The following is a 48,120-nucleotide window of genomic DNA, read 5'->3' as shown; positions in this document are numbered from 1 at the left end:
GCGACGAGGACGGCCGCTGCCTCGCGGTCGCCGCAGGCGAGGTCGTTCCAGATGATGACCATGGCGATGCAGCGGGCGAGGCCGACGATGATCAGACCCGTGCGGTACTCGGGCAGGTCCGGCAGGAAGATCCAGGCCAGCGCGAACATGACCGCCGGGCCGACGATCCAGTTGATGACCAGCGACGAGACCATCAGCTTGCGGTCGCCGGTCACGGCGTCGAGCTTGTCGTAACGGACCTTGGCCAGCACCGGGTACATCATGATCAGCAGGCCGACGGCGATCGGCAGGGAGATGCCGCCGATCTCGACCTTGGCGAGGGCGTCGTTCAGGCCGGGGATGGCGCGGCCGAGGCCCAGGCCGAGGGCCATGGCGAGCAGGATCCATACGGCGAGGAAGCGGTCGAGCGTCGACAGCTTCGCGACCACCGAGGATTCCTCGGTGGTCGCGGCTGTTTCAGTGGGGGTCACGGGCAGGCCCTCTTGTTCTCGGCGGCATTGCGAGCGGACTCGGCCAGGTCGGCGAACTGGCCTGCGAGCTGGGCGATGACGTCCGGGAGCAGCCGGTAGTACGTGTACCGGCCGCACGGTTCCGTCTCGACCACCCCGGCCTCGCGCAGGACTCTCAGATGGTTGGAGAGGTTGGTCTGCTTCGCACCGGTCTCTTCGATCAGGTGCGTGGAGCAGAGCGTTTCCCGGGCGAGGAGGGTGACGATCTGGAGGCGGAGCGGGTCGGCGAGGACTCGCATCAGATCAGTGTCGACTGACGTCATCATGGACTGATACTGTCACATCAGTGGTGGCTGACACCACCGGGTGCTGATTTCATTCGGGCCTGATGCCGTCGTGAGACAAGAGAGACCTCCTGATGTCCGACAAGCCCTCCGTGCTCTTCGTCTGTGTCCACAACGCCGGCCGTTCCCAGATGGCCGCCGCGTGGCTGACCCACCTGGCCGGGGACCGCGTCGAGGTCCGCTCCGCAGGCTCCAACCCGGGCGCGGGCGTCAACCCGGCCGCCGTCGAGGCCATGGCCGAGGTCGGCATCGACATCTCCGCCGAGGTCCCGAAGATGCTCACCGTCGACGCGGTGAAGGAGTCGGACGTCTGCATCACCATGGGCTGCGGCGACACCTGCCCCGTCTTCCCCGGAAAGCGGTACCTGGACTGGCAGTTGGAGGACCCGGCGGGCCAGGGCGTCGAGGCCGTACGCCCGATCCGGGACGAGATCAAGGTGCTCGTCGAGGGCCTGATCAAGGAGATCGCGCCGGAGCCGACCGCATGAGCACGAGCACGGACGTCCGCGAGGTCATCGTCATCGGCTCCGGACCCGCCGGATACACCGCCGCCCTCTACACCGCCCGCGCCTCCCTGAACCCGCTGGTCTTCGAGGGCGCGGTCACGGCCGGCGGCGCGCTGGTGCAGACGACCGAGGTGGAGAACTTCCCCGGTTTCCGCGACGGCATCATGGGCCCGGACCTGATGGACAACATGCGCGCCCAGGCCGAACGCTTCGGCGCCGAACTCGTCCCCGACGACATCGTCGAGGCCGACCTCACCGGCGCCGTGAAGACCATCACCGACAGCGCGGGTACGGTCCACCGGGCCAAGGCCGTCATCGTGGCGACCGGCTCGCAGCACCGCAAGCTGGGCCTGCCCGGCGAGGACGCGCTCTCCGGCCGGGGCGTGTCGTACTGCGCCACCTGCGACGGCTTCTTCTTCCGCGAGCACGACATCGTCGTGGTCGGCGGCGGCGACACGGCCCTGGAGGAAGCCACCTTCCTCTCCCGCTTCGCCAAGTCGGTGACGGTCGTCCACCGGCGCGACACCCTGCGGGCCTCCAAGGCCATGCAGGACCGCGCCTTCGCCGACCCGAAGATCTCCTTCGCCTGGAACAGCGAGGTCGCCGCAGTCCACGAGGACGGCGGCAAACTCGCCGGGCTCACCCTGCGCGACACCCTCACCGGCGGGACCTCCGAACTCGCCGCCACCGGCCTGTTCGTCGCCATCGGCCACGACCCGCGCACCGAACTGGTCACCGGCCAGCTGGAGTTGGACGGCGAGGGCTACCTCAAGGTCGCCTCCCCCTCCACCCGTACGAGCATCGTGGGCGTCTTCGGCGCGGGCGACGTCGTCGACCACACCTACCGCCAGGCCATCACCGCGGCCGGCTCCGGTTGCGCGGCGGCGCTGGACGCCGAGCGGTACCTCGCCGCCCTCGCCGACGCACCCGCCGCGGCCGCGGCCGTCGCCGCCGTCTGACGGCATCCGGCGTCCCGGCGCCCCGGCCCGACGACCACCGCAAGCACGTCGACGCTGACTACTACCGTGCGGACAGCCTGGGGGCGAGCAACTCCAGTACTTCCTCCCAGCGGTAGCGGTCGGCCCCGCCGCCGGCCTTCGGCCGGTGAGGTTCGTACGAGCCGATCAGGACGCCCATCCCGCGCAGCCGTTCCAGGCTCTGGCGGTACGCGGGGTGGGCGGCCTGGGCCGAGTTCAGGTACGGCAGTACGGCCACCGGTACGCCCATCGCGGGTGCTTCGCACAGGATGCCCAGGGCGAGGTTGTCGGAGATCCCGGCGGCCCATTTGTTGACGGTGTTGAAGCTGGCGGGGGCGACCGCGATCGCATCGGCGGGCCGAGTCGGACGCGGCTCGCCCGGTGTTCGCCAGGCGGAGCGGATGGGGTGGCCGGTCCGGGCCTCGACCGCCGCCACGTCGAGGAAACCGAGCCCCTGCGGGGTGGCGACGACGCCGACGTCCCAGTGCCGTTCCTGTGCCGCGGTGATCAGCTTGCCGACGTCATCGGCTACCCCGGCCGCGCAGACCACGATCTGGAGGAACGGCTTGTCGGGCTGATCGCTCACGCGGGCACTCCCCGTCGGCGGCTGAAGTGGTGCGGTTCGGGCAGGGGCCGGCGGCGGTCGCGGGCTGCCATGTCGGCGACCAGCTCGCGTACGGCCGGGCGGCGGATGTCCTGTGCCGCGCGACTCTCGGCGATGCACAGGGGTTAGTGGCCGTCGACGAGTGTGCCATGGCTCCGCGTTGGCATGGCTCGGCGTTCCCGCCGACACCGAGGCGCGCTGAAGCAGTTGCTGAAGCCGCTGTCGACATCCGGCGCGCGCACCACACCGTCGACAAGCCCCTCCCCCGCGAATCTCAGACGCGTCGTCGCCCCTCAGCAGACCCCTGACTCTCGCGTTCCCCCTGGGGGGCGGGCGGTGGGGCTGTGGTTCCGCGGGGGATCAGGTGGGTGGGCAGGACGATGTGGCGGCCACGGTCGGCGTCGGGGTCGTTGATGAGTTGCAGGGCCAGTTCGGCGGCTGCGCGGCCCATGTCCGAGGGGGACTGGGCGACGGTGGACAGGTCGAGCCATTCGGCCATCAGCTGGTCGTCGAAGCCGAGGACGGAGATCCGCTCGGGTACCTCGATCTGAACGGTGCGCAGGGTCGCGACGACGGCGGCGGCCAGGTCGTCCTGTTCGGCGAAGATCGCTGTGGGTGGTTCGCGCAGGCTCAGCAGGTTGCCGACGGCCTGGGTGGTGCCGCGCTTGTCGCGGGGCGGTGTGGTGACGACCAGGTCGTCGTCCAGAGGTATGCCCGCCTCGGTGAGCGCCTGCCGGTAGCCGAGCAGGCGGTCGCGTGAACTGAAGCTGAAGCCACGGGCGTTGACGGTGTGCGCGAAGGCGACCCGGCGGTGTCCGAGGTTGATCAGGTGGCGGGTGGCCCGGCAGGCGCCGGCGACGTCGTCGACGTAGACGCTGGGGCGGCCCTCGACGTGCTGGCTGATGTAGATGACCGGCATGCCGAGGTCGTCGAGCCGGGCCGTCTCCTCCTTGTTGAGGTCGAAGCAGAACACCATCAGCGCGTCCGCGTTGCGCCGGGCGGGGAGCCGCTCGAAGAACTCGGCCCGTTCCGTCAGATCCGGCACCACGTAGACGGTCATCTCCATGCCCGCGCCCCGCAGCAGCGGGCCCAGGCTGGACAGCGCCGCTCCCATGAACCACGAGTCGAGCGTGGGCACGAGCACCGCCATGACGCCGGTCCTGCCGGTGACCAGGCTCGACGCCTGCCGCGAGATCGCGAAGTTCAGCTCACGGGCGGCCTTCTCGACCCGGGCGCGGACCTGCGGCGAGACCGATGCCAGGCCGCGCAGGGTGCGCGAGACGGTGGACGGGGAGACCCCCGCCCGTTCGGCTACGTCGGCCAACGTGGGGTGCCGCTGAGCTGGTGACATGAGCGGAAGTTAGCACAGATCGACCCTCCGACGGGACCCTTCGTGACAGCGCTGTCACGAGGATTCTCGGGCGCGCAATGCCGGTTATCTCCTGTAGCGAGACGGTCTCGATCACCTAAAGCGTCCGTGCTACCGCGGAGTTACGCATTGACTTCCACTTGGTGCACTTCTACGGTGCAAGCGTTGTCACGTCGGAGTCGAAGTCGTCACCGTGACGTCATCATTCATGGCTTTGACCTGCTCTTTTTATCCATCCAGCGACTTGACAGCCCAGTCTCGCAAGAGAGCCTCCGGTTCCGCACGTCCAGGAGAGACAGTGAACGCCAGAACCACCAGAGTCCTTCAGTGCTCGGCCGGGCTCGTCGCCGCCGGGCTCGTCCTCACCGCCTGCGGCTCCTCCGACGGCAGCGGCTCGTCGGGGGAGGCGAAGAGCCCGTCGTTCTCGGGTCGCGGCCCGATCACGTACGCGGCCGCCAAGGACAGCTCCGGCGTCGTCCAGAAGGTGATCGACGGCTGGAACAAGCAGCACCCGAAGGAGAAGGTCACCTTCGTCCAGCTGCCTTCGGACGTGAACCAGCAGCGTCAGCAGATGATCCAGAACGCCGAGACGAAGTCCGACGCCTACACGGTGCTCTCCCTGGACGTGGTGTGGACCTCGGAGTTCGCCGCCCACCAGTGGATCGACCAGCTGCCCGCCGCGCAGTTCCCGCTGGACACGATGCTCAAGCCGGTGGTGGAGACGACCACGTACCGCGACAACCTGTACGCGGTCCCGCAGTCCTCCGACGGCGGCCTGCTGTACTACCGCTCCGACCTGCTCACCAAGGCCGGAGTCAGCGCCGCGCCGACGACGTGGGCGGAGATGAAGGCCGCCTGCGCCAAGGTCGAGAAGCTGCCCGAGGGCAAGGGCATGGACTGCTACGCCGGCCAGTTCCAGAAGTACGAGGGCCTGACCGTCAACTTCTCCGAGGCCGTGAACTCCGCCGGCGGGGTCGTCACCGACGCGAGCGGCAAGCCGGACGTGGACACACCCGCGGCGAAGAAGGGCCTGGACTTCCTGATCGGCTCCGTCAAGGACGGCACCATCCCCAAGGAGGCCATCACCTACCAGGAGGAGGAAGGCCGCCAGGCGTTCCAGTCCGGCAAGCTGGTCTTCCTGCGCAACTGGCCCTACGTGTACTCGCTGGCCCAGAAGAGCGAGGTCGCCGGCAAGTTCGCGGTCGCGCCGCTGCCCGGCCTGACCGGCGCCGGCTCCTCCACCCTGGGCGGCCACAACGTGGCCCTGTCCTCCTTCGCCAAGAACAAGGCCACCGCGCTGGACTTCATCAAGTTCTTCACCAGCCACGACAGCGCGACGACGTTCCTGAAGGACGGCTCGGCCGCCCCGCCGTACACGGACCTGTACGACGACCAGGCGCTCGTCAAGCAGTACCCGTACCTGCCGATGCTGAAGAAGTCGATCCTGAACGCCGTGCCGCGCCCCCGGGTGGTCCAGTACGGCGACGTGTCCTCGGCGATCCAGCAGGAGGCGTACGCCGCCTTGAACGGCGACAAGTCCGGCGCGCAGGCGCTGAAGGACCTGCAGGAAGCCCTGCAGAAGCTCTCGGCGCTGTGAGAAGGAGGCTCGTGGTGGCCACTCGGACCCCACCTGAGACGGCCGCGGACCGGCCGCCCGGCACGGAAACAGGCCGGGCCGGGCGGTCCGCCGGGCCGGCGAGGCCCCGGAGGGGCCGGAAGTCGGCGACAGCGGGCTCCGGCCGGATGGCGGCCCTGCTGGTGTCACCGACCCTGCTGGTGCTGACCGTTGTCGTGCTCTACCCGACGATCATGGCGTTGCGGGAGTCGCTGTACGGGGTCAAAGGGCTGGACCCGGCTACCGGCTTCATCAGTGACACCGAGCCGTTCGTCGGGCTGCGGAACTACACCGACATCTTCGGTGAGGCCGGTGAACGGTTCTGGAACGCCTTCTGGAACACCACCTTCTTCACCGTCGTCACGGTGGGTCTGGAGACGGTGATCGGTGTCGCGATGGCGCTGATCATGCACAGGGCGTTCAGCGGCCGGGCCCTGATCCGGGCGAGCATCCTCATCCCCTGGGCCGTGCCCACGGCCATCTCCGGGCTCCTGTGGCGGTGGATCTTCAACAGCGACGGCATCGCCAACTCCCTGATCGGCCACCAGATCCTGTGGACCACCGAGGGCTTCCACGCCAAGGTCGCCGTCATCGTCGCCGAGGTGTGGAAGACGGCCCCCTTCATCGGGCTGCTCGTCCTGGCCGGCCTCCAGGTGATCGGCAAGGAGGTGTACGAGGCGGCCCGTATGGACGGGGCGAGTCCCGTGCGCCAGTTCTGGCACATCACGTTGCCGCTGGTGAAGCCCGCCCTGCTGGTGGCGGTGCTGTTCCGCTGCCTGGACGCGCTGCGGATGTTCGACCTGCCGTACCTCCTCGTCGGCGCGCAGAAGAGCTCGGTGGAGACCCTGTCGATGCTCGCGCAGAACGAGGCGTCCAACGTCCGCTTCGGACCGGCCGCCGCCTACGCGGTGGTGCTCTTCGTCTACGTCCTTCTCATCGCGCTGGGCTTCGTACGGCTGCTGGGCGCGGACGTCGTCGGTGACGCGGGCGGCTCGGGCAGGAAGAAGCGCCGGCGGGCCTCGAAGCGAAGCCGTGTGGAGGTATCGGTATGACCGTGACCGTGAAATGGCGAACCTGGCTGCTCTACCTGGGAGTTGCCGCGGTGGTGGCCTACTGCCTGGCCCCCTTCTACTGGATGCTGGTCTCCAGCCTGCGCCGCAACTCGGACATCTTCGACACCTCGCTGCTGCCCGCCCCGGTGTCGTTCGAGAACTACCGGGCGGTCTTCAGCCCTTCCCAGGGCTTCGGCCGCGCCCTGCTGAACAGCCTGATCGTCGCCGGCACGACCACCGTCCTGGCGCTGCTGCTGGCCACGTTCACCGCCTACGCCATGGCCCGGCTGGAGTTCCGCTTCAAGCGGCTGCTCCTCACCCTGATCATCGCCACCTCGATGTTCCCGGTCGTGTCGATCCTGGTGCCGCTGCTGAAGCTGTTCACCGACATCGGCTGGATCAACACCTACCAGTCGATGATCGTGCCGAGCATGTCGTTCGTGCTGCCGCTCGCGGTGTGGAACCTGACCACGTTCTTCAAGCAGATGCCCGACGAACTGGAGCAGGCCGCGATGATCGACGGCTGCACCCGGGGCCAGGCGTTCCGCAGGATCATCATCCCGCTCGCCGCACCGGGCATCTTCACCACCGCGATCATCATCTTCATCGCCGCCTGGAACGAGTTCCTCATCGCCCTGTCGATGACGAACCGGCCCAGCATCCAGACCGCGCCGGTCGCCATCTCCAAGTTCGCCGGCGCCACGCAGTTCGACACCCCGTTCGGCAGCCAGATGGCAGCGGGCGTCCTGGTCACCGTCCCGCTGGTGGTCATGGTGCTCGTCTTCCAGCGCCGCATCGTCGCCGGGCTCACCGCGGGCGCGGCCAAGTAACTCCCGGCCGGCGCACCGCACTTCCCTCACCGTCAAAGGACCCGTCAGCACCATGCCCTCCACCACGCCCCCGCCCTGGTGGCGCTCCGCCGTCATCTACCAGGTCTACATCCGCAGCTTCGCCGACGGGAACGGCGACGGCGTCGGCGACATCGCCGGCCTGCGCTCCCGCCTCCCGTACCTCAAGTCGCTGGGTGTGGACGCCCTGTGGATCAACCCCTGGTACAAGTCCCCGATGGCGGACGGCGGTTACGACGTCGCCGACTTCCGTGCCATCGACCCGCTGTTCGGCACGGTCGCCGACGCGGAGCAGCTCATCGAGGAAGCCCACGGGCACGGGATCCGCGTCGTCCCCGACATCGTGCCCAACCACACCTCCGACCAGCACGCCTGGTTCCAGGCCGCGTTGGCCGCCGGCCCCGGCAGCCCGGAGCGTGAGCGGTACGTCTTCCGGCCCGGCCGGGGCCCCGACGGCGCCGAGCCGCCCAGCAACTGGATCTCCGAATTCGGCGGCCCCGCCTGGACCCGACTGCCCGACGGCGAGTGGTACCTCCACCTGTACGCCCCCCAGCAGCCCGATCTCAACTGGCAACACCCCGACGTCCACGCCGAGTTCGAGTCCATCCTGCGGTTCTGGTTCAGCCGGGGCGTCGACGGCTTCCGTATCGATGTCGCCCACGGGCTCGCCAAGGACCCCGAACTGCCCGACCTGACACGGGAACAGCTCGTGCACCCGCACTGGGACCGCGACGAGGTCCACGACATCTACCGCGCCTGGCGCAAGGTCGCCGACGAGTTCGAGGGCGACCGCGCCTTCGTCGCCGAGGCGTGGGCAGACACCCCCGAACGCCTTGCCGCCTACGTCCGCCCCGGCGGCCTGCACACCGCGTTCAACTTCGACTTCCTGATGGCCAGTTGGGACGCCAAGGACCTGCGTACGGTCATCGACGACTCCCTCGCCATGCTCAACGCCGTCGGGGCACCGGCCACCTGGGTGCTGTCCAACCACGACGTCATGCGCCACACCAGCCGCTACGCCCGCAAGACCGTCGCCCGGTGGCTCCCCAACGAGCGCTACCAGCCCCAGGGCCCCGTCGACCTGGACCTCGGCACCCGCCGCGCCCGAGCCGCAGCCCTGCTCATGCTCGCCCTGCCCGGCGGCGCCTACATCTACCAGGGCGACGAACTCGGCCTCCCCGAAGTCGAGGACCTCCCCGCATCCGTCCTCCAGGACCCCATCTGGGAACGCTCCGGCCACACCGACCGGGGCCGCGACGGCTGCCGCGTCCCGATCCCGTGGTCAGGACAGACCGCCCCCTTCGGCTTCAGCCCCGACGACGCCTCCGCCGAACCGTGGCTCCCCCAGCCCGCCGACTGGAGCGAGCGCGGTGTGGAGGCGCAGACCGGCGACGAGACCTCGGTGCTGGAGCTGTACCGCACCGCCCTCCGCCTGCGCCGCGGCAATCCCGCCCTCGGCGACGGCACGATGACCTGGCTCGACGCCCCCGCCGGAGTCCTGGCTTTCCGCCGCGACCCGGGCTTCGTCTGCGTCGTCAACCTCTCGGCCGAGGCCTACCCGCTGCCCGAACACGCCACGATCCTGCTGGCCGCCGGCCCGGTCGCGAACGGACTGCTGGAACCGGACAGCGCGGTCTGGCTCACGGTGTAGCGGCCTGCACCCGGGGTGACGCCTCTCGATCAGCCCAGGGCCGCTGGAACGCGGGAGACGGCGAGCGTCAGGGCCAGTTCTCCCGCGATGACCGGGAGGGGGGCCGGGCAGGCTGACCAGGTCGTACGGGTGTGACCGAGGGGTGTGGACAGGCCTGCGGCGGACAGCAGGGCGGCTGCCGCGCAGGCCGGTCCCGGGGAGTGGGCGGGGCCGGTCGATGCCGTGCGGATCGCTTCGTAGGCCTGTGTGGCGCGGGTGGGGTTCGAGGGCAGGTGGTCGATCACCGGGAACAGTCCCCAGCGCTTCCGGTGCCGCTCGGACAGGGTGCCCTCGTGCAGTAGGTGAGCCGTCGTGAGCTCCAGGACGGTGCCGCCCTCCCGTTGGAGCCAGCGGTGGACGCGGTGTGTCCGGGGTGCCAGCAGGACGCGTTCCAGGAGGGCGTCCGAGACCGGGTCCGCGGCTCTGGTGGCGTCCTTGGCGTACAGCGTGTCGGGTCCCACCGTGATGCGGCCCGACCGCTCCAGCTCGACCAGGACCGCCGCGGCCAGGACGAAGCCCAGTTCCCTCGACCAGCCGCGTACGCCCGCGCCGCCCAGCCGGTCGTGCGCCGCGAGGAGGATCTCCTTGTGCAGCACGGAGTCGGCGGCACGCATCCGTCGTTCACACTCCGCCGACAGGACCGAGAGCCGCGCCGAGGGTGCTGGGCCAGGCGTGGTAGTCGCCCTTGCCGTAGAGGAGGGGCTCGCGGGGGAAGACGGCGCTTCCCTCGACCTGGCCGACGACGATGCGGTGGTCGCCCGCTGTCATGCTCTGTACGACTCGGCACTCGGCGTACGCGAGCACGATGTCGGTGAGGATCGGGGCGCCGCCCGCGCTGTCCGAAGGCCGCCATTCCAGGTGGTCGAACTTGTCCTGGGCCTTGCCGGCGAAGAGGCGCGAGGCCTGTTCGCCGGGGGCAGCCAGGATGTTCACCACGAAGGAGCGGCTGGTCAGGATCGCGGGCAGAGTCTGGGAGTTGTCGTCCACGCAGATCAGCAGCAGGGGCGGGGTGGCGGACACCGCGCAGGTGGTCGTACAGGTGAATCCGCGCGGCTGCCCGTCCGCACCGACCGCGGTGATGATCGCGACCTGGGCCGGATAGGAGCCGAAGACCTCGCGGAACTGCGACGGGCTCACGGGCATACGGCGTCACCACCACAGTCGGGGTCGGGATCGGGGGGAGCAGCAGGTCCGGCCGCCGTCACAGCAGTTCTCGTTCGATGTCGCGCAGCAGTTTGTAGCTGCTCTCGATCTCGTCCGGGTCCTGGTGGACCAGGAACACCACTCCCGGTGAGGAGTTCAGGTCGACCGTCGGCCGGGTCGGGGTGCCCTCGGCCTTGCGGAAGCGGACGCTCTCGAAGGCCGGAAGCTGTTCCAGGGCCTCCCGCAGGGCGTGCGTCGGCAACGGCACCTCTCGGTGGGCGAGGAGGTTGACGCAGCGGGCCGACTCGTGACGCTCGTAGCGGCGTGGGCGGCTGTGCAGCCGTACCGCGTCCCGTGTGTGGCAGTCGAGGGTCAGGGTCACCTGGTCGGCGCCGGTGCAGCGCTGGAGGGCGGGCGGGTTGGCGAGGCCCGACAGGCGGGCGCCGGTCTCCAGGAGACGAGGGCCGTTCGCGGTCAGGATGAGCTCGGTGTGCGCCGGGCCGTCGGTGACGGCGAGGCCGTCGAGCACCTCGCCGACGTAGGTCAGGATGCTGTCGAGCGCCGGGGCGTCGGGGGCGAGCAGATCCTCGTAGTCGTAGACGAGGCGTTTGCCGGAGGTCACTCGCTTGCGGCTGATCCACGCGTCGGTGAACCAGTGCTCTCCGTCCCGGCTCACGGTGTTGACGACGTACTCGTCCCCGGCGAGGTGCTCCTGGATCAGCACCGCCTCGTTGGCGCGCAGCATCAGGTTCGTCTTGCCGAGGGCCGCCCGGACCGCCGCCGCCACCTCCTGCTCCGTGTCGCAGGTGTACACGTCCTCGGAGCCGGCGCTGTCGAGCGGCTTGACCACCACCCGCTCCAGGCCGCACGCGCGCCGCCACCGCAGGAGGTCCGCCGGTTCGGTGCCGCGCAGTTGGCGTGGGGTCGCCACGCCGGCGGCCGCGAGCACGTCCATCATGCGGGACTTGTCACGCCGGGCCGTCGACAGCTCGGGGTCGTTGCCGCGCAGGCCGAGCCGGCCGGCGAGTTCGTCCGCGACCTCGACGCCGAACTCGCTGGCGGCGATCACGGCGTACGGCTCGAGTTCCCGCAGCCGGCGCAGTACTTCCTCGGCGTGGCCCGGATAGGTGAGGTCCTCCGCGAAGAGCTCACCGGGCAGGCTCGCGGCGAAGGTCTCCGGCAGCCAGGCGCGCGAACGCACATGCACCAGGCGGTGGTCGGCGGCGGCCAAACGGGCCAGCATGGCCCCGGTGGTGAGCGCGTCCACCAGGACGAGGGTGGGGCGGGCGCTCATCGCGGGCCCGCCGGGGTGAGGCGGGCTTCGGGGCGCAGGCCCGTCCAGCTCTCCTCGATCCGGGCCAGGCACTCCTGCCTGGTGCCGGGCTCCGATGCGGTGCGCCAGCCCTGGGGCACCGGCCGGCCGTGCCACCACAGGGAGTGGTGGTCCTCGTCGTTGACGACCACGACGAACTGCTCGGCCGCTTCCGCGTCTGCTGTCGTCACGTTGCTGCTCTCCATAACGTCTGTGCTCAGGCTGCCGGTTCAGACCAGTACGCGGCCGTTGTCGGCCCGGTGGGGGCGGCTGAGCCGGTTGTCCAGGTGGACGAAGATGCGGTGCAGCCAGCGGTCCCGGCCGTCGTAGCGGGGTACGAAGTCGGCACGGCCGTGTACGACCAGGCGGTTGTCGACGAAGACCAGTTCGCCGGGGCTCAGCACCAGGGACTCGCCGGTGTCCGCCATCGTGTCGCGCAGCCGTTGCAGGGCCTGCCTGCCTTCCTCGTCGAGGGCCGAGGTGGCGTTGAAGTCCACGCGGATGTCGGGGTCCTCGGGGCTGCCGACGAGGACGGGGTGCGGCTGGGTGCGCTCGGCGGACCGGAAGGAGGGGGGCGCCTCGGTCACGAAGCGGGGCGCCTCAAGGATCTTGCGATCGGCCTCGTCGATGCGGCCGAGAACACGGCGGACCGAGCAGATCTCCGTGCCGGCCGTCCTCTCGTGGTCGGAGCGCAGGCACAACAGGCCGACGTAGTGCGGGCGGTGGGAATGGAAGGCGTTCTCGATGTGGAACTCCAGCGGTACGGAGCCGCCGTTGCTCTGGGAACGGGCGAGCGAGGGAACGGGGACCACGTTCTGCACCAGTGCCCCGTACTTCTCGTCCCGGTAGGCGATGACCTCGCCGAGCTGCTGCCCGACCAGCATCGCGACGGCGGCCGGGACGGTGGCCTCGCGCTCCACCGAGTCCGGCGTGCTGGGGGTGTCGGGCAGCCGGTCGGCGTCGACGGGAAGGTTGGCCAGGCACAGCATTCCGTCGGGGCCCGCGTCACTGCGGTACTGGCGGATGCGTTCGAGCAGCCGTACGGGCAGCCGGCAGCTGAGCCGCCTCGCCTCGGCGACCCACTCGTGCTCGTCGACCAGGCCGGGGCCGACGCGGGTGAGCCGTTCGGCCAGGGCGCGCACCTCGGCGCGCTCCTCGTCGGTGAGGTCCAGCCGGAACGGGGCGGCGGTCTCCGCCGTATCGCGGGACGGTGTCGTCTCGGCGGATATGTCGTCGATGGACATCCTTTTTCGCCTCTCGTAGGGTTCGGCACGGGGAACGCGGCTGGTCAGAGCAGGCTCTGCAGCGCGCGCGTGTCGACCTTTCCGTTGGTCGTCAACGGCACCTGGTCGATGGCGACGAAGTGCGCGGGGATCATGTAGCCGGGCAGTACGGCCGCCAAATGGTCCCGGAGTTCGCTCACGTCCGCCTGCTGTCCCGTCACGGGGATCACGTAGGCCGCGAGGGAACGGGAGCGCGGTGTGCCCACCGCGATGACGACGGCGTCGGCGACCTGCGAGTGCTCCCGCAACCGGGCCTGGATCTCGCCGAGTTCGACACGGAAGCCACGGATCTTGACCTGGTTGTCGACCCGGCCGAGGAACTCCAGGGAGCCGTCGGCCCGCCACCGGGCGCGGTCGCCGGTGCGGTACAGGCGGGCGCCCGGAGCACCGAACGGGTCGGGCAGGAACCGTTCGGCGGTCAGACCCGGGCGGTCCAGGTAGCCGCGGGCGACGCCTGCGCCACCGATGCAGACCTCGCCGGGGACGCCCACGGGTACGGGCTCCAGCCGGTCGGTGAGTACGTACATGGTGGTGTTGGGGATGGGGGCGCCCAGCGGGATCAGTTCCGTCGCGGGCGGCTCGGTGAGCGTTTCGCCGGAGTTGCCGATGGTGATCTCGGTCGGCCCGTACTCGGTGGCGACCGGGGTTCCGCCGGGTCCGGCGAACTCGATCCAGCGCCGGGCCAGTTCACTGGTGAACGCGTCTCCGGCGGCGATGACGAGCCCGGCGAGACCGTGGATCTCCTCGGGGGTCAGGTCGTAGCTGAGCAGGTCGAGGTGGCCCGGGGTCATCTTGATGAAGCTGTAGGGCGCGCCGCCCACCAGCTCGTCGCCGAGGTCGGCGGTGTCCAGCGGGTCGGGCAGCAGATGGACGGGCTGGCCGGTCAGCAGCGGTGCGAACAGGCTGGGCATCTGGAGGTCGAAGGAGATCGACGAGAACACCGGGGCGCCGCCGGTGCCGCGTGCCGCGTAGGCCTCGGCCGTCCACCGCAGGTAGTTGGCGAGACCGGCGTGCTCCACCATCACGCCCTTGGGGTTCCCGGTGGAGCCCGAGGTGTAGATGACGTACGCGAGTGAGCGCGGGTTCGCCGCCGTGCTGTCGAGGGGAGCCGCGGACAGCGCGTCGATCGACTCCCGCTCCCGGTCGAGGAGGACCAGGTCGCCGGTGGTGAGCGGGCCCAGGGCCGGCAGGTGCACGGATTCGCTGACCACCAGCTCGCATCCGGCGGCGGCGATCATGTGCTGCAGGCGCTCGGCGGGCATGGCCGGGTCGAGCGGAAGGTATCCGGCGCCGGACTTCCACACACCGAGCAGCGCCGGCAGGAGGTCGGCCGTGCGGCGCAGGCAGACGCCCACCAGGGCGTCGGGCCGGGCGCCGAGGGCGGTCAGCCGCCGGGCGATCCGGTTGGCGCGCTCGTCCAGTTCGCGGTACGTCACCTCGATGCCGGCGACCCTGACGGCCGGGGCGTCCGGCGTCCTGGCGGCCTGCTCCTCGATGAGCCCGGCGACGGTGGCCGGGTCCCGGTCCACGGTCGCCCCGGTGCTCCAGTCGTCGAGCACCGAGCGGCGGTCCCGCGGCGCCAGCCGGGCGGCGAGCGCGTCGCCGTCGGGGCCGGCGGCCATCGCCTCCAGGACCTCGCGGTACATCGCGCCGAGGGTTTCCCGGTACCGCGGGGCGATGGCGCCGGGGGCGGTGGTCAACGTCAACTGGCCTTCGGCTGCGACGACTTCGAGGCCGTAGGCGGGGCGCTCCGCGGGGAGAGCGGTGGTGGTAAATCCGCGGGGCGGTGGGGGCTGGTCGCGCCCCGCGGCGGAGCCGCAGTTCGATACCGCCCCACGCACCTGCCGGGACGCGGTCACGCACCCGACTTCGCCCGATCCGCTCAGCCGGTCACCCACCTCGTCGGCGTCCGTGGCGGAGCCGTCGACCGATACCGCCCCACGCACCTGCCGGGACGCGGTCACGCACCCGACTTCGCCCGATCCGCTCAGCCGGTCACCCACCTCGTCCGCGTCCGTGGCAGAGCCGTCGACCGATACCGCCCCACGCACCTGCCGGGACGCGGTCACGCACCCGACTTCGCCCGATCCGCCCAGCCGGTCACCCACCTCGTCGGCGTCCGTCCCGGCGGTGCCGGTGAAGAGCACGCGCTCGCCGGGTGCTCTCTCGTCGGCGGACGGTGCGCCGGGCCGCGTCGTCTTGGCCGTGCGGAGCACCAGCTCCTGCCAGGTGGCCGCCGTCCGGATCACGGGGACGTGGTGCGTCACGGTGCCACGCGCGACCTCGGTGTGGCGGTCGTCCGCGTCCGCCTCGCCGAGCATGCTCAGCACTTTGACGTGGGCGGCGAGCAGCACGACGGGCAGGTCGGTGCCGCAGATGCCGGCGAGCGCGGTCAACCCGTCGGTGAGGTCCGTGTACTCGACGGCCACCGACCCGTCCGCCTGGTCGTCGCCGGGCGCCGGGCGCCAGGCGGTGGGCAGGGCGAACACGGCGGTTGCGCTCACGGGGCGGCTCCCGTCGCGCGGGAGGCGAAGACGGTGTAGACGCTGGTGCCGCGGTACTCCTCCGGCTGGTCGACCACCGTGTTCATGCCGTGCTCGGCGAACAGCTTGGTGACCTCGGCCAGTTCGCCGTTGTCGTCCTCGACCTCGACCGCCGCCTGGGCGATCCTGGGCCACAGCGCCTCGCCGATGCCCTGGAGGACCTTCACCTCGAAGCCCTCGACGTCGATCTTCAGGAAGTCGATGCGGTCGATGCCGAGCTCGGCCGCCACCGCGTCGAGCCGGTCGATCCGGCAGGACACCTGCTCCACCGTGTCGAAGCGGCCCTGGATCAGCTCGTCCGCCTCTTCGAGGACGAGCTCGCGGCGCTCTTCGTCGAGTGTTTCCGCGATATTCCCGATGTACGACTTGACGAGGGCCCGGTCGACTTCCGGATCGGCGTCGAACCCGGACATCATCGAGTACTGCGGATAAAAGGTCAGCTCACGGGTTTGCGCGACGTCGCCGAGGGCCATGTTGAAGACGGAGACGTTCTCCAGACGGTCGGCGTTCCTGTTCAATGCCTCGAACGTGCGCGGCACCGGCTCGAAGGAGAACACGCGGGCGGCCGGGAACTTCGTCGCCATAAAGAGCGCGAACATTCCTATGTTGGCGCCCACGTCAAAGACGACCGGTTGTTCCGGAAACCGAAAACCTTCGGGTGGCGTATACGCCTCGTCCTCGAAAATCTCTTTGTAGAGGTACTCGGTTTCGTTGCGGTTGAGCCCGTGCACGGACAGGCCGTTGGGCAGCGTCCTCTCCTCACTCACCGGACATCACTCCTGGTCAGACTGGCAGCCAGCAGGGACGGGGTGGGGTTTCGGAACACCGCGGAACTGCGGAATCCAATACCGCGCTTTCGGGCCGCCGCAACGACGTCCACGACCTTCAGCGAATCTCCGCCGAGATCGAAGAAGTTGTCGTCAGGTCCTACATCGACACCGAACAACCCCCTCCAGATGTCCCGTATCTCACGCTCGATCTCTTCACCTGAGAGGCTGTTCTCGATCACGCCACGGACCGTAGCACGCACTTAACGGAACGGAAAAGAGATGGTCTCGAATCATGAGACGACCGCAGCGAAAGTCCGTTTTTTCACGTCTCGATCCTTTTCTTGCGGTGGACATTCGGAGTTGCACCTGCGATATCCTCCGGCGGGTTGCACCGGGGGATGATCGGCACGCGCGGATCGCGTACTGAATTTAGAGATTCCCCCTTCCGCTTGTGAGGGGAACGAGAATGTCCGCTGAGACCACGGAAACCACCGGATCCGTCCAGCCGGTTCCGCATGACGTCGCGGAGCTGCGCCGGGCGACCCTCCAGGAGCTGCGCCAGTGGCTCTCCTCGGACCACCTGGGCGAGGTCGAACGCTGCGTTCCCAAACTCCGCGCCCAGCTGGAGGAGCTGGGCCCGCTGGACGAACGCGTCGTCATGGTCGCCTACGGGGGCGGCAAGGACAGCGCCTACACCACCGCCTTCGTCCGGGCCATGCAGCTGCGCCTCTTCGAGGAGGCGGGCCGGACCTTCCGGCTGCGGGTGGTCACGATGCGCCACGCCGGCATGCCCGCCGCGGTGATGCGCAACATCGACCGCACCTACGCGGCGCTCAAGCTGGAACAGGACCCGGACTGCGAACAGTTCCTCATCGACGGCGACGAGATCTCGCCCTTCCACGTCGATCTCCCGCAGCGCGACCACGTGGTCGCCAGGAACCGCCTCGACGTCCTGGTCACCGGCCACCGCACCCTCGGGGACGGGCGTCCGACCTTCTGCAACGCCTGCAACCTGAGCGCCGCCCACGCGTTCGGTCTCGGCGCCTCCCATGACGGCGGCGTCGACCTCATCATCACCGGCGACTCCCCCTACGAGCAGCGCACCTACCTGGTCTGGATCCACCGCCTCGCCGAGCGCCTGGGGGTGGCGCCGACCGGGCAGGAACGCGACGGCTTCAGCGGGGTCCTCCAGGCCACGAACAACATCGGCCGTGCCTACTTCACCGACATCTACGGCGCCGAGGCGACGGACCTCATCGAGGAGCGGCGGGTCCACCACGACACCCCCGCGCAGCTGCGCTTCTTCTCGATCTACGACGACACCGCCTACGCCTCCGGTGACCACTGGGACCTGCTGACGGACTTCCTCGGCTTCACCTTCGACGAACTCGCCTTCAGCTTCTCCGAGTCCGACTGCGGCAACCCCGCGCTCATGGCGCACATCCGCGGCCTGAAGTGCGAGCGCCTCTACGGCCGCAGCTACGCGGAGGGCCTGGAGGAGTACGTGGCCTTCGGCAAGCAGCTGATGCGGAAGAAGGAGTTCCCCGACCAGCTGATCGAGATGATCAGCGCCCGGTACGAGGGAGAGGGCGCCGTCGAGCGGATGCGTACGGCCATGGACTCCTACGCCCTGGACATCTTCGGCATCACCGAGGAGCAGCTGGTCTGTATGGTCCGCTCGCCCTTCACCGACGCCGGGGCCGGCCTGGCCGCCTACGTCAAGACGGAACAGCCCCATCTCCAGGGCGAGTTGAACGCCATGACCGCCCTGCTCGTCTCCGACGCCGCCCCGGTGGACGGCGAACTCGGCCTCGTCGCCGAGCTGGAGCGGTTCAGCGGTCTGCCCTTCGCCCAGCTGCGCGTACTCGCCCGCCGGACGGGACGCTCCCTGACGGGCATGGGACAGTCGGGGGTCGTGGACCTCATCCTCGACGGCGATCCGCACAAGCAGCGCATCGCCACCAGGCACCTCCCCGACGGCCCTGTCGTCGACGAACTGATCTCGGGACGGTAATCCATTGAACGGCACGGAGGCCGCCGCCATCGCGGCCGCGAGCGTCGCCGCAGGCACCATCAACGCCGTGGTGGGGTCTGGCACGCTCATCACCTTTCCGACACTGCTCGCCTGCGGATACCCGCCGGTGCTGGCCAACGTGACCAACAACATCGGTCTCGCCCCCGGGCTGCTCAGCGCCGTCTACGGCTACCGCCGTGAGCTGCGCGGGCAGTTGCGTCGACTGCTCCGGTTCGGCGCCGCCTCCCTGATCGGCGGCGTCACCGGTGCCCTGCTGCTGCTCCAGCTGGACCCCTCGGCCTTCGACAACGTGGTCCCGGTCCTGATCCTCGCGGCGTGCGTCCTGATCCTGCTCCAGCCCCGCCTCAACGCGTGGCTGAAGCGGCGCGCCCAGAGCGGCAGCACGGACGGCGGCGTACCGATGTGGTGCGGCGTGCTGGGCACCGGCGTCTACGGCGGCTACTTCGGCGCCGCCCAGGGAGTCGTGCTCATGGGGCTCTTCGGCAGCTTCCTGCGGGACGACCTGCAACGGCTGAACGCGGCGAAGAACGTCCTCGCCGCCATCGTCAACGGCGCCGCCGCGGTGGTGTTCGTCGCGGTCGCCGACGTCGACTGGGCCGCCGCCGGGGTCATCGCGGCGGGTTCGACCGTCGGCGGCCTGCTCGGGGCCCGGGTGGGCCGCAAGCTGCCGCCGGTGGTGCTGCGCGCCGTCATCGTCACCGTGGGAGTCACCGCGGCGTCGGTCATGCTGGCCACCTGAGCGACCGGATCGCCGGTGAGCTTCTCCGAGCGAGGCGCTCACCGGTGGCCCGGCCCGGTTCACGGCTGTTCCACCTCGAACTCGAAGGTCTCGATGATGCGGTGCATGTCGTCCGTGACCCGCTGCTGGTCGTCGTGGAGCAGGATGAACCGCCCCTTGTGCAGGGCGTCGTAGCTGCCGCCCGGCTCCAGGATCTGCCCCGGCCGGGGCACGAGTTCACGCCAGATCGTCGGGACCCGCTCCTTCATCGGCGTCGCCCGGCTGACCCGCAGGGGCAGCCCGTCCGGCTTGGGCAGCACCAGCCAGCCGCCGCTCGGGTCACCGGCCTTCGGGGCGAGTTCGACCGGATCGCCGGACAGCGCCCTGAGCCAGACCTCGTACAGGTTGACCCCGAAAAGCTTGTTCAGCAGGTGGGGCACCTCGCTGCCACCGACCCGGCCGCCCACCTCCAGGAAGACCAGTTCGCCCGACCCGGTGACGAACAGCTCCAGGTGGAACGGCGTGTCGCTCAGCCCCAGGACCGCGACGCACTCGCGGGTGAACTCCTCGATACGGCCCCGCAGTTCGGACTCCTGCAGCACCACCGAGCCCAGCGGCGAGCCGGATCCGAAGGAGAGGCAGTCGCCCACGTAGACGGAGGCGACCTGGAACGGGACCCGGGACCCGGCGTCGGCGAAGCCGTCCACGTGGTGGAGGGCACCCGTGACGAACTCCTCGATCTCGTAGCGGGTCAGGTCGAGCGTGGGCAGGATCTCCCGCAGCGCCACCGCGTCGTCCACCCGGTGGACCCCGATGCTCGCCGCCCCGTCGACCGGCTTGAGGATCACCGGATATCCCGTGGACTCGGCGAAGGCGACACACTGCGCCTCGTCGACGCACCCGGCGAAGCGCGGAACCCGTACGTTCCCCTCGGCCAGCACCTCCTTCATCCTGACCTTGTCCCGGTACACGGCGACCTCGTCGGGCGTGGGACCGGGGATGCCGAGATCCACCCGCACCCGGGCGGCGATCTCCAGGGTGAACTCCGACAGGGCGATCAGCCGGTCGACGGGACCGGCCTTCTCGGTGACCTCCTGGACCGCCGAGCGCAGTGCCTCGAAGTCGTTGACGTCCTCGACCTGCACGAAGTGCGCGATGCGGGCCGGATCGACGAGCACGCCCTCGGCGCCGAGGGCATCGACGACGTAGCTCACCCGGTTCTTGTCGTGGTCGATGAACTCCTCGTACCGCGTGAGCTCGTTGTCCCAGCGGTCCCCGTCCGAGAAGCGGGGCCAGCGATTGACAAGGACGATATGCATCAATGCACCTCTGATATCTGGGGAACGTCCGCGGAATCCCCGTCCCGCTCCGCGAGCGCCCGGCGGAAGCTGCGCATGGTCAGGGGCAGCAGGACGGCGCCCAGCAGACTGAGCAGCACCGCGAGTCCGGCGACGAGATCCTGTGGCTCGATCACGTCTCCGGTGGCGCCGACGAGCAGGCCGGCCATCGGGTAGGACAGGAGGTTGAGCAGGTAGAAGGGGCCCATGATCTTGCCCAGGTGCTCCCGCGGAAGGACCTTGATCCGCTGGGTGCGGTTGAAGACGTTGTAGTACGCGACTCCGGTCATCCCCGCGACGAACGCCGTGCCGTAGACGGCGAACGAGGACGCGGTCCCGGCGACGAGCAGAGCGGCGCACAGGGCGGTGAAGCCGACGGCGCCGATCACGTGCACGTCGAGCTTGCGCAGCAGCAGCGGGACGATCAGGAGATTGCCCAGGCCCACGATGCCGACGAAGGTGTTGAGGATGCCGAAGGACGACTCGGACGCGTCGAACACCCCGGTGACGAGAGCGGCGTTCGCGCTCAGCATCGTGGCGAAGACCAGGTTGATGGCGAAGTTGAGCCCGGCCAGCAGCCGCACCGGCCGGTTCCTGAGCAGGAGCTTCCAGCCCAGGCCCAGTTCGGCGAGGATCTCCCGGGCGCCCCCGCTGCCCGACTGCCACTTCTGCCGGGGCAGCGGCAGCCAGCAGGCCGCGGCGACCACGAAGACCGCGGCGGCCAGGGCGAGCAGCCAGACCTTCCCGAGGAGGAGCACGGCGAGCGCCGCGAGGGCGGGGCCGAGCGCCATCGCCAGCAACTCCATGTTCTGTACGAGCGACTGCGTGGCCGCAAGCTTGTCGCCCCGGGCGACCTGCGGAACCATCTTCTCGATCGACATCCGCACGGGCGCCGCCAGGACGGACAGCAGGGCGCCGTTGGCCATCAGGACCGCCGTCGCCCAGCCGGGCCTGGCCAGGATCAGCAGGACGGCACCGGCGAGGAGCACGCCCCGGGCCATGGTCACCCGGGAGAACAGCCGGGCGCCGCCGTCCCGGTCGGCCAGCAGACCCGCGAACGGGTAGGCCAGCAGGCCGGGGAGCCATTCGAGGGCGAACGCGAAGCCCAGGGTCGACACGTCCCCGGTGTCCTGGAAGATGAGCAACGGCACCGCGAACAGCACCACTTGCTCGGCGACGAGTCCCAGCAGGACACCGGTGGCGAACAGACCTCGGTGCAGCCCCTCGGTGCGCGCCGTCACGCCGGTGCGCCGGTGCGCTCGTGCTCCCGGATGAGGGGCAGCACGTGGGTGAAGAAGATCCGCATCTCGTCCCTGGTCGGCCAGCCGGAGAAGATGAACTCGCTGACGCCGGCGGCCTTGTACTCGTACAGGTAGGCCGCGACCTCTTCGTAGCTGCCGACGACGCAGAGCGCCGGGCCGCCGCGGTAGGCGACGGCGCCCGAGTAGAGGTAGGGCGAGAGCCAGTCGTCCTGCGCCTGTTCGGCCAGGCGGAACGAGTTCTTCACGGCCTCCGAGTCGGACGCCGCGACGAAGCTGGTGACCCAGGCCCGGTGGTCCTCGTCCGGGTCGCGCATCATCTCGGCGAGGTCGGTCAGGGCCTCTTCCCGGGTCGGGCGGGCCAGGACGTGCATCCGGATGCCGGCCCGGCAGCCGTTGGCCAGCACGGGGGCGGTGGCCCGGGCGATGCCCTCCGGGGTGTCTCCGTAGCGCAGCCAGCAGTCCCCGTATTCGGCCGCGGTCTTCTGCGCGGGGGCCGACGCGCCGCTGATATAGATCGTGGGCCGGCCGCCGCCCTTGTATCCCAGGCCGAGCTGGGCCTCTTCGATGCGGTAGTGGCTGCCCTTGTGGGAAAGCGGCTTCTCACCCTGCCAGAAACGGTGCAGAACACCCAGGAACTCATTGGACCGGGCATAGCGCTCGTCGTGGTCCAGGAAGTCGCCGTAGTACGCCTGCTCGGCCGGTGAAATCCCGGCCACCAGATTCAGGGATATACGGCCGTCCGACATCCACGAAATGGTGTTCACGACCTGCGTGAAGAGGGTCGGCGACAATAGGCCCGGACGATAGGCGAGAATGAACTTGACCCGCTCCGTCTCCCGCACCAGGGCGCCGATCATCGGCAGCGGGTCGGGCATGTGGTAGCTGATTCCCATCAGCAGGGAGTCGACCCCGAGCTGCTCCGCCTCCTGGGCGAAGTCGACTATGCCGTCGAAGTCGAGCTCTCCGGACCGGTATTTCTCGGTTGCTTTCTGCTGCCCGCTGTCCAGCGGTGAACACCAGTGAAACTTCAGATCTTCCACGCCAGTTCCCCGTTCCAGAACATGAGGGCACCATGCCCGATCGACTCCAAATCGGGCATTTCTCCCCCGGTGCGGCACACATTCCGGAGGGACCCTGGCACGATCCCTGAGGGGGCGTCAAGATCAATCCAAATCCTGGAATGCCCGCCTCGGAATGCCGGGCACCGGATATCGTGCCTTGTTCGTCGCGCGAGGAAAGGATGGCCGAAAAGTGTCTCAGCCCACTCGCTGGCTCAAGCGGTACCGCCCGGTCGCCGCACCGCGGTTCCGGTTGATCTGTCTGCCGCACGGCGGCGGCACCGCGAGTTTCTTCCGCTCCTGGGCCGAGGCACTCCCGCCCGAGGTGGAGCTGGCGGCCATCCAGTACCCGGGCCGCCAGGACCGGCTGGCCGAAAACTGCATCGAGGCCATGGAGCCCTTGGTGGACAGCATCGCCGATGCTGTACAACCGCTGCTGGACGCGCCGTTCGCCGTGTTCGGCCACAGCATGGGAGCCACGGTCGGCTACGAGGTGACACGGCGCCTGGAGGCACGGCAGACACCCCCGCGGCACCTGTTCGTGTCGGGCAAGGCCACCCCCTTCAAGGAGCGGACCGGCCGGCAGCTGCACCGGGAGGACGACGCCGCGATGCTGGCGGGCGTCCGTGAACTCGGCGGTCTGCACGAGACGTTCCTCGACGACCCCGACCTGCTGGAGGTCGTCCTGCCCTCGCTCCGCGCCGACCTGCGCCTGATGGAGACGTACCGCCCCACCCCCGACGCGGCGATCGCCACCCCGGTGACGGCCTACGTGGGCGACGCGGACCCCGGAGTCACGGTGGCGGAGGCAGCCGCCTGGGCCGAGACGACCTCGGGCGGCTTCACCCTGCGCACCTTCCCGGGCGGCCACTTCTTCCTGACGGACCATCGGGACGTGCTCGTCTCCGACCTCCTCGGCAGAGTCGCGGCCCCATCGTCAACGCCAGGCGACCGACACATCGATTCCGCGGTCAGGCCGGCAACTCCCTGAGGTGTCCTTCGGCGACGAACGCCACATCGCCGCCCACCGTGACGGAGCGGATGTCCCGCCCTTCGCCGTACGCGCTGATCGCCATCCGGCTGGGGCGCCCGGTGAAACGCCCCTGGTGCAGGACGGCCGTCCGCCCGTCGCCGATCCGGCCGTGGCGGCGCAGATAGGCGGCGGCGCAGCCGGCGCCGCTGCCGGTGGCCACGTCCTCCAGGACGCCGTCGTTGTTCCAATGGCGCCCTTCGAGGGCGTCGGCGTCGAGCAGGTAGGCGAACTGGGCGCCGACGGCGGCCAGTTCGGCTTCGAGGTCATGGGCGATCCGGGCGCGTTCCAGTGCGTCGCCGCGTACGGGGACGACCATGTAGCGCAGGCCGGTGGAGAGCACCTCCGGCGGCAGGTCCGGGTCGAGGTCGTCGGCGTTCAGGGAGAACCAGGAGGCCAATTCGGGGATGCCCGGACGGCCGAGGAACGAGGCGGGACCCTGGTCGAGGACACCGGCGTACCGGCCGGCCGCACGACGCTCTGTGGTGACACCGACGGTGCGGGCCGCCAGCCTGAGACGCCAGGCCTCGGCGACACCGCTGTCGTCGGTGCCGTGCAGCGCGTGCAGGACGCAGGCCGCCCCGAGGAGGGGGTGGCCGGCGAAGTCGAGTTCCCCGGCGAGGTCGAAGACGCGTGCCCGCCAGGTCCGGTCACCGGTGCTGTCGTCGGGGGCAAGAAAGACCGACTCGAAGTGCCGCATCTCCTGGGCGATACGGGCCATCTGATCCTCACTCAGCCCGGCGGAGTCGGGAAACACCGCCAGGCTGTTGCCGCTGTAGGGCACGGGACTGAAGACATCGACGTGGAGGTAGCGCATGTTCCGGACACTACGGCCCGGCCCGGTACTCCGAGCCGAGGAGACCGAACAGCACGTCGTCGGTCCACTCCCCCTTGATCCAGGTGCTCTGCACGAGGTGCCCCTCGCGCCGGAACCCGACGCGCTCCAGCAGCCTCGCCGAGCGGACGTTGCGCCCGTCGCAGCCGGCCGAGACGCGGTGCAGCCCCTCCTCCCTCAGCAGGGACTTCACCACTCGGGCGACTGCCTCGCCGGCGTACCCGTGCCCCTGAAATTCCGGCGCGAACGTGAACCCCAGCTCCGCCTGCCGCCCGTCCTCGCTCCGGCACACCCCGACATCGCCGATCAGCCCAGGCACGTCCCGCCGCTCGACGGCGTACTGGAACCAGCCCGGATCACGGGGATCCCCCGCCGAGAACGAGCCCGCCAGCCGTTCGGCCTCCGCCACCGGCACGGGCGCCTCCCACGACTGGTACCGGCTCACGTCGGGGTCCGACCGGTACGCCGCGAGGGTCGGCGCGTCCGCCGCGGTGAACCTCCGGAGCAGCAGCCTCGGCGTCTCCATGCCTACGTTTCCCTTCAATTCCCTCTGCTCCTCAGAACCGGGTCGATCAGTTCGCAGGCCCGCACTGCGGCCACCAGCGCGCCGGTGCTGCCGGTGCTGCCGGTGGTCGCGGCTACGTCCAGTGCGGTGTCGGCGAACTTCACCACGTGCTCGTCGCCGTGCTCGGCCGCGCGTGCGAAGACCTCCTGTGCGGCATCCGCTACGGATCCGGTGGGGGCGTTCGGCAGTTCGGACGCCGACGCGGGAGTGGCCGGTGAGTACAGGGCGGTCACCGCGGCGCTCGCCGCCCAGGCGGCGTTCAGACTCGGTGCCCACAGCGCGGGCGGCAGCGCGGGGAGGGTGCGCAGCACGGCGTTGGGCGCGGTGGCGGCGTGGACCAGCATGATCGGGCTGAAGTGGCCGTGCGTGGCGTAGCGGTGGGTGGCTGCCCGGACGAGCTCGGCCAGCACGTCGCGGGATTCCTCAGGTGTCGCTGCCGGGCGGAGTGCGGCGGTCGCCGCCGTCCAGCCGGGCGTTGCGGTCAGCTGCGCGAGGCCGTCACGGAAGCCGCCGTCCTGGTCCGCGATCAGCGGGATGCCGTCCAGTGCCCTGTCCGGGCCGACGGTGCCGCCCGGCGCGGCGACGCCAGGTGTCGGCAGGCTGCGGGCCGCCCAGTAGGCGAGGCCATGGGCCAGTTCCGCGGTACGCGGGGCGTTGCCGTGGTCGTGGTCGTGGTCGTGGTCGTGGTCATCGTCCAGGAGGGTGCGGACGGCATGGCCGACCCGGATCACCGGGTGGGTGGCACCGGCGGCGATGCCCGGCAGCAGGCGTGGCCACCACTGCACCAGCACTTCGCGCCACGGCCGGTCGGCGGTCTGACGGACGAAGTACGCCGTCCAGTCGCCGATCCGGCGGGGATCACCCCACGCGTGCCGCCATCCGTCCTCGGTGATCGGATCGGTGCCGCGGGGCAGGTCCTCCAGCTTGTCGCGGTAGTAGTCCAGCCAGCGGTGCACGGTGGCCGCGTGACCGTTGCGGACCAGCGCCTCCACCGCCATCGGACCGTGGTTGGACAACCAGCCGTTGCGTTCGGGCCCGTAGTCGTGCAGTCGCTGGAGAGCTTCGTCGAGGGCGCCGGTGGTGTCCATGACCCTGACGCTAACGACCGCGACGACCTGGCGTAACAGGCTGGAGACCTACGCCTGCGGCCCTAGTTTCACCATGGACCAGGGCCTGTCCGATCGGCGGGGATGACACCGGACAGGCCCTGGGGTATTCGGGCGCGCCACAGGGCGCGGGGAAGGTCCGGCCGGAGTGCTCCCGTCACCGTCCCTCAGTCAGCGAGTGAGCCGGTCAGTCCAGCAGCAGGACCGTGGTGTCCGGTGGCAGCATGCCGTCGTTGTTCAGCGGTCCTGAGGTGAGGAGGGGGCTCCAGGCGTCGGGGAGGGGCATCGGGCGGGCGGAGAGGTTGACCGCGCACAGGAGGCCGTTGCCGCGTTCGAAGAGGAGGGTGCCGGACGGGCTGTCCAGCCAGCGGAACTCCTCGCCCCGCAGGTTGGGGTTGGTGCGGCGCAGGCGCAGGGCGGAGCGGTACAGCTGGAGCATGGAGGTGCGGTCGGCCTGGTTGGCTTCGGCGGTGTACGACTTCCAGGCGTCGGGCTGGGGCAGCCAGGGGTCGGCCGACACGGACGTACTGAAGCCGAAGGGCGGGGTGTCGCCGCTCCAGGGGAGGGGGACGCGGCAGCCGTCGCGGCCTCGGACGGTGTGGCCGGAGCGCTCCCAGGTGGGGTCCTGGAGGAGCTCTTCCGGGATGTCCTCGACCTCGTACAGGCCGAGTTCCTCCCCCTGGTAGATGTACGCGCCGCCGGGCAGGGCCAGCATCAGCAGGGCCGCCGCCCGGGCCCGGCGGGTGCCGAGGGCGAGGTCGGTGGGGATCGGCCGGTTGCGGAACAGGGCCTGTACGCCGGTGTCGGCGCGGCCGTAGCGGGTGACGTGACGGGTCTCGTCGTGGTTCGAGAGGACCCAGGTGGCGGGGGCACCGACCTTCGCCAGATCGGTGATCGTGCGGTCGATGACCTCCCTCAACCGGCCTGCTTCCCAGGCGCACTTGAGGAAGTCGAAGTTGAAGGCGGTGTGGAGTTCGTCGGGGCGCAGATAGTCGGGCAGGCGGCCGGGACGGACATGGGCCTCGGCGACGAAGACCCGGGGATCGGGGTAACTGTCGGCGACGGCACGCCAGTTGCGGAAGATGTCGTGGACGCCTTCGCGGTCCCAGTGCGGGTGGTTCTCCTGGTCCTCGCCGGCGATGACGGAGAACTCCGCCAGGCCGAGGTCCGGGAGGGCCGGATCCTTGGCCATGCCGTGGGCGACATCGATGCGGAAGCCGTCGACGCCCAGGTCGAACCAGAAGCGCAGGACCGACTCGAACTCGGCCCGGACTTCGGGGTTTTCCCAGTTGAGGTCCGGCTGCTCGGGGGCGAAGAGATGGAGGTACCACTGGCCGTCCGGCGTACGGGTCCAGGTCGGGCCGCCGAAGGCCGCGTACCAGTCGTTGGGCGGCTCACTGCCGTTCTCCCCTTTCCCGGCGCGGAAGATGAACCGGTCCCGTTCCGGGGAGCCGGGCGCCGCCGCCAACGCCTCCTGGAACCAGGCATGTTGGTCGGAGGTGTGGTTGGGGACGATGTCCAGGATCACCCGCAGCCCCAGGTAGTGAGCCTCGGCGATCAGCTGCCGGGCCTCGTCGAGGGTCCCGTACGTGGGGTGGATGTCACGGAAGTCGGCCACGTCGTAGCCGCCGTCGGCCAGCGGTGACGGATACCAGGGATTGATCCAGATCGCGTCGACGCCGAGGTCCGCCAGATACCGCAGGCGGGAGCGGAGACCGGCGATGTCGCCGGTCCCGTCACCGTCGCCGTCGGCGAAGCTGCGTATGTACACCTGGTAAATGACCGCGGAGCGCCACCAGGCATCGTTCGTGGGGGGCGAGGGCGGGGTGTTCATGTGGCTCGGTCCTGTCGAAGGGGGTGTCTGGTGGCGCTTCAGGCTTCTTCTCGCCCCGCTAGCCCTTGGTCGCGCCTGCCGTGCCGCCGCGGACGAAGTGCCGCTGGAAGAGGAAGAAGACCACTGCCACGGGGATGGTCATGAGCAGGGCCGCCGCGAGCTTGATCGGGTACTGGTTGCCGTCGCCGAGCTGGCCGGAGACGAGGGAGGCGACTCCGCTGGTCAGCGTGTTCAGTTCGGGGCTCTGGCGGGACACGATGAAGTGCGGGAGTTCGTTCCACGATCCCTGGAACGACAGGATGGTCAGGGTGATGAGGGCCGGCTTGGCCATCGGCAGGACGACGGACCAGTAGATCCGGAAGGTGCTCGCGCCGTCGATCCGGGCCGCTTCCTCGACGCTGACGGGGATCGACTCGAAGAACTGCTTCATGATGAACACCCCCGCGGCGTCGGCGAGAAGCGGGACGATCATGCCCGAGTAGGAGTCGTACATCCCCAGTTGGTTGAGGACGAGGAACTTCGGGATGAGCAGGACGACCCCGGGCACGGCCATGACCGCGATGACGGTGCCGAACAGGGCGCCCCGGCCGCGGAAGCGCAGCCGGGCCAGTGCGTATCCGGCGAGGGAGTCGAAGAAGACGCGGCCCGCGGTGACGAAGAGCGCGACGATGACGGAGTTCCCGAACCAGCGCGGGTAGTCCGCGTCGGCGAGCCGGCTGAACGCCGCTGTCGTGAAGTGCGTCGGCCACAGCGACAGGGGGTGGCCGGTGGCGTCGGCGTCGGTCTTGAAGCTCGTCGCGAGCTGGATGAGGAAGGGGTAGATGTAGAGCAGCGCGATGGCGACGAGGGCGGTGTAGCCGAGTACGCGGGTGAGCGCGCTGCCACGGCGGGTGCGCGTGGGTGCGGGTGCGGGTGCGGGTGTGCCTGCGCGGCGGGTCGTGCCCGTGCCGTCCGCGTCGGCGTGCTGGTGCTGTGTGCTCATCGCGTGCCTCCGTGGACGTCGGTCGTCGGGCCCGAACCGGAGCGGGCCGCCTTCGCCGCGCGCCGGGTTGCGGCCTTGGCGCGGGCCTCGTCCTTGTCGCGCAGGACGAACCGCTGGAGGAGCGTCATCGCGACGATGATCACGAAGAGGATGAAGGCGATGGCGCTGCCCTGTCCCCACTCGTTGTTGATGAACGAGGACTGGTACGACAGGAACGCGGGCGTCAGCGTCGTCTTTCCCGGTCCGCCCTTGGTCATGACGTAGATCTGGTCGAAGACCTGCCAGGTGCCGATGAGTCCGAGGGTCAGGACGAGGAAGAGCGTCGGCTTGAGCATGGGCAGCGTGACGTGGCGGAACCGCTGCCAACGCCCGGTGCCGTCGATCTCGGCGGCCTCCTCGACTTCGAGGGGGATGTCCTGGAGCGCGGCGAGGAACATGAGCATGAACGTTCCCGCAGTCGTCCACACGACCAGTGCGATGACCGCCGTCATGGCCACGCTGGGGCCGGAGATCCAGTCCCACAGGGACAGACCGCCGACGGCGTGGTCCGCGAGTGCGGCGGGCGGCGCGTCGGTGTTCACGCCGAGGCCACCGAGAGCGAGGTGGATGATGCCGCGTGGATCGGCGAACCAGGCCGGTCCGTCGACCCCGATCTTCGCCAGCAGCGAGTTGACGACACCGCTGGAGGAGAAGATGAACAGGAAGACGACCGAGATCGCGACCGAACTCGTCACCGCCGGGAAGTAGTACGCGGTGCGGAAGAACCCCTTGCCCTTCAGCCGTCGCCCGTTGACCAGGAGCGCCAGGCCCAGGGCGAGCGCGGTCTGCAGCGGGACGACGAAGAACACGTAGTAGGCGTTGTTGCGCATGCTCATCATGAAGTCGCTCTGCGCCAGGCCGGACTGGGTGAGCAGCGGCTCGTAGTTCTGCGCGCCGACGAAGTCCACCCCTGACGAGAAGGGGCTGCCCTGGCCGTTCCAGTCGGACACGCTCACCCAGAGCGCCATGACGATCGGCACGACCAGGAAGAGCCCGAGCACGACGAGAACGGGTGCGACGAACAGCCAGCCGGCGAGACCTTCCCGGCCTCGGATACCGCCACGGGGGGCGCGGGTACGGCGGCCTCCACCAACTGCTCCACCAGCCGCGCCACCAGCTGCTCCACCAGTTGCTCCACCGGCCTTGGTGGCGTCCGGCACGGACGACGGGACACGGGCCTCGGCGGTGCCTGCCGGGCGGCCCGGCGCCGGGCCGCTGCCCGGGCCCTGTGCGGGCCCGGGATTCGGTTCACTCATCGCAGATTCACTCTCACTCTGTCGGTCGCGGAGTCGTCCGGGCTACTGGCCCACGACCGCCTGCGCGTTCTTCTGAAGCCGCGCGAGGATCTGCTTCGGGTCGGCGTTGGGCAGCCCCTGAAGGCCCGTGTCGAAGTCGAGGAGCACCTGGTCGATCTTCGCGACGTTCACCGGGGCCTGGGCGTACGCGGCGCCGTCGATGAACGCCTTGTCCTGCGGGAACTGGGCGACGTACTCGGCCTCGGCGGACTGCCGCGACGGCATCACCCCGAGCGTCTTGGCGAAGCTCAGCTCGGCGTCCTTCTCGGTCATCGCCTTGACGAAGTCGAGGGCCGCGGCCTTGTTCTTGCTCTTCGCCGCGATGCCCCAGCACTGGGTGAAGGCGAGCGTGCCCTTGCCGGCGGGGCCGGACGGGAGCGGGACCGTCCTGTACTTGACGTCCGGGTAGTCGTTCTTCATGGCGCCGGCGATCCAGTTGCCCTCGATCGTCATCGCGGCCTTCTGCTTGCCGAATGCCTCGCCCGACCAGCCGGAGTCGAGCTGCTTGGGGTACTTGGTCGAGCCGTCCGCGAGCAGCGACCGGACGTACTCCAGGGCCTTGAGGTTCTCCGGAGAGTCCGCGGTGACCTTGGTGGCGTCCTTGTTCGTCACCCAGCCGCCGGCCTGGACCATGAAGGCACCGATCCGGTCACGCGTGTCGCCGATCGTGAGGCCGACCTGCTTGCTCGTCGTCAGCTTCTTCGCCACCGCCGCCAGCTGCTCCCACGTGGTGGGGATGTCGGCGTCGGTCAGGCCGGCCTTCGCCCAGGCGGCGGTGTTGATCTGCAGGCCGAGCGTGGAGAAGTCCTTGGGTACGCAGTAGAGCTTGCCGTCGTAGGTGAACGCCTGACGCAGGGCGGGGTAGAAGTCGTCCTTCCCCGGGAAGCTGTCGCCGTACGCTTCGAGGCTGCCCGTGCTGGCGTACGTGGCGAAGAACTTGGCGTCGACGTAGAAGACGTCCGGCGGGTTGTTCGCGGCGAAACCCTGGCCGAGCTGCTGGCTGATGTCCTGGGCCTGGGTGACGGTCGCCTTGTTGCCGGACTTCGTCGCCCATGCGTCGGAGGCGTCCTTGACGGCCTTCGTCTCGGCGTCGCCGCTGGAGGCGATGAGGACCTTGATCGAGGCGGGGCCGGTCGACTCCTGGCTGTCGTCCGAGCCGCTGTCGTCGAACCCGCTGCCGCCACAGGCCGACAGACTGAGCGACAGCAGCGCGACGGCGCCAACTGTCCACCGTGTACGCGGATTTCTCATGATAAATCTCCTTGTGCAGGCCGGCCTGACGAGCCGGTGGTCGAGGGTGACCGTGTCCCGCCGCCCCAGTGGGGCTGCGAACGGGATCGCGGGGGTTGACTGAGCGGACTACGGAGCCGCTCGGCAGGGGGGTGGGGTTCGGGTGGTTCGGGTGCCGCGGAGTGGCTCAGCCGCTCGCGCGGACGACGAGCCTGGGCGCCAGCAGGACCGGCGCGGGCGGGACGGCCGGCGGTTTGGGAGTGGCCAGCAGTTCCTGGAGCATCCGCAGACACGCGGCGGCTGCCTCGTCGTACGGCTGCGCCACGCTGCTCAGACCGACGACCGCCGCGGTCGGGGAGTCGTCGAAGCCGACGACCGCGACATCGATCCCGGGACGCAGTCCGCGCGCGGTGATCTCGGTCCAGGCCCCGAGGGCCAGCGAGTCGCTCGCGCAGACGATCGCGGTCGGCGGAGTGGGCAGGTCGAGCATCGCCGCGGCGGCCTTGCGGCCGGTGTCGAGCCCGTCGGGGACGCCCACGTCGTAGCCGGGGGGTACGTCGAGACCGCACACGGCGAGGAGAGCGGACCAGCCGCCGCGCCGGTCGTTGCCGACCTCTGATCCTTCCGGTCCCTCCGGCCAGCCGAGGAAGGCGATCCGCTGACGGCCGGTCTCGATGAGATGCCGGGTGGCGGCAAGGGTCCCCTGCGCGCCGTCGACATCGACCCAGCCGTGCCGCTGCGGGGCATCCGGTTCTGCGCCCCAGGGGCGGCCGAAGGTCACGAACGGCACCCGGCGCTCGGTGAGCCACTCCGTCCGGCGGTCGCCGGCGTGGGTGGCGTGCAGGACGAACGCGTCGAGGTCGTGGTCGTCGAGCAGCTGCTCGTACAGGGCGCATTCGTGGTCGTCGTCGGTGGCCGTGAACACCACGACCCGGTAGCCGGCCTCCTGGGTACGGGCGGTCAGCGACTGGAGGAACTGGGCGAGAACGGCGCCGTTGACGCCGTCGCGCGACGGCTCGATCCGGGCGCCGATCAGCCGTGAACGCCGGGTCCGCAGCGTCCGGGAGGCCTGGTTCGGGCGGTAGTTGAGCTCCTTGATGGCGGCCTGTACGCGGGCCAGGGTCTCCGGGCGTACGCGATGCGGCGCGTTGATGACGTTGGACACGGTCTGTGTCGACACAGAGGCGTGCCGCGCCACGCTCTCGAGTGTTGCTCGCGCCATCGCGAAGCCACCTCCCACAAGTTCACTGCGCCGCAGCGTATCGCCGTCCCGGCGGTGCGGCGTATCTCGGCCGTACTTGGATTTGAACGTTAAATTTAGCGTTCCAATCGGTTACTGTGGCGATCGCCGCCCGGACTGTCAAGAGTCGGCGCGGTCACAGAACGACCTCACAGCCACCCACCCTCACGAACCGCCCACGAGACACGAGGGCACCGGACGGAGCTTTCATGACCTCACCCGAGCGGCAGCCGCTCCTGCACGATCTCGCGGTCACCCTCGCCGCCCCGACCGTCGTCCTGTCCCAGCCGGACGGCAACCTCGACGCGGCCGCTCCCGGAGCCGGAGTACAGGGGCTCTTCCACGCCGACGTACGCGCACTGAGCCTGCTGCGTGTGACGCTGCGCCCCGACGCGGGAGCGGTGGACGGTGGCGTGGCAGCGGTGGACGGTGACGAGGGCTGGCTGCCGGTCGTCGCGGTGATGAACGCGTCGGACGGTCCCGGGCGCAGCCGTTTCGTGGGCCTCGCCCAGGCGCTCGGCGACGCGATTCCGGACCCGACCGTCCGGGTCGACCGGCGGCGCATCCTGCACCCCGGTCTGCTCACCGAGCAGCTGACCGTCCGCTCCAGCGCGTCGGCGCCGGTGCGTCTCGCCGTCCGGGTCGAGATCGCCGGGGACCTCGTGCAACTGGAGCACGCGAAGGCGGGCCTCGCGCCCCGGTCTCCGCTCCGGCCCATGGCCGAACTCTCGTCCGGTACCGGCATGTTGGGCTGGGGCGACGACACCGTCACCGTCGCCGTCAGCGCCCCCGGCGCGACCCCCGACGCCGAGCGTTCCACCCTGACCTGGACCCTCACGGTCGCGCCCGGCGAGAGCGTCGACCTGCACCTGGCCGTCGAGATCACGGAGCCCGACGCGGTCGTCACGGCTGCCGACCCCCGGCCCACCTGGCAGCGTCCGGAGGTCACCGCCGACGACCGCCGGCTGCCCGCGCTGGTCGCGCAGAGCCTGGACGACCTCCACTCGCTGCGGATGGCCATGGCCGCATCGCCCGGTGACACCTTCCTCGCCGCGGGCGTTCCCTGGTTCTTCACGCTCTTCGGCCGGGACAGCCTGTGGGCCGCGCGGATGCTCCTGCCGCTGGGCACCGACCTCGCCCTGGGCACCCTGCGCACGCTGGCCGCCCAGCAGGGCACGCGCACCGATCCGGCGGCGGAGGAGGAGCCGGGCAAGATCCTGCACGAGGTGCGGCGCGGGGTCTTCGACGACGGCATGGGCCTTCGTCTGCCGCCGGTCTACTACGGCACGGTCGACGCGACCCCCCTGTGGATCTGCCTGCTCCACGACGCCTGGCGCTGGGGCCTGCCCGCCGCCGACATCGAACCGCTGCTGCCCGCGCTCAAGGCCGCCCTCGGCTGGATCGACGCCGCCGCCCGGACCGGAGACGGGTTCCTCTCCTACATCGACCACAGCGGCACCGGCCTGGCGAACCAGGGCTGGAAGGACTCCGCGGACGCCGCCCGCTTCGCCGACGGCAGCCTCGCCGAGGCGCCCCTGGCTCTCGCCGAAGTACAGGGTTACGCCTACGAGGCCGCCCTCGCCGGAGCGGCACTCCTCGACGCCTTCGGGCTGCCGGACGGCGAGCACTGGCGGACGTTCGCGGCCGGCCTCGCAGATCGCTTCCGCGCCCGGTTCTGGGTCTCCGACCAGCAAGGTCCGTACCCGGCCATGGCACTCGACGGCTCGGGCCGCCCCGTCGACGCCGTCGCAAGCAACATGGGCCACCTGCTGGCCACCGGCATCCTCAACGCCGACGAGAGTGCCGCCGTCGCGGCCCGGCTCGCCGCCCCGGACATGTCGGACGCCTACGGCTTGCGGACCATGTCGTCCCGGTCCGGCGGATACGGCCCGCTGCGCTACCACTGCGGCACGGTCTGGCCGCACGACACCGCGATCGCCGTCACCGGCCTCGCCCGCAGCGGCCACACCGAGGCCGCCGCCCGGCTCGTCGAGGGCATCCTCGACGCGGCGCCCGCCTTCGACTACCGGCTGCCGGAGCTCTGGGGCGGCGACGCCCGCACGGACACCCCCGCACCGGTCCCCTACCCGGCCGCCTGCCGGCCGCAGGCCTGGTCGGCGGCGGCGGCCGTCGCCTTCCTGACGGCGCTCACCGGTCTGGACCCCGACGTCCCCGCCGGCCGCCTCCACCTCCGGCCGACCGGACCACTCCCCGTCGGCGCGCTCACCGTCGCAGGGCTCACGGTCGCGGGCGAACGGCTCGACGTCGCCGTCGGCTCCGACGGCCGGGTCGAGTCGGTCACGGCGCCTGGGGGCCTGGTCGTCGAGGGGCACGCGGCGTTGCGGGCCTGAGGATCGTCCTGCCGACGGGTGTCACGGGCGGTTCGGGGACGGCCGACATCGGCGGTTCGGTGGCGGGGCTGCTCCTCGCTTCGTCCTCGACGTCGGTGGCCGGGCCCGCCTCGCTCGGACAGGTGGGTGGGCGGGCGGCGTGGACCGCTTCGGCGCTCTGGACCTCTCCACCGAGGTGGTCCATGCGGGTCGCCTCGTCCGCCGTTCCCTCGATCAGGACGAGCCTGAGCGGGGGTCCGGCGATGGCGAAGTCGGCGTAGCGGTAGCGGAGTTCGGCGGGTTCGATGATGTCGTATCGAGCTGACGTCGGGTCACCTGACGAAGCGGTACTTCAGGTGGGTGGCGAGGGGGGTGTCGACCACCCGGACCGTTTCGAGGTTCCGTCGTCCGGCGCCCAGCCCTTCGAAGAGCCGCAGACCGTCGCCGAGGAGCGCGGGCACCACGTGCAGTTGCAGTTCGTCGATAAGCCCCTCCCCCAGATACTGCCGCACCGTGCTCGCGCCGCCCGCGATGTCGACGTTCCGGTCCCCGGCGGCGGCCTTCGCCCGGTCGAGGGCGCTGTGGATGCCGTCGGTGACGAAGGTGAAGGTGGTGCCGCCCTTCTTGACCAGGGTCGGCCGGGGGCGGTGGGTGAGCACGAACACCGGGGTCCGGAACGGCGGGTCCTCGCCCCAGAACGCCTCGCCGGTGTCGTACATCATCCGGCCCATGACCACCGCTCCGGTGGCGTCGAACCACTCACGCATCAGCTCGGAGTCGCGGTTCTCCTCCCCGCCGGTCATGCCCTGGCGCTCCCGCCAGCTCGCCAGGTTGTGGATCCACTCGAAGAGCGGCTCGGCGCCGTCGCCCCCCGGGTTGTCGAGGGTCACGTCGGTGCCGGCGACGAAGCCGTCGAGGGACATGGCCAAATCCGCGGTCACGGTCACGTTCTTGGTCACGATGGGGGGCTCCTGTGCTCGTCCTGGGAAGTGCTTCCTTCACCTCGACGTCGATCGGGAGCGGCCGCAATCGACACACGCCACGAGTTCGGGACTACCGTTGGGCCGCCGCCTCCACCTCGTACCGCCCCCGCATCTCCGAGAGCACCCCGAAGGCCGCCGCGGTCAGCGGTACGGAGAGGAGCATGCCGAGGATGCCGGCGAGGGAGGCGCCGGCGGTGAGGGCGAGGAGGATGACCGCCGGGTGCATCTGGAGCGTACGGCTCTGGATCATCGGCTGGAGCACGTTCCCCTCCAGGAGCTGCACGCCGACGACGATGCCGAGAACCCACAGCATGGTGGTGAGCCCGCCGTCCGCGAACGCGACGAGGATCGCGACCGCGCCCGAGAGGAACGCGCCGAGGTAGGGGATGTACGCCCCGATGAACACCAGCGCCCCGAGCCCGACGGCGCCCGGCACCTGGAGGATCAGCAGACCGACGGTGATGCAGAGGGCGTCGATGAACGCGATGATCGTCGTACCCAGCATGAAGCCCTCGATCGCCTGGAAGGCGCGGCGGGCCATGACTTCCAGGGTCGCGCCGGAGCCGCGCGGTGCCATGGTGTGCAGCGAGGCGACGGCCCGGTCGGAGTCGCGGAGGAAGAAGAACAGCAGCAGCATCGCGAGGGTCGCCGTGGCGATCATCTCGGTGAGCAGACTGACCCCGCTCAGCACACCGGAGACCGCGGTGCCGCCGAAGTTGGACAGCAGGTCCTTGGCGTTCGTGGCGAGTTCGTCCACGGAGGTGCCGACCACGTCGAAGCGCTCGCTGAGGTCCTTCGCCGCGTCCCGCACGGAGTTGATGATCTGGTCGCCGGTGTCGAGCAGGGCGGTCACCACGATGTAGGCCGCCCCTCCCATGACCAGGATCACGGCGACGCAGGTCAGCCCGGCGGCGAGCGACTTGTTGAACTTCATCGCGACCAGCCGCCGGTAGAACGGGCCGAGCAGCGCCGACAGAAGCAGCGCGAGCAGCACCGGCGTGACGGCGGTCTGGAACGTGATGCAGAACCACACGCCCACGGTGATCACGCCGCTGACCAGGAGCAGCAGCACGCTTCCGGCGGCGATACGCCGGGCGGGCTCCGAGAGCAGCGGGGCGCCGCCACGGCTGTCGGCACGGACCGGCCTGTTCAGGGGCGCGCGGCTGCCTCTGACCGTCGTACGGGTCCGGTGTATCCGCCCGCCGCGCTGCCCCGGCCGACCGCTCCCACCGCCGGTCCCGCTGCCGCTCCCACTCCCTCTGCCGCTGTCTCTCCGAGGCGCTCCCGTACGGCTGTTCATCCTGTTTCGTCTCCGCTCACCCGCATGCCCGCTGTCCGCGGCGGTCCCGGCTGACGCCCCGTCGACAGAGGCTCTGGGAGCTTCCGAAGATCGCGCGGTGGCCGCGGCGACAGCGTAGAGGAGCCGTGATACGCCGCAGTCCGGCACCCCGGCCGCGGCTCATGCGGACGAGGTGCTCCGGCGGCCGGAAAGCGGCGCCGAAGCTGTGGGGACCATAAGAACTTGTGTGACTCCGCCGAGGCTGGGCAGGCGCGGTCGTTATGAGCACCCCCACCGACCGGAGCACGGTAGACGCGCCAGAACCGGCACTCGAGACCACGCAGGCCGGTCCGCAGGATCTGCGCGGGCCGGCCGCCGAACCACGGCGCAGATCCGCCGGGGGCGGACGAGGTTTTCCTTCGGCTCTGCGCGGTGGCGGGCGGGTGGCGGGGCTGGACGGGCTGCGGACGGTCGCGGTCGTGCTGGTGATCGTGTACCACCTGGAGCCCGACGTGGTGCCCGGCGGCTCGGTGGCCGTGGACGTCTTCTTCACGCTCAGCGGATTCGTCATCACCCGGCTGCTGGTCGCCGAGTACGCCCGTAACGGTCGTATCGGCCTGGGCTCGTTCTACCGGCGGCGCTGGCTGCGGCTCGGCCCGGCCATGCTGGTGATGTGCGCGGTCACCGCGTTGCTCTCCGTGGCCCTCCCGCTGCCCCTGTTCGACGGGGCGTGGACGGCGGCGGCGCTGGCGGCGGTCTCGGTGGTCAATCTCGTACGGGCGGGCGAGTCCGGCCCGTACTCCGACCTCACCTCCCCGCTGAGCCACACCTGGTCCCTGGGGGTGGAGGAACAGTTCTACCTGGCCTGGCCGCTCCTGCTCCTGGTGCTGCTACGGCACACCACGGCACGGAAGGTACTGGCCTGGGTCGCGGCCCTGTGCATCGTGCCGTTGCTCTGGCGCCTCGCCCTCTGGGACCCCACGGCGGCACACCGCATCTACAACGGCCCCGACACCCGCGCCGACCAACTCCTGATCGGCGCCCTCCTGGCCGTGATCCTGGCCCGCCTCCGCGCCGACGACCCCCGACTGGCGCTCCTGCGCCGCTGGGCGGGCCGCCTGTGCTGGCCCGCGCTCGCACTGCTGGGCCTGATCGCCTGGCAGATCCCGATCGCGGAGGCGAGCGCGTGGAACCCGGTCTGGTACACGGTCGGCTTCACGGTCGCCGCCGCCCTGTCGGCCACGGTGGTGGCCGCGCTGGACCTCGGCCCACGCTCCTGGCCCTCCCGTCTCCTCTCGATCGGGGCACTGACCTGGGCCGGCCGCAACCTCAGCTACGGGATGTACCTGTGGCACTACCCCGTCATCCGCCTCCTCTCCGACCTCGGCGTGCCCGACACCCACCTCCTCCCGGCCGGCCTGGCGGCAACGGTCGCGGCAGCCCTGACGTCGTACGCCCTCGTGGAACGGCCACTGCTGCGCCGCGACCGGGGCCGGGCGCGGGTACGGCGGGCGGAGCCGGCTGCCGCTACGGAGCGGCCAGCTGCGGGGTGACGCCACGCCGTCGGCGTACGGAGCCCTCACCACCGGTCGTCCGGCGCGCTGTCAGTGGCGGGCCATAGGCTCCGGTGCACGATGACCGACCACCACCAGACCTACGGCACGAGCACCCACACCGCCGACGAACTGACCCAACTCGTCGGCGACCGACTCGGGTTGGCGTTCACCGAGCGGGACAGCCACTTCCTGGGCGTGTACTACGTCGCGGACATCCCCGGCCGCAAGATCGAGATCCAACCCAACCGGATACCAGGCGACGACGACGAGGACGACCTGTACGCCCCCGAACACCCCACGGTCCGGGTGCTTCTCCTGACGACCACCCCGGCGCCCGATGCCGCCCTGCGGGCCGAGCTCACCTCGGTCGAAAGGCTCGTTCACCTGACCCTGGGGTCAGCGGAGTGAAGGAACGCGAAGTGCCCCGACCGACGACCGGCACCCACCCCTCGACACCCAAAACCCTCGCCCCCGCCCTCACCTCCATGACCGTGCTGGTGGCCGCGGTCATCGTCCACGACAAGGCCACCGACCGCGTCGTCCTCCTCCAACGCGGCCCGCGCGCCAAGTTCGGCCAGGGCATGTGGGACCTTCCCCTCGGCAAGAGCGAACCCGGCGAACCCATCACCGACACGGCGGTGCGCGAGCTGTACGAGGAGACCGGCCTGACGGTGAAGCCCGAGTCCCTCAGGGTCGCCCACATCGTCCACGGCTCCCTGGGCGTCGAAGCCCCGAACGGCTACCTCACCGTCGTCTTCGCCACCCACGACTGGACCGGCGACCCCGAGAACCGCGAACCCGACAAGCACGCCGAGGTCCGCTGGACCGAAGTCGACGCCCTCCCGGCGGAGTTCGTACGCACGAGCGCGGGCGCCCTGCGCCGCTATCTCGACGGCGGGCCCTTGCTGTCGCTGGCCGGGTGGAGGTAGCCGACGCGCCGCATCCGAGCCGACCGGGTACCGGGCGGGCGCGGCATCACGGTCGCGCCGGGTCCTCGTGGGCCGGGATCCGGGCGGTCACGGCCCTCCTAAAGAACTTGGGTAAAGAACCAACTACCCTCCTCCTCCCGCCCGTTCGCACCTGGCTGACCAGCGCGCATGGCCACGTTCACTCTCAGGAGTGACTCGGTTGCGGTGAGCGAGCGCGGGGAGTTACGTTCCCGGAAACAACCCCACACAGACGACGGCCCTCGCCAGGACGGCAATCCTGGAACGAGGGCCTGACCGCTCAGGAAGAAACAGGCTTCCCGATGGCTGAAACGCAGTCTAACGCGCCCTCGCGCCCCGACGCCGGTGCCCCGGCGGCATCGAACCCCCCGGTGACAGGCCCGACCTCCGGCGTGATCCACGTACGGACCCGCCTCGCCGCCAACTTCACCGTGATCGCCAACGCCCTCGCCCAGCGACGCGGCAGCGCGGTCACCATCGGCGTCGCGGCCTACATCCTCTCCGTCCCCGACGGCGCCCCCATCAGCATCGCCGCCCTCTGCGCCCACTTCGACGAGGGCGAGATCCTGATCTCGCGTGCACTACGGGAGTTGGAGACGGCGGGCTATCTGGAACGACGGAAGGTGAGGGGCCCGAACGGCAAGGTACGTACCCAGACCTTCTTCTACGACGTACCGCGCACCGCCGCCGACCAGCCGAGCCCGCCTCGGCCGCAGCCCACCCGGCCGAGGAGGTCCGAGCCCGTCGAGGACAACACGCCAGCCGTAGTGCCTGCGGCGGAAGCAGCAACTCCCCTGGACCTCCCGCCCGTTACTCCCCCACTCGACCTCGACGAAGCCGACCCCCAGGCCGTCGTCATCCTCGCCTCGCTCCGTATCGTCGACCGCCGACTGATCCTGTCCCGCAGCGAGGTCGCGGAGTTGGCCCCGGCGGTCACCGAGTGGCTCGCGCAGGGTCTCCGGCCCGAGGAGATCACCGGGGCGCTGACATCCGACCTCCCCGCACCCCTCCGGGCCCGCCCGGCCCGGATCCTGGCGTTCCGCCTGCGCGAAACGCCGCTTCCGGCGCCCCCGGCTCCGACCGGCCTGCCACCTGTCACGCCCCTTCCACTCGCCCTCCCCTGGCAGACCTGCGACGGCTGCGAACGGGCGTTCCGGGCGGCGGAGCCTTCCGCATGCCGCGACTGCCGTACGGCCGAGGCGGCTTGATGGCTCGGGAAGCCGGTACGGGGTCGGTGGGAGAGGAAGGGGATCAATGGTCGACCGGTTCAGCGACGGGCTTCTGCCGCCCACGAGACGGCCTCCCACCTGGAGGTCCCGCTGTCCACGCTCACCAGCTGGTTCGAGGAAACGGCTGCCGGCTCGCACTCGTCCACCGCGTCGAACCGGTGCGCGAAAGGCAACCGTCGGTCCCATTCATCGGCTTGGCGGAGGCCCACGTACTGCGATCCATGCGGCTGTCCGGGCTGCGGACGGGTGTGATCCGGGAGGTAGCGGCGACCGTACGGAAGGCGTTCGGCACTCCATACGGCGCGCCCTTGGGGTTGGACTCCGCTCTCTGTGGGCGAGTTCCCTTGCGGTCCCGGCTCTGGCCGACCGTGTACAGCACGAGCGCCGGTCCGACTTCGAAAGCCGGGACGGCAAGTTGATGGCTTTGTTCGCCTGCTCGAAGATCCTCGGACCGTACGCGCACCCGGAAGACCATCAAGGAACTTCAGGCAGGCTGACCTCTTGAGCGGTCCCGCAGGGGACTCCGGTACTCCTCGATGGTTCGCTCCTCGACTTCGCCAGGCAAGGCGCCGACGAGTTCGCCCGGACAGGCGGGTTCATCGGTGCCCACAGCCACGGAGCCGACCCGCGGGAGGTGATCCCCTGTAGCCGACGCCGGCCCACCCATGACCCCCGTTGCTCCTCAGCAGCTGCCCGTTGATCCACTGCCCCTCCTCCGAGCACAGGAAGTCGACGAGGTGGGCCGTGTCCTTCACATCGGCGATCTGCCCTCGCTGAACGCCCTCCCCTTCCGGCTCAGTTGCTCTGAGCCTGTTGCAGGCGGCGTGCCTTGGCTCTGCGGGGCGGGGCAGCCGGGTCGGCGAACGTCCCGGCTGTCTGGGACCGGGACGCGGTGGGCCGGGTGGTGTCCAGCCGAGCCGCGACACGGGCCAGGGTCCTGTCTCCGGGGCGGGCGGCGATGTGAAAGTGCGAGGCCTTCACCGGGGTCAGGTCGCCGCCCCAGACAACCGTGCCGTCACAGTCCGCGAGGATGTCCCGCACGATCGCCTCCTGGTGCGGCCAGAGCCCATCGCTTCCGTTCAGCGGGTAGGCGGTGGGGTGAAGAGCGATCGCGGTCCCGGAGAGGTGGTTCGATTCGAAGTCGGCTCCCACCGTGCGCCCTGTGGTGTGGCCGGTGAGACCACCGCCCTCGCCCGTGTCGAGCGGGGCGATCTCGTAGTGCCATCGCCGCGCGACGTGCAGCAGCACCGCTCCGGCGTCACCGCGCCGCAGACCGAGCGAGGCGGCGGACCCTTCGACGTGGTGGACCGTGACGGAGGCGGGCGCGATCCGCCAGCCGTTGGCGGACACGTCGCCGGACCACTGTTCTGTGGACGGTGCGGTGGCCGAGGCGGGTGTGGTCAGCGTGCCTGACGCCACGGCGAGCATGCCGGTGGCGGCGGTGACACGCAGGAGACTGCGTCTGGAGATCATCGGCTTCTTCCTCATTCGCCCTGGCCGACGGCGGCCACACCGGGATCGCTGCCGTCACGCCAGATGTTGTGGTCCAGGCCCCAGCCCGCCTGGAACTCGTACTCGTGGATCTGGTTGAACGCCCAGTTCTCCGGCAGCGGGAAGCCAAGGTTCCCGGAGAATCCCCAGGACATCCCGGAGACGAACGACCAGCGTGCCCCGGCGTCCTTCGACACCCGGATGCACACGTTGCGGGACCCGTAGACGCCGAAGGTGTAGCGGCTCCCCAGCTCGGCGAGCCCGGCCTTGACGCCGTTGAAGTACGGCACCACATGGCTGGTGATCTCCTCGTCGGTGGCGTCGTAGTCGACCCCGAAGTAGATGCACGTGCCGGCGCCGATCCCGTGCTCCACCGCCTTCTGGTGGGCCTTCTTCCCCTGGTCGTACCCCTTGGCGTAGGTGAAGTTGCCGAGTTCCGTGCCGTTGTACTGGAAGATCGGGAAGAACCTCAGCCCTGCGTTCAGAATGGTGCGCGGCTCGCCGGGTTTGAGTGCCTTGCCGAGGTAGCCGTCGTCGCCCGGGGCGAGATGCTCGTCCAGATAGCGCCCGACGATGTGGTAGCCGTTGGCCTTGAGCAACTGACCCCGCTGCGGGGTGATCTCGGTGATGCAGTCGCAGCCGGTGGCGTCCCGGGAGGTGTCTCCGGAGGACACGAGGAGCTGTGCCCAGGTGGTGTAGTCGTTGCGGCCCGTGACGGGGATCTGCGAGAACCGCTGGAAGGACTGCAGCCACCCCAGGTGCGTACCGGTCTGGGCATCGGTGCCGATGTCCGCCGGCAGGTAGTGCGCCTGTCCGTTCGCCGTGTACGTCGGTGAGTTGAAGTAGCACGCGGCACGGAAGAGGTAGCGCAGATCGCCGGAAAGGGTGCCCGAACCCCGTTCCTTGAGGGCAGCCTGCGTCCCGGGACCGAAGTATCCGTTGATCGAACCCGTGGCGATCCCGAGCTCGTACTGGATGGCCATCATGAGCCCCTGTTGGACATCCCGGGAGTAGATCCCGTCGCACGGCACCAAGCTCATCGCGGGGATGCCTACACCCGCGACGTAACGGGAGTTCAGCCGCTGCTGGATCGCCCGGATGTGGGGGTCTCCACCGGGCACGAGCCGGAACTGGTCCATGCGCAGCAGCGACTTCAGCACGTGCGGCCACATGGCCTCGCTCTGCTGGACGGTCCCGTAGTTCAGGCCCATGTCGCCGTAGAGCTGCTGGAGGGAGGACTGGGAGTCCTCGCCCCATCCGAAGAGGAAAGGGGAGGCCCAGTAGCCCTTGCACCACAACGCCCCGTTGTAGAGGTACAGGAGATTGTCGTTCGACTCCCGGTCCGGCATCACCCGACGCTTCTTCACCGCGTTGAAGGTGCCGGGGCCGAAGGTCTGGACAGTGGGCGATATGCCGAGTTCGTGCTGAAGCCCCTGGGTGAGGGCGAGCACGGTGTTCCAGCCGGTGTAGCCGGTTTCGGCGCAGGGCACGTACCCGGGTGCCGTCTGGTAGGTGCCGTTCACCCACCTCTGCGTCCGGGACACGTAGATGTCGGGGAACGCCCGCCACGGCGCGGACGGGTCGACCACCGATCCCGGCCGCGCGTACATGTGCAGGTTGCCGGGGCAGTCGGTGTCGTGGCCGTAGGAGTGCGGGAAGATCCTGTTCCCGGTGAGCGGGGTGGCGTCGCTGCGCAGATGGTGGATCAGGTCCCTGATCGCGCGCAGCATGGCCTCGCCCGCGACGTCCTCGGAGCGGATCATGCCGACGATCGAGTAGAACCCCTCGTTGCGCCCTACGCCCTCGATGCGGCCGGCGTCACCGGCGTTCGCCTCACCGCGTTCCGCCCCGCGCCCTTCGTAGACGTTGCCGTGCGGGCAGACGAGATAGTTGTAGGCGATGTCTCCGTTGTACTGGCCGCCGGTCTTGTGGTCCTCGTAGACGCGGGCGATCGCATTGCGGCAGTCCTCCTCCGTCCGCAGATCGCTCGTGCTGCCGGCGCCGAGGTAGTGCAGGAACACGCCCATGTTCCCGAACCAGTACTGGCCCTGATTCCTATTGGGCACGGGGCGCCCGGAGGCGTGCGCCCGCAGGTCGCTCGGGGCGTACTGCCCCCAGGTGTCGCGCAGATTGATGGTGAGTGCCACAGTTCCTCGCTCCGGTCAGCAGGCGTAGTGCGGGTCGTGGACGAAGTCCGCGTCGTCGGTGAACCAGTGGTGCCCGCTGATCTTGTTGTCGGCCGGGCCGCCGTCGAGGAACTTCTCGTAGCCGAGGGACAGGTCGCCGTAGTAGCTGCCGGCCTCGATGCAGAACGACGACTGGTTCACGCTGGGTTTCACGTCCCGGCGCAGCGAGACCTCGCTGAAGTAGCCGGGGAACCCGTTGTTCCACACGGAGGTGGCGCGGTCGTTGAAGTCACCGCAGTTGTCTCCCCACCACTCGTCGTCGCGGTCCCACCGGCACGAGGCCCCCTGGAAGTTGGGCAGGTCGTAGGCGTAGAGGTAACCGTCGGCGCCGTCGGCCGCGGCCAGAGCGCTGAGGTCGGCGCCGGGTCGTACCGGGGTCGGGGCGCCGGGCGCGGCGTGGGCCGCCGCCGGTGCGGACGGTCCCGCGTCCGAGGCGGCCATGGCGGGAGCCGCGGTGGCGACCAGTCCGATCACGGCTGCCGTCGCCAGGACGCTCCGTATGTACTGCTTCATCTCGTGCCTCTCTTCTGGGTGTTGTGCCGCGACGGGTCTTCGTCGCGGACGATCCGCTCCGCCTTCGGCAGTGCGGCGAGCCGCATGCGACGGGCGTTGGTCACGTCGGCGCGATACCGCTCGCGCACGTCGGCGAGATGCCGTTCCTCGACTTCCACGGCGACCTCCGCCAGGCCGGAGTCGACGGCGCAGGCCGCCTCCGTGACGGCGTACTCGGCCTCCTTGGACGCGGGCGCCGAGTCGCCCAGCGCGGCCCGCAGGCCTTGCGGCGACTCGTGGGGCAGTCCGCGCCCGGCCACGCAGTCCGACCAGCGCCGCAGCGCTTTCGTGTACGCGGGATCCGCCTGCGCCCGGCTCATGGCCAGCGCCGTGGCACCGCGGTCCACGGCGTCCGCGCCGAACCACACGCGGAAGTCGCCGTACAGCTCTCCGCGAGCCTCGCTGGTGCACCCTCGGGTACTGCGCCCCGTCGTCGTGCCGCCCGGCAGGGTGACCTCGATGGTGTCCACGCCGCCGCCCTGCCATGCGCGCAGCGCCTTGGCGCGCCGCTGCGGCGACAACGCACGCACGTAGTCCCCGACCGGGTCGTTCGCCCGCAGGCGGGCGGTCTCCTCGGGAGTGCGGACGCGGGAGCCGTAGCCGTGCTCTCGGGCCCACGGCACGTCGGCGAGGACGAGCGCCATCGGTGGTGGCTGGGGCCCGGTCCGGGCCGGCTCGGGTGCCGCCGGCAGGTGGAACCCGGCGCGGGCCATGCAGCGTCGCTCCAGGATGTCCTCGGCCCGGCTCAGCATCGCCAGCTCACCTGCGGTGGCCTGGCGCGGGAGCGCCGCGTCAGGCGCGGCGAGCACGGCCACGTCACCCGGTCCGCAGGCAGTGAGCGTTGCGAACAACAGCAGCGACAGCGGTGACAGCACGGCAGATCTACGCATCAGGTCTCCCCCCACCCGTACGTCGTCGGTCGCCTTCAGGGTGTCCAAGGGCCTCCCGCACCGCACTCACTTTCGGTCTCATCCGAAAAACCAGGGCTCACAGGACTTTTGTGAACGCGACGAAGGAACTGTCGTACTCGCGTCGCACTCTTACTGCACAGTCAGTCGTCTCGGGGGTCTCTGCCTGTGCTGAACATCTATTTCTCTGCTGAGGATCTGGGGCGGGTCCGCCTTGCCGCAGCGCCGGATCCGGCCTGGGAGACGTTGCTGAGCCTGCACGCGCTCGGCGGCTCACCGGACCACATCGTCTTCGGGCCCTGGCGGGCCACGGCTCTCGACCGGCTCGACCCGTCGACCTCCCTGCTGCGCCGGCTCTCGCCACCGCGCGGCTACTCGCCCGACTTCCTGACGCCGGGGGTGGGCACCACCCTGGAGTCCACCGTCGACGCCGTCATGAGCGTCGGCCGCACCCGGCTGCGCAGCGAACTCGCCCTGCTGCCTGCCCGGCGCCATACGGCTTCATGGACGCGTCGGCTGGCCCAGGGCGAGCCGGAGACGCTGCGCCTGCTCGGCGGCGCCATACGCCGCTACCACCAGCGGGTGCTCGGCCGCCCATGGCACCGCATCCGCGCGGTGATCGAGGGCGAACGGGCCCTGCGGGCGCGCGACCTCCTCGACGGCGGCGTCGAACGGCTGCTGAGCAACATCCATCCGCTGGCCCGCTGGGAGCCGCCGGTGCTCAGGGTGGACTACCCGGTACGTCAGGACCTGGCCCTGAACGGCCGGGGACTGCTCCTGATCCCCTCGTACTTCTGCTGGGGTCGCCCCATCACGCTTCGTGACGGTGAGCTGAACCCGGTGCTGGTCTACCCCGCCAATCGCAGCCTCCAGCTACTCACGGAGGATGCGGCGACACCCCAACCGGCCGCTTTGGGACGTCTTTTGGGGCGTACTCGCGCGGCGGTCCTGGAGGAGATCGCGGTGTCCAACGGCACCACCGGAGGGGAACTCGCCCGGCGGCTGGGCATATCGGCCGCCTCGGTGAGCGAACACACCGCGACCATGCGGGACGCGAACCTGATCGTCAGCCAGCGGGTGACGAACACCGTATGGCACACCCTGTCCCCTCTCGGCCGGGCCCTGCTCGAAGGGCGTCCGGACGACGAGTCCCATCCCATGACCCGGGCCCGCGTCGTGGCACGGCAGGCATGAAGAATCAGCGGTCCTCACGGCGCGAGGGATGCACCGCACCTGCGGTGGCGAGGTGGTCCGACCGGTCACCGGAGCGGACCGGACCGGGTTCCGGGCGAGCGCGGACGCGGACGCGGTACCGGGTCACGTTCTGTTCTGGCGTTGGTTGCCGTTGGGGTCGCGGAGCCGCTCGGTGTGGCGGGCGAGGTCGTCGACGCGGGCCGCGAGGTCGGGGTAATTCGACGCCAGGTAGGTGTGGGTGCCCGTCAGGGGGTCGACGAGGGCGGCGGTGTCGTTGTCGGCGAGGGCGGCGGTGAGCTCGGCGACAGGGGTGCGGGCGGCGGCGGGGAGGTCGGTGAGCGCGGTGATCTGGCCGGCGAGCTGACGCAGGTCGGCGGCGTTGGCGCGGGCCCAG

General features: G+C 70.2%; 45 protein-coding genes and 4 pseudogenes (1 of these 49 only partly in view). 17 read left to right on the top strand and 32 right to left on the bottom strand.

Translation table 11 applies throughout. The features are described 5' to 3' along the window. Positions 1-470 (bottom strand): arsenic resistance protein (locus ACH4TV_RS44005; protein WP_398407060.1); only part of this gene is annotated, 470 nt, incomplete at its 3' end. Further along, on the bottom strand, positions 467-775 hold the full coding sequence (locus ACH4TV_RS44000; RefSeq protein WP_398407058.1) for an ArsR/SmtB family transcription factor: 309 nt from the start codon (positions 773-775) through the stop codon (positions 467-469). The genes ACH4TV_RS44005 and ACH4TV_RS44000, both read right to left, overlap by 4 nt. A gap of 92 nt (positions 776-867) precedes the next feature. On the opposite strand from ACH4TV_RS44000, the gene ACH4TV_RS43995 reads away from it, so the two are divergent. Together ACH4TV_RS43995 and trxB are read left to right on the top strand one after the other, a co-directional pair. Continuing rightward, complete coding sequence (locus tag ACH4TV_RS43995; protein ID WP_318325018.1) at positions 868-1,281, top strand: arsenate reductase ArsC; 414 nt, start codon at positions 868-870, stop codon at positions 1,279-1,281. Beyond that, positions 1,278-2,258: a thioredoxin-disulfide reductase gene (gene trxB / locus ACH4TV_RS43990; protein WP_398407056.1), complete on the top strand. Its 981-nt coding sequence runs from the start codon at positions 1,278-1,280 to the stop codon at positions 2,256-2,258. The genes ACH4TV_RS43995 and trxB overlap by 4 nt, the downstream gene beginning before the upstream one ends. A 61-nt stretch (positions 2,259-2,319) precedes the next feature. Here the strand turns inward: trxB and ACH4TV_RS43985 are convergent, their stop codons facing one another. The 3 genes and pseudogenes from ACH4TV_RS43985 to ACH4TV_RS43975 form a co-directional block, all read right to left on the bottom strand. Then, entirely contained in the window at positions 2,320-2,862 is a 543-nt protein-coding gene (locus tag ACH4TV_RS43985; RefSeq protein ID WP_398407055.1) for a flavoprotein, read from the bottom strand. After that, positions 2,859-3,002 (bottom strand): annotated as a pseudogene (locus ACH4TV_RS43980) (transcriptional regulator); the annotation flags it as partial. The pseudogene ACH4TV_RS43980 and the gene ACH4TV_RS43985, both read right to left, overlap by 4 nt. 152 nt (positions 3,003-3,154) lie before the next feature. Further along, positions 3,155-4,231: a LacI family DNA-binding transcriptional regulator gene (locus tag ACH4TV_RS43975; RefSeq protein ID WP_398407053.1), complete on the bottom strand. Its 1,077-nt coding sequence runs from the start codon at positions 4,229-4,231 to the stop codon at positions 3,155-3,157. Positions 4,232-4,547: 316 nt separating this feature from the next. Between ACH4TV_RS43975 and ACH4TV_RS43970 the strand changes: the two genes are divergently transcribed. The 4 genes from ACH4TV_RS43970 to ACH4TV_RS43955 are packed head-to-tail and all read left to right on the top strand — an operon-like array spanning position 4,548 to position 9,415. Continuing rightward, positions 4,548-5,846 carry an ABC transporter substrate-binding protein gene (locus ACH4TV_RS43970; RefSeq protein ID WP_398407051.1) on the top strand — a complete coding sequence of 433 codons (1,299 nt, stop codon included), beginning with the start codon at positions 4,548-4,550 and terminating at the stop codon, positions 5,844-5,846. 14 nt (positions 5,847-5,860) lie between these two features. Continuing rightward, complete coding sequence (locus ACH4TV_RS43965) at positions 5,861-6,916, top strand: carbohydrate ABC transporter permease (RefSeq protein WP_398407049.1); 1,056 nt, start codon at positions 5,861-5,863, stop codon at positions 6,914-6,916. Then, positions 6,913-7,746 (top strand): carbohydrate ABC transporter permease, encoded by an 834-nt coding sequence (locus tag ACH4TV_RS43960; protein WP_398407048.1) that lies wholly within the window; start codon positions 6,913-6,915, stop codon positions 7,744-7,746. Before ACH4TV_RS43965 ends, ACH4TV_RS43960 begins: the two co-directional genes overlap by 4 nt. Positions 7,747-7,798: 52 nt before the next feature. Continuing rightward, the gene (locus ACH4TV_RS43955; RefSeq protein WP_398407046.1) at positions 7,799-9,415 is read left to right on the top strand and encodes a glycoside hydrolase family 13 protein; all 1,617 of its coding nucleotides are present in this window, start codon (positions 7,799-7,801) and stop codon (positions 9,413-9,415) included. Positions 9,416-9,444: 29 nt separating this feature from the next. Here ACH4TV_RS43955 and ACH4TV_RS43950 read toward each other — a convergent pair whose 3' ends face one another. From ACH4TV_RS43950 to ACH4TV_RS43915, 8 genes are read right to left on the bottom strand one after another with little or no spacing between them, the layout of a single operon-like run. Further along, positions 9,445-10,068 (bottom strand): GPP34 family phosphoprotein, encoded by a 624-nt coding sequence (locus ACH4TV_RS43950; RefSeq protein WP_398407045.1) that lies wholly within the window; start codon positions 10,066-10,068, stop codon positions 9,445-9,447. Between the two features lie 7 nt (positions 10,069-10,075). Next, entirely contained in the window at positions 10,076-10,597 is a 522-nt protein-coding gene (locus ACH4TV_RS43945; RefSeq protein WP_398407044.1) for a flavin reductase family protein, read from the bottom strand. A 58-nt stretch (positions 10,598-10,655) separates the two neighbouring features. Next, a complete protein-coding gene (locus tag ACH4TV_RS43940; RefSeq protein WP_398407043.1) occupies positions 10,656-11,891 on the bottom strand; it encodes an ATP-grasp domain-containing protein in 1,236 nt (411 codons plus the stop codon). Next, positions 11,888-12,100 (bottom strand): MbtH family protein, encoded by a 213-nt coding sequence (locus tag ACH4TV_RS43935; RefSeq protein WP_398407042.1) that lies wholly within the window; start codon positions 12,098-12,100, stop codon positions 11,888-11,890. The genes ACH4TV_RS43940 and ACH4TV_RS43935 overlap by 4 nt, the downstream gene beginning before the upstream one ends. A 39-nt stretch (positions 12,101-12,139) precedes the next feature. Beyond that, a complete protein-coding gene (locus ACH4TV_RS43930) occupies positions 12,140-13,153 on the bottom strand; it encodes a TauD/TfdA family dioxygenase (protein ID WP_398407040.1) in 1,014 nt (337 codons plus the stop codon). A 44-nt stretch (positions 13,154-13,197) separates the two neighbouring features. Then, positions 13,198-15,696, bottom strand: coding sequence for an amino acid adenylation domain-containing protein (locus ACH4TV_RS43925; protein WP_398407039.1), 2,499 nt, complete (start codon positions 15,694-15,696; stop codon positions 13,198-13,200). After that, positions 15,693-16,502: an FkbM family methyltransferase gene (locus ACH4TV_RS43920; RefSeq protein ID WP_398407038.1), complete on the bottom strand. Its 810-nt coding sequence runs from the start codon at positions 16,500-16,502 to the stop codon at positions 15,693-15,695. Before ACH4TV_RS43920 ends, ACH4TV_RS43925 begins: the two co-directional genes overlap by 4 nt. Next, a complete protein-coding gene (locus tag ACH4TV_RS43915; RefSeq protein WP_398407037.1) occupies positions 16,499-16,744 on the bottom strand; it encodes a phosphopantetheine-binding protein in 246 nt (81 codons plus the stop codon). The genes ACH4TV_RS43920 and ACH4TV_RS43915 overlap by 4 nt, the downstream gene beginning before the upstream one ends. A gap of 227 nt (positions 16,745-16,971) precedes the next feature. Between ACH4TV_RS43915 and ACH4TV_RS43910 the strand changes: the two genes are divergently transcribed. Then, positions 16,972-18,519: a PqqD family protein gene (locus ACH4TV_RS43910; RefSeq protein WP_398407036.1), complete on the top strand. Its 1,548-nt coding sequence runs from the start codon at positions 16,972-16,974 to the stop codon at positions 18,517-18,519. Between the two features lie 4 nt (positions 18,520-18,523). Further along, positions 18,524-19,279 carry a sulfite exporter TauE/SafE family protein gene (locus ACH4TV_RS43905; RefSeq protein WP_398407035.1) on the top strand — a complete coding sequence of 252 codons (756 nt, stop codon included), beginning with the start codon at positions 18,524-18,526 and terminating at the stop codon, positions 19,277-19,279. A gap of 59 nt (positions 19,280-19,338) precedes the next feature. Here ACH4TV_RS43905 and ACH4TV_RS43900 read toward each other — a convergent pair whose 3' ends face one another. The 3 genes from ACH4TV_RS43900 to ACH4TV_RS43890 are packed head-to-tail and all read right to left on the bottom strand — an operon-like array spanning position 19,339 to position 22,897. Continuing rightward, the gene (locus ACH4TV_RS43900) at positions 19,339-20,577 is read right to left on the bottom strand and encodes an acetyl-CoA carboxylase biotin carboxylase subunit family protein (RefSeq protein WP_398407034.1); all 1,239 of its coding nucleotides are present in this window, start codon (positions 20,575-20,577) and stop codon (positions 19,339-19,341) included. Continuing rightward, positions 20,577-21,836, bottom strand: a complete 1,260-nt coding sequence (locus ACH4TV_RS43895; protein ID WP_398407033.1) for an MFS transporter — start codon at positions 21,834-21,836, stop codon at positions 20,577-20,579. The genes ACH4TV_RS43900 and ACH4TV_RS43895 overlap by 1 nt, the downstream gene beginning before the upstream one ends. Further along, positions 21,833-22,897, bottom strand: a complete 1,065-nt coding sequence (locus ACH4TV_RS43890; RefSeq protein WP_398407032.1) for an LLM class flavin-dependent oxidoreductase — start codon at positions 22,895-22,897, stop codon at positions 21,833-21,835. Before ACH4TV_RS43890 ends, ACH4TV_RS43895 begins: the two co-directional genes overlap by 4 nt. Before the next feature lie 211 nt (positions 22,898-23,108). Here ACH4TV_RS43890 and ACH4TV_RS43885 point away from each other — a divergent pair, with 211 nt between their 5' ends. Beyond that, complete coding sequence (locus ACH4TV_RS43885; RefSeq protein WP_398407031.1) at positions 23,109-23,906, top strand: thioesterase II family protein; 798 nt, start codon at positions 23,109-23,111, stop codon at positions 23,904-23,906. Here the strand turns inward: ACH4TV_RS43885 and ACH4TV_RS43880 are convergent. The 8 genes from ACH4TV_RS43880 to ACH4TV_RS43845 all read right to left on the bottom strand — a co-directional run bounded on the left by ACH4TV_RS43880 (position 23,887) and on the right by ACH4TV_RS43845 (position 33,053). Beyond that, positions 23,887-24,762 carry a PhzF family phenazine biosynthesis protein gene (locus ACH4TV_RS43880; RefSeq protein ID WP_398407030.1) on the bottom strand — a complete coding sequence of 292 codons (876 nt, stop codon included), beginning with the start codon at positions 24,760-24,762 and terminating at the stop codon, positions 23,887-23,889. The genes ACH4TV_RS43885 and ACH4TV_RS43880 overlap by 20 nt on opposite strands. A gap of 10 nt (positions 24,763-24,772) precedes the next feature. After that, positions 24,773-25,306 (bottom strand): GNAT family N-acetyltransferase, encoded by a 534-nt coding sequence (locus ACH4TV_RS43875; RefSeq protein WP_398407029.1) that lies wholly within the window; start codon positions 25,304-25,306, stop codon positions 24,773-24,775. A gap of 14 nt (positions 25,307-25,320) precedes the next feature. Then, a complete protein-coding gene (locus tag ACH4TV_RS43870; RefSeq protein ID WP_398407028.1) occupies positions 25,321-26,433 on the bottom strand; it encodes a hypothetical protein in 1,113 nt (370 codons plus the stop codon). A 205-nt stretch (positions 26,434-26,638) separates the two neighbouring features. Further along, entirely contained in the window at positions 26,639-28,285 is a 1,647-nt protein-coding gene (locus tag ACH4TV_RS43865) for a glycoside hydrolase family 13 protein (RefSeq protein ID WP_398407026.1), read from the bottom strand. A 58-nt stretch (positions 28,286-28,343) separates the two neighbouring features. Continuing rightward, on the bottom strand, positions 28,344-29,267 hold the full coding sequence (locus tag ACH4TV_RS43860; RefSeq protein WP_398407025.1) for a carbohydrate ABC transporter permease: 924 nt from the start codon (positions 29,265-29,267) through the stop codon (positions 28,344-28,346). Continuing rightward, entirely contained in the window at positions 29,264-30,562 is a 1,299-nt protein-coding gene (locus ACH4TV_RS43855; protein ID WP_398407023.1) for a carbohydrate ABC transporter permease, read from the bottom strand. The genes ACH4TV_RS43860 and ACH4TV_RS43855 overlap by 4 nt, the downstream gene beginning before the upstream one ends. Before the next feature lie 42 nt (positions 30,563-30,604). Next, on the bottom strand, positions 30,605-31,852 hold the full coding sequence (locus tag ACH4TV_RS43850) for an extracellular solute-binding protein (RefSeq protein ID WP_398407022.1): 1,248 nt from the start codon (positions 31,850-31,852) through the stop codon (positions 30,605-30,607). 166 nt (positions 31,853-32,018) lie between these two features. Further along, complete coding sequence (locus tag ACH4TV_RS43845; protein WP_398407021.1) at positions 32,019-33,053, bottom strand: LacI family DNA-binding transcriptional regulator; 1,035 nt, start codon at positions 33,051-33,053, stop codon at positions 32,019-32,021. Positions 33,054-33,280: 227 nt separating this feature from the next. On the opposite strand from ACH4TV_RS43845, the gene ACH4TV_RS43840 reads away from it, so the two are divergent. Next, positions 33,281-35,422 (top strand): glycogen debranching N-terminal domain-containing protein, encoded by a 2,142-nt coding sequence (locus tag ACH4TV_RS43840; protein ID WP_398407020.1) that lies wholly within the window; start codon positions 33,281-33,283, stop codon positions 35,420-35,422. Between the two features lie 311 nt (positions 35,423-35,733). Here ACH4TV_RS43840 and ACH4TV_RS43835 read toward each other — a convergent pair whose 3' ends face one another. After that, on the bottom strand, positions 35,734-36,348 hold the full coding sequence (locus tag ACH4TV_RS43835; protein WP_398407071.1) for a dihydrofolate reductase family protein: 615 nt from the start codon (positions 36,346-36,348) through the stop codon (positions 35,734-35,736). Positions 36,349-36,454: 106 nt separating this feature from the next. After that, positions 36,455-37,684 carry an AI-2E family transporter gene (locus ACH4TV_RS43830; protein ID WP_398407019.1) on the bottom strand — a complete coding sequence of 410 codons (1,230 nt, stop codon included), beginning with the start codon at positions 37,682-37,684 and terminating at the stop codon, positions 36,455-36,457. A 260-nt stretch (positions 37,685-37,944) separates the two neighbouring features. On the opposite strand from ACH4TV_RS43830, the gene ACH4TV_RS43825 reads away from it, so the two are divergent. From ACH4TV_RS43825 to ACH4TV_RS43800, 6 genes and pseudogenes are all read left to right on the top strand, one after another. Continuing rightward, positions 37,945-39,216: an acyltransferase family protein gene (locus ACH4TV_RS43825; protein ID WP_398407018.1), complete on the top strand. Its 1,272-nt coding sequence runs from the start codon at positions 37,945-37,947 to the stop codon at positions 39,214-39,216. Positions 39,217-39,297: 81 nt separating this feature from the next. Further along, positions 39,298-39,627: a hypothetical protein gene (locus tag ACH4TV_RS43820; RefSeq protein ID WP_398407017.1), complete on the top strand. Its 330-nt coding sequence runs from the start codon at positions 39,298-39,300 to the stop codon at positions 39,625-39,627. A gap of 77 nt (positions 39,628-39,704) precedes the next feature. Continuing rightward, entirely contained in the window at positions 39,705-40,148 is a 444-nt protein-coding gene (locus tag ACH4TV_RS43815; protein ID WP_398407070.1) for an NUDIX domain-containing protein, read from the top strand. A 320-nt stretch (positions 40,149-40,468) separates the two neighbouring features. Continuing rightward, a complete protein-coding gene (locus tag ACH4TV_RS43810) occupies positions 40,469-41,374 on the top strand; it encodes a hypothetical protein (protein ID WP_398407016.1) in 906 nt (301 codons plus the stop codon). Next, positions 41,341-41,589: pseudogene (locus tag ACH4TV_RS43805) on the top strand (hypothetical protein); the annotation flags it as partial. The gene ACH4TV_RS43810 and the pseudogene ACH4TV_RS43805, both read left to right, overlap by 34 nt. A gap of 108 nt (positions 41,590-41,697) precedes the next feature. Continuing rightward, positions 41,698-41,900, top strand: a pseudogene (locus ACH4TV_RS43800) (hypothetical protein); the annotation flags it as partial. Between the two features lie 163 nt (positions 41,901-42,063). Here ACH4TV_RS43800 and ACH4TV_RS43795 read toward each other — a convergent pair. The 5 genes and pseudogenes from ACH4TV_RS43795 to ACH4TV_RS43775 form a co-directional block, all read right to left on the bottom strand. Further along, positions 42,064-42,147: pseudogene (locus ACH4TV_RS43795) on the bottom strand (short-chain dehydrogenase); the annotation flags it as partial. Positions 42,148-42,190: 43 nt separating this feature from the next. Continuing rightward, entirely contained in the window at positions 42,191-42,868 is a 678-nt protein-coding gene (locus ACH4TV_RS43790; protein ID WP_398407015.1) for a hypothetical protein, read from the bottom strand. Positions 42,869-42,879: 11 nt separating this feature from the next. Beyond that, entirely contained in the window at positions 42,880-45,033 is a 2,154-nt protein-coding gene (locus ACH4TV_RS43785) for a glycoside hydrolase domain-containing protein (protein ID WP_398407014.1), read from the bottom strand. A 15-nt stretch (positions 45,034-45,048) separates the two neighbouring features. After that, a complete protein-coding gene (locus tag ACH4TV_RS43780; protein ID WP_398407013.1) occupies positions 45,049-45,585 on the bottom strand; it encodes a peptidase inhibitor family I36 protein in 537 nt (178 codons plus the stop codon). Continuing rightward, positions 45,582-46,562: a hypothetical protein gene (locus ACH4TV_RS43775; RefSeq protein WP_398407012.1), complete on the bottom strand. Its 981-nt coding sequence runs from the start codon at positions 46,560-46,562 to the stop codon at positions 45,582-45,584. Before ACH4TV_RS43775 ends, ACH4TV_RS43780 begins: the two co-directional genes overlap by 4 nt. A 138-nt stretch (positions 46,563-46,700) precedes the next feature. Here ACH4TV_RS43775 and ACH4TV_RS43770 point away from each other — a divergent pair, with 138 nt between their 5' ends. Then, complete coding sequence (locus ACH4TV_RS43770; protein WP_398407011.1) at positions 46,701-47,726, top strand: ArsR/SmtB family transcription factor; 1,026 nt, start codon at positions 46,701-46,703, stop codon at positions 47,724-47,726. A 123-nt stretch (positions 47,727-47,849) separates the two neighbouring features. Here ACH4TV_RS43770 and ACH4TV_RS43765 read toward each other — a convergent pair whose 3' ends face one another. Continuing rightward, on the bottom strand, positions 47,850-48,120 hold the end of the coding sequence (locus ACH4TV_RS43765) for a type III effector protein (RefSeq protein WP_398407010.1). Its footprint extends 338 nt past the window's final position; only the last 271 of its 609 coding nucleotides appear in the window; the start codon falls outside the window, past its right edge; its stop codon occupies positions 47,850-47,852.

The organism is Streptomyces sp. NPDC020898, assembly GCF_044333925.1.
Lineage (GTDB): Bacteria > Actinomycetota > Actinomycetes > Streptomycetales > Streptomycetaceae > Streptomyces.
The sequence above is the reverse complement of the archived record's forward strand: the minus strand, read 5'-3'. Positions and strand labels throughout refer to the sequence as shown.

Coding starts and splice junctions, on each gene's coding strand:
- ACH4TV_RS44000 (WP_398407058.1), bottom strand. CDS start 775: ATGATGACGTCAGTCGACACTGATCTGATGCGAGTCCTCGCCGACCCG.
- ACH4TV_RS43995 (WP_318325018.1), top strand. CDS start 868: ATGTCCGACAAGCCCTCCGTGCTCTTCGTCTGTGTCCACAACGCCGGC.
- trxB (WP_398407056.1), top strand. CDS start 1,278: ATGAGCACGAGCACGGACGTCCGCGAGGTCATCGTCATCGGCTCCGGA.
- ACH4TV_RS43975 (WP_398407053.1), bottom strand. CDS start 4,231: ATGTCACCAGCTCAGCGGCACCCCACGTTGGCCGACGTAGCCGAACGG.
- ACH4TV_RS43960 (WP_398407048.1), top strand. CDS start 6,913: ATGACCGTGACCGTGAAATGGCGAACCTGGCTGCTCTACCTGGGAGTT.
- ACH4TV_RS43955 (WP_398407046.1), top strand. CDS start 7,799: ATGCCCTCCACCACGCCCCCGCCCTGGTGGCGCTCCGCCGTCATCTAC.
- ACH4TV_RS43950 (WP_398407045.1), bottom strand. CDS start 10,068: ATGCGTGCCGCCGACTCCGTGCTGCACAAGGAGATCCTCCTCGCGGCG.
- ACH4TV_RS43945 (WP_398407044.1), bottom strand. CDS start 10,597: ATGCCCGTGAGCCCGTCGCAGTTCCGCGAGGTCTTCGGCTCCTATCCG.
- ACH4TV_RS43940 (WP_398407043.1), bottom strand. CDS start 11,891: ATGAGCGCCCGCCCCACCCTCGTCCTGGTGGACGCGCTCACCACCGGG.
- ACH4TV_RS43930 (WP_398407040.1), bottom strand. CDS start 13,153: ATGTCCATCGACGACATATCCGCCGAGACGACACCGTCCCGCGATACG.
- ACH4TV_RS43910 (WP_398407036.1), top strand. CDS start 16,972: ATGTCCGCTGAGACCACGGAAACCACCGGATCCGTCCAGCCGGTTCCG.
- ACH4TV_RS43900 (WP_398407034.1), bottom strand. CDS start 20,577: ATGCATATCGTCCTTGTCAATCGCTGGCCCCGCTTCTCGGACGGGGAC.
- ACH4TV_RS43880 (WP_398407030.1), bottom strand. CDS start 24,762: ATGCGCTACCTCCACGTCGATGTCTTCAGTCCCGTGCCCTACAGCGGC.
- ACH4TV_RS43875 (WP_398407029.1), bottom strand. CDS start 25,306: ATGGAGACGCCGAGGCTGCTGCTCCGGAGGTTCACCGCGGCGGACGCG.
- ACH4TV_RS43870 (WP_398407028.1), bottom strand. CDS start 26,433: ATGGACACCACCGGCGCCCTCGACGAAGCTCTCCAGCGACTGCACGAC.
- ACH4TV_RS43865 (WP_398407026.1), bottom strand. CDS start 28,285: ATGAACACCCCGCCCTCGCCCCCCACGAACGATGCCTGGTGGCGCTCC.
- ACH4TV_RS43860 (WP_398407025.1), bottom strand. CDS start 29,267: ATGAGCACACAGCACCAGCACGCCGACGCGGACGGCACGGGCACGACC.
- ACH4TV_RS43855 (WP_398407023.1), bottom strand. CDS start 30,562: ATGAGTGAACCGAATCCCGGGCCCGCACAGGGCCCGGGCAGCGGCCCG.
- ACH4TV_RS43850 (WP_398407022.1), bottom strand. CDS start 31,852: ATGAGAAATCCGCGTACACGGTGGACAGTTGGCGCCGTCGCGCTGCTG.
- ACH4TV_RS43845 (WP_398407021.1), bottom strand. CDS start 33,053: ATGGCGCGAGCAACACTCGAGAGCGTGGCGCGGCACGCCTCTGTGTCG.
- ACH4TV_RS43840 (WP_398407020.1), top strand. CDS start 33,281: ATGACCTCACCCGAGCGGCAGCCGCTCCTGCACGATCTCGCGGTCACC.
- ACH4TV_RS43830 (WP_398407019.1), bottom strand. CDS start 37,684: ATGAACAGCCGTACGGGAGCGCCTCGGAGAGACAGCGGCAGAGGGAGT.
- ACH4TV_RS43825 (WP_398407018.1), top strand. CDS start 37,945: ATGAGCACCCCCACCGACCGGAGCACGGTAGACGCGCCAGAACCGGCA.
- ACH4TV_RS43820 (WP_398407017.1), top strand. CDS start 39,298: ATGACCGACCACCACCAGACCTACGGCACGAGCACCCACACCGCCGAC.
- ACH4TV_RS43815 (WP_398407070.1), top strand. CDS start 39,705: ATGACCGTGCTGGTGGCCGCGGTCATCGTCCACGACAAGGCCACCGAC.
- ACH4TV_RS43810 (WP_398407016.1), top strand. CDS start 40,469: ATGGCTGAAACGCAGTCTAACGCGCCCTCGCGCCCCGACGCCGGTGCC.
- ACH4TV_RS43790 (WP_398407015.1), bottom strand. CDS start 42,868: ATGATCTCCAGACGCAGTCTCCTGCGTGTCACCGCCGCCACCGGCATG.
- ACH4TV_RS43780 (WP_398407013.1), bottom strand. CDS start 45,585: ATGAAGCAGTACATACGGAGCGTCCTGGCGACGGCAGCCGTGATCGGA.